The 48,520-nt window shown below is 67.5% G+C and carries 42 protein-coding genes; 33 read left to right on the top strand and 9 right to left on the bottom strand.

Annotated elements, in window-relative coordinates; translation table 11 throughout:
* The first annotated feature begins 173 nt into the window (after positions 1–173).
* The 3 genes from ACMZ6R_RS10810 (at position 174) to ACMZ6R_RS10800 (ending at position 2,400) form a co-directional block, all read left to right on the top strand.
* Complete coding sequence (locus tag ACMZ6R_RS10810; protein ID WP_416111244.1) at positions 174–893, top strand: molybdopterin-dependent oxidoreductase; 720 nt, start codon at positions 174–176, stop codon at positions 891–893.
* 24 nt (positions 894–917) lie between these two features.
* Positions 918–1,262: a DsrE family protein gene (locus ACMZ6R_RS10805; RefSeq protein WP_416111242.1), complete on the top strand. Its 345-nt coding sequence runs from the start codon at positions 918–920 to the stop codon at positions 1,260–1,262.
* Positions 1,263–1,713: 451 nt separating this feature from the next.
* The gene (locus ACMZ6R_RS10800; RefSeq protein ID WP_416111240.1) at positions 1,714–2,400 is read left to right on the top strand and encodes an MgtC/SapB family protein; all 687 of its coding nucleotides are present in this window, start codon (positions 1,714–1,716) and stop codon (positions 2,398–2,400) included.
* Positions 2,401–2,412: 12 nt separating this feature from the next.
* Here the strand turns inward: ACMZ6R_RS10800 and ACMZ6R_RS10795 are convergent, their stop codons facing one another.
* The gene (locus ACMZ6R_RS10795; RefSeq protein WP_416111238.1) at positions 2,413–3,234 is read right to left on the bottom strand and encodes a purine-nucleoside phosphorylase; all 822 of its coding nucleotides are present in this window, start codon (positions 3,232–3,234) and stop codon (positions 2,413–2,415) included.
* Between the two features lie 110 nt (positions 3,235–3,344).
* Here ACMZ6R_RS10795 and ACMZ6R_RS10790 point away from each other — a divergent pair, with 110 nt between their 5' ends.
* From ACMZ6R_RS10790 to ACMZ6R_RS10755, 8 genes are all read left to right on the top strand, one after another.
* Positions 3,345–4,103, top strand: a complete 759-nt coding sequence (locus ACMZ6R_RS10790; RefSeq protein WP_416111236.1) for a motility protein A — start codon at positions 3,345–3,347, stop codon at positions 4,101–4,103.
* Positions 4,090–4,830, top strand: coding sequence for an OmpA/MotB family protein (locus ACMZ6R_RS10785; protein ID WP_416111234.1), 741 nt, complete (start codon positions 4,090–4,092; stop codon positions 4,828–4,830). Before ACMZ6R_RS10790 ends, ACMZ6R_RS10785 begins: the two co-directional genes overlap by 14 nt.
* A 9-nt stretch (positions 4,831–4,839) precedes the next feature.
* A complete protein-coding gene (locus ACMZ6R_RS10780) occupies positions 4,840–5,253 on the top strand; it encodes a PilZ domain-containing protein (protein ID WP_416111232.1) in 414 nt (137 codons plus the stop codon).
* A complete protein-coding gene (locus tag ACMZ6R_RS10775) occupies positions 5,240–6,658 on the top strand; it encodes a biotin carboxylase N-terminal domain-containing protein (protein ID WP_416111230.1) in 1,419 nt (472 codons plus the stop codon). The genes ACMZ6R_RS10780 and ACMZ6R_RS10775 overlap by 14 nt, the downstream gene beginning before the upstream one ends.
* A 183-nt stretch (positions 6,659–6,841) precedes the next feature.
* Positions 6,842–9,088, top strand: coding sequence for an acetyl-CoA carboxylase carboxyl transferase subunit alpha/beta (locus ACMZ6R_RS10770; RefSeq protein WP_416111228.1), 2,247 nt, complete (start codon positions 6,842–6,844; stop codon positions 9,086–9,088).
* Between the two features lie 393 nt (positions 9,089–9,481).
* Complete coding sequence (locus tag ACMZ6R_RS10765) at positions 9,482–10,132, top strand: biotin attachment protein (RefSeq protein ID WP_416111226.1); 651 nt, start codon at positions 9,482–9,484, stop codon at positions 10,130–10,132.
* A 2-nt stretch (positions 10,133–10,134) separates the two neighbouring features.
* On the top strand, positions 10,135–10,482 hold the full coding sequence (locus ACMZ6R_RS10760) for a hypothetical protein (RefSeq protein WP_416111224.1): 348 nt from the start codon (positions 10,135–10,137) through the stop codon (positions 10,480–10,482).
* A gap of 46 nt (positions 10,483–10,528) precedes the next feature.
* A complete protein-coding gene (locus ACMZ6R_RS10755; RefSeq protein ID WP_416111222.1) occupies positions 10,529–11,095 on the top strand; it encodes a single-stranded DNA-binding protein in 567 nt (188 codons plus the stop codon).
* Between the two features lie 141 nt (positions 11,096–11,236).
* Here ACMZ6R_RS10755 and ACMZ6R_RS10750 read toward each other — a convergent pair whose 3' ends face one another.
* Both ACMZ6R_RS10750 and ACMZ6R_RS10745 read right to left on the bottom strand, forming a co-directional pair.
* Complete coding sequence (locus ACMZ6R_RS10750) at positions 11,237–12,064, bottom strand: hypothetical protein (RefSeq protein ID WP_416111220.1); 828 nt, start codon at positions 12,062–12,064, stop codon at positions 11,237–11,239.
* A gap of 96 nt (positions 12,065–12,160) precedes the next feature.
* Entirely contained in the window at positions 12,161–14,395 is a 2,235-nt protein-coding gene (locus ACMZ6R_RS10745) for a heavy metal translocating P-type ATPase (RefSeq protein WP_416111218.1), read from the bottom strand.
* Positions 14,396–14,484: 89 nt separating this feature from the next.
* On the opposite strand from ACMZ6R_RS10745, the gene cadR reads away from it, so the two are divergent.
* From cadR to ACMZ6R_RS10730, 3 genes are all read left to right on the top strand, one after another.
* Positions 14,485–14,892, top strand: a complete 408-nt coding sequence (cadR, locus tag ACMZ6R_RS10740; RefSeq protein ID WP_416111216.1) for a Cd(II)/Pb(II)-responsive transcriptional regulator — start codon at positions 14,485–14,487, stop codon at positions 14,890–14,892.
* A gap of 183 nt (positions 14,893–15,075) precedes the next feature.
* The gene (locus ACMZ6R_RS10735; RefSeq protein ID WP_416111214.1) at positions 15,076–17,220 is read left to right on the top strand and encodes a SpoIIE family protein phosphatase; all 2,145 of its coding nucleotides are present in this window, start codon (positions 15,076–15,078) and stop codon (positions 17,218–17,220) included.
* Positions 17,221–17,537: 317 nt separating this feature from the next.
* Positions 17,538–17,669 (top strand): hypothetical protein, encoded by a 132-nt coding sequence (locus tag ACMZ6R_RS10730; protein WP_416111212.1) that lies wholly within the window; start codon positions 17,538–17,540, stop codon positions 17,667–17,669.
* A gap of 101 nt (positions 17,670–17,770) precedes the next feature.
* On the opposite strand, the gene ACMZ6R_RS10725 is transcribed toward ACMZ6R_RS10730, so the two are convergent.
* Positions 17,771–18,544: an AraC family transcriptional regulator gene (locus tag ACMZ6R_RS10725; protein WP_416111210.1), complete on the bottom strand. Its 774-nt coding sequence runs from the start codon at positions 18,542–18,544 to the stop codon at positions 17,771–17,773.
* 141 nt (positions 18,545–18,685) lie between these two features.
* On the opposite strand from ACMZ6R_RS10725, the gene ACMZ6R_RS10720 reads away from it, so the two are divergent.
* A complete protein-coding gene (locus ACMZ6R_RS10720) occupies positions 18,686–19,741 on the top strand; it encodes a bile acid:sodium symporter family protein (RefSeq protein ID WP_416111208.1) in 1,056 nt (351 codons plus the stop codon).
* 38 nt (positions 19,742–19,779) lie between these two features.
* Here the strand turns inward: ACMZ6R_RS10720 and ACMZ6R_RS10715 are convergent, their stop codons facing one another.
* Complete coding sequence (locus ACMZ6R_RS10715; protein ID WP_416111206.1) at positions 19,780–20,298, bottom strand: LysM peptidoglycan-binding domain-containing protein; 519 nt, start codon at positions 20,296–20,298, stop codon at positions 19,780–19,782.
* A gap of 142 nt (positions 20,299–20,440) precedes the next feature.
* Between ACMZ6R_RS10715 and ACMZ6R_RS10710 the strand changes: the two genes are divergently transcribed.
* Positions 20,441–21,145 carry a tetratricopeptide repeat protein gene (locus tag ACMZ6R_RS10710; protein WP_416111204.1) on the top strand — a complete coding sequence of 235 codons (705 nt, stop codon included), beginning with the start codon at positions 20,441–20,443 and terminating at the stop codon, positions 21,143–21,145.
* 60 nt (positions 21,146–21,205) lie between these two features.
* Here the strand turns inward: ACMZ6R_RS10710 and ACMZ6R_RS10705 are convergent, their stop codons facing one another.
* Complete coding sequence (locus ACMZ6R_RS10705; RefSeq protein WP_416111202.1) at positions 21,206–22,828, bottom strand: sensor histidine kinase; 1,623 nt, start codon at positions 22,826–22,828, stop codon at positions 21,206–21,208.
* Between the two features lie 270 nt (positions 22,829–23,098).
* Between ACMZ6R_RS10705 and ACMZ6R_RS10700 the strand changes: the two genes are divergently transcribed.
* From ACMZ6R_RS10700 to ACMZ6R_RS10670, 7 genes are all read left to right on the top strand, one after another.
* On the top strand, positions 23,099–24,181 hold the full coding sequence (locus tag ACMZ6R_RS10700; protein ID WP_416111200.1) for an FUSC family protein: 1,083 nt from the start codon (positions 23,099–23,101) through the stop codon (positions 24,179–24,181).
* Positions 24,182–24,263: 82 nt separating this feature from the next.
* Complete coding sequence (locus ACMZ6R_RS10695; RefSeq protein WP_416111198.1) at positions 24,264–25,151, top strand: DUF58 domain-containing protein; 888 nt, start codon at positions 24,264–24,266, stop codon at positions 25,149–25,151.
* A 14-nt stretch (positions 25,152–25,165) separates the two neighbouring features.
* On the top strand, positions 25,166–25,633 hold the full coding sequence (locus tag ACMZ6R_RS10690; protein ID WP_416111196.1) for a hypothetical protein: 468 nt from the start codon (positions 25,166–25,168) through the stop codon (positions 25,631–25,633).
* Positions 25,627–26,616, top strand: coding sequence for a VWA domain-containing protein (locus tag ACMZ6R_RS10685; RefSeq protein WP_416111194.1), 990 nt, complete (start codon positions 25,627–25,629; stop codon positions 26,614–26,616). Before ACMZ6R_RS10690 ends, ACMZ6R_RS10685 begins: the two co-directional genes overlap by 7 nt.
* The gene (locus ACMZ6R_RS10680) at positions 26,613–28,376 is read left to right on the top strand and encodes a VWA domain-containing protein (RefSeq protein WP_416111192.1); all 1,764 of its coding nucleotides are present in this window, start codon (positions 26,613–26,615) and stop codon (positions 28,374–28,376) included. The genes ACMZ6R_RS10685 and ACMZ6R_RS10680 overlap by 4 nt, the downstream gene beginning before the upstream one ends.
* Positions 28,376–29,902 (top strand): BatD family protein, encoded by a 1,527-nt coding sequence (locus ACMZ6R_RS10675; RefSeq protein ID WP_416111190.1) that lies wholly within the window; start codon positions 28,376–28,378, stop codon positions 29,900–29,902. Before ACMZ6R_RS10680 ends, ACMZ6R_RS10675 begins: the two co-directional genes overlap by 1 nt.
* Positions 29,899–30,651: a hypothetical protein gene (locus ACMZ6R_RS10670; RefSeq protein WP_416111188.1), complete on the top strand. Its 753-nt coding sequence runs from the start codon at positions 29,899–29,901 to the stop codon at positions 30,649–30,651. Before ACMZ6R_RS10675 ends, ACMZ6R_RS10670 begins: the two co-directional genes overlap by 4 nt.
* A gap of 49 nt (positions 30,652–30,700) precedes the next feature.
* Here the strand turns inward: ACMZ6R_RS10670 and ACMZ6R_RS10665 are convergent, their stop codons facing one another.
* On the bottom strand, positions 30,701–31,207 hold the full coding sequence (locus tag ACMZ6R_RS10665; RefSeq protein ID WP_416111186.1) for a hypothetical protein: 507 nt from the start codon (positions 31,205–31,207) through the stop codon (positions 30,701–30,703).
* Here ACMZ6R_RS10665 and ACMZ6R_RS10660 point away from each other — a divergent pair.
* On the top strand, positions 31,190–32,554 hold the full coding sequence (locus ACMZ6R_RS10660; RefSeq protein ID WP_416111184.1) for a pilus assembly protein PilZ: 1,365 nt from the start codon (positions 31,190–31,192) through the stop codon (positions 32,552–32,554). The genes ACMZ6R_RS10665 and ACMZ6R_RS10660 overlap by 18 nt on opposite strands.
* A gap of 21 nt (positions 32,555–32,575) precedes the next feature.
* The gene (locus ACMZ6R_RS10655; RefSeq protein ID WP_416111182.1) at positions 32,576–33,565 is read left to right on the top strand and encodes an AAA family ATPase; all 990 of its coding nucleotides are present in this window, start codon (positions 32,576–32,578) and stop codon (positions 33,563–33,565) included.
* 209 nt (positions 33,566–33,774) lie between these two features.
* On the opposite strand, the gene ACMZ6R_RS10650 is transcribed toward ACMZ6R_RS10655, so the two are convergent.
* Together ACMZ6R_RS10650 and ACMZ6R_RS10645 are read right to left on the bottom strand one after the other, a co-directional pair.
* Entirely contained in the window at positions 33,775–35,850 is a 2,076-nt protein-coding gene (locus tag ACMZ6R_RS10650) for a tetratricopeptide repeat protein (RefSeq protein ID WP_416111180.1), read from the bottom strand.
* A gap of 47 nt (positions 35,851–35,897) precedes the next feature.
* Positions 35,898–36,395 (bottom strand): A24 family peptidase, encoded by a 498-nt coding sequence (locus tag ACMZ6R_RS10645; RefSeq protein ID WP_416111178.1) that lies wholly within the window; start codon positions 36,393–36,395, stop codon positions 35,898–35,900.
* A 168-nt stretch (positions 36,396–36,563) separates the two neighbouring features.
* Between ACMZ6R_RS10645 and ACMZ6R_RS10640 the strand changes: the two genes are divergently transcribed.
* The 8 genes from ACMZ6R_RS10640 to ACMZ6R_RS10605 all read left to right on the top strand — a co-directional run bounded on the left by ACMZ6R_RS10640 (position 36,564) and on the right by ACMZ6R_RS10605 (position 48,252).
* Positions 36,564–39,038, top strand: a complete 2,475-nt coding sequence (locus ACMZ6R_RS10640) for a response regulator (RefSeq protein WP_416111176.1) — start codon at positions 36,564–36,566, stop codon at positions 39,036–39,038.
* A gap of 204 nt (positions 39,039–39,242) precedes the next feature.
* Positions 39,243–41,858: a PEP/pyruvate-binding domain-containing protein gene (locus tag ACMZ6R_RS10635; protein ID WP_416111174.1), complete on the top strand. Its 2,616-nt coding sequence runs from the start codon at positions 39,243–39,245 to the stop codon at positions 41,856–41,858.
* Between the two features lie 34 nt (positions 41,859–41,892).
* Positions 41,893–42,678, top strand: a complete 786-nt coding sequence (gene hyi, locus ACMZ6R_RS10630) for a hydroxypyruvate isomerase (RefSeq protein ID WP_416111172.1) — start codon at positions 41,893–41,895, stop codon at positions 42,676–42,678.
* Between the two features lies 1 nt (position 42,679).
* On the top strand, positions 42,680–43,675 hold the full coding sequence (garR, locus tag ACMZ6R_RS10625; protein ID WP_416111246.1) for a 2-hydroxy-3-oxopropionate reductase: 996 nt from the start codon (positions 42,680–42,682) through the stop codon (positions 43,673–43,675).
* A 96-nt stretch (positions 43,676–43,771) separates the two neighbouring features.
* Positions 43,772–44,257, top strand: a complete 486-nt coding sequence (locus ACMZ6R_RS10620) for an SH3 domain-containing protein (protein WP_416111170.1) — start codon at positions 43,772–43,774, stop codon at positions 44,255–44,257.
* A complete protein-coding gene (locus ACMZ6R_RS10615; protein WP_416111168.1) occupies positions 44,254–45,171 on the top strand; it encodes a M48 family metallopeptidase in 918 nt (305 codons plus the stop codon). The genes ACMZ6R_RS10620 and ACMZ6R_RS10615 overlap by 4 nt, the downstream gene beginning before the upstream one ends.
* Positions 45,172–45,511: 340 nt before the next feature.
* Positions 45,512–46,048, top strand: a complete 537-nt coding sequence (locus tag ACMZ6R_RS10610) for a DUF2726 domain-containing protein (protein WP_416111166.1) — start codon at positions 45,512–45,514, stop codon at positions 46,046–46,048.
* 14 nt (positions 46,049–46,062) lie between these two features.
* Positions 46,063–48,252, top strand: a complete 2,190-nt coding sequence (locus ACMZ6R_RS10605) for a CHASE2 domain-containing protein (RefSeq protein ID WP_416111164.1) — start codon at positions 46,063–46,065, stop codon at positions 48,250–48,252.
* The last annotated feature ends 268 nt before the right edge of the window (positions 48,253–48,520 follow it).

Here is a 48,520-nt window from a genome sequence, read left to right as displayed (position 1 = left end):
TTTCTGAAGAAAGGGTTCCCCCCAGACCCCCCTCCCAAAGACTTTTAATGGTGATGGGTTGTTAAAATAACTATTCAATATTATTATAAAGTTTAGGAAGGGGAGAGCGCGAGAGGGGAGAACCCTTTTTAAAGGGTTTCCCCTCTCGCATCTTCTTGTTACTTAAATCTTCTATGATCAGCATCACGCGGCGGATGTTCCTGCGCCTTGCGGGGGCGGCGGTGGTGGTAGGGCGTTGGCCCGGCCGGGCGTGGGCCTTTGTGTTGGCGGCCTTTCCCGTGCGCACGGTCGAGATCGAGGATTTCGGCTTCGAGCCGGCCACGGGCATGGTCACCCATGCCGGCGGCGTTGCCGTACTCTATGTCCTGACCGTGGACGGGCTGGTGGAAACGCCCCGGCCGCTTTCCTACGCGGCCCTGCGCGCCCTGCCCCAGGAGTCCCAGACGTCGGATTTCCACTGCGTCGAGGGCTGGGACGTGGATGACCTGCACTGGACCGGCCTGCGCCTGAAGACCCTGGTCGATCTGGCCGAACCGAAACCCGAAGCCCGCTATGTGATCTTCCATTCCCTGGGGCGCACCCGCTCGCGCCCGGGCGGCCTCGACCATTATGTCGAATGCCTGCCCCTGGCCGATCTGCTCGATCCGCGCCTGGAATACCTGCTTGCCCTGTCCCTGGCTGGCGCCCCTCTGCCTTTGGAGCATGGCGCTCCTCTGCGGCTGGTGTGTCCGTACGATTTAGCCTACAAGGGCGCGAAATTTATTACGCGCCTGGAATTCGCCGCCGATCCCGTGGACGGCTGGTGGACGCGGGCCAACGGCATTTACGACAGGATCGCGCCGGTCGAGCCGGTGCGTCTGCGCCGGCCGGATCCGCGCCGGTCCGGGGCGTAAGTGCTGTTAAAAGGGGAAATCGGTATGGGACACGAGGCGGGGCTGGTGGTTGTCTGGACCTCCCGCGACCGGGAGGCGGCGCTCAAAATGGCGCTGCCCCATGCGAGGAAAGCACGGGAAAACGGTCTTTGGCAACGGGTGATCCTGATCGTCTGGGGGCCGTCGGCCAAAATGCTGGCCTGCGACCTTGATTTGCGGGAGGCCGTGGCCGCCTGCCGCCGGGCCGGGGTGGAAACCTTCGCCTGCCGGGAAAGCGTCGCGGATTACGGCCTGGCCGAGCAGTTCCGCCGCTACGGCCTGACCCTCATCGACGCGGACGACTTCCTGGCCGGCTACATGAAGGAAGGCTGGCAGGTGCTGACGGTGTAGGGAAGGGAAGAGACCGGGGGGAAACTTTTCTGAAGAAAAGTTTCCCCCCGGACCCCCTTTCCAAAGACTTATAATAGTTAATGGCTTGTTGTCGGTAACGCGCCAGCAAGACTAAAAAGTTTAGGAAGGGGAGAGCGCGAGAGGGGCTACCGCCCTTTTTAAAGGGTTTCCCCTCTCGCATCGTCTTGCCCGCATCTTCTATGGCCGGCTGCGGCCTGACGCGCGCGGCGGGCGTACGCCATGCGTAACCCGTGCTCCCTCTTGACGTTTCCCTCTCGATGGACGACCTCCAGGAAAGATCGCCCGGCATCGTCGCCTATCGCCGATCCTGGTGGTCAGGCGTCTTTGCGGGGTCTCCGGGGCGTGCCTTTTGGCGGGCGATCCCGGGGGCGGCTTTCGGCGGCCGGACGCAAAACCGCGCCGCCATCATGGCCAACACGGGAGAGCGCCCATGAGCGAGTATCCATACGAAGCGCAATTGATGCTGCGTCTTGTCATTGCGATCTGTTGTGGCTCGATCCTGGGGTACGAGCGGGAACGCCACGGCATAAGCGCCGGCCTGCGCACCAATCTGCTGGTGTGCCTCGGCTCCGCCCTCATGATGGTTATCTCAAAGTATTTCTATTACTTGAATGATGAGGACCCGGGGATCATCCCCCTTGGCCTCGATCCCTCTCGCATCGGCGCGCAGATCGTCTCCGGCGTGGGCTTTCTGGGGGCGGGCGTGATCATCAAGGACCGGGGCGCGATTCGTGGCCTGACCACGGCCGCGACCCTGTGGTTCAACGCCGGTGTCGGCATGGCGCTTGGAGCGGGCATGGTGCTCATCCCGGTTTCCTGCACCCTTCTCGGCGTGGTTTCCCTGACCATCCTCAAGCACCTCCAGAGCCTGATCCGGCGCGAGGTCGTCCGGGTGATCAGCGTCACCTGCCAGGAGACGCGGGAGACCCTCGACAATCTGCTGCATTTTTTTCGCGCCCGCGACCTCGAGGTGGAGAACCTGAGCCTGACCAAGGTCACGGATGGCCTCTCCACCTACTGCTTCACCCTGCGTTGCGACTGGTCCTGCCTGGAGGCCGTCGGCTGCATCCGGGATCTGGCCGGCATCGACTACGTACAGAAGGTCAAGATGCGCTAGGCCCCGCCCTGGTCAGCAGGCCGGGATCACGGCCGCGAGCAGCCGGGTCAGGGTCGCCTCGGCCTTTTGGGCGGTCGCGATGACCGCTTCCAGGGTGGTTTCGGCCATGCAGTCGGGCAGGTTGACGTTGGTCAGGCACGAGATGGCCAGCACTTCCATGCCGGCGTGTCGGGCGGCGATGACTTCGGTCACGGTGGACATGCCCACGGCGTCGGCCCCGAGGAGCTTGAGCATCCGGGTCTCGGACGGCGTCTCCAGGCTCGGGCCGAGCACCCCGGCATAGACCCCGCGTTCCAGCCGGATGCCGAGCGACAGCGCCGTCTTGTCGGCGATTTCCCCGAGGCGCGGCGAGTAGGCCTTGCTCATGTCCGGAAAGCGCGGTCCCGCCGCCTCGTCGTTGGGGCCGACCAGCGGGTTTTTCCCGGTCAGGTTGATGTGGTCGGTGAGGCGCATGAGCCCGCCGGCGTGAAAATGCGGGTCCAGGGCCCCGGCGGCGTTGGTGAGCAGGAGCGTTTTGACGCCGAGCCCGGCGAGCAGCCGCACTCCGGCGGCCACCTCGGCCGGGGCGTAGCCTTCGTAGAGGTGGAGCCGGCCCGAGAGCAGGGCCACCGGCCGGCCGCCGACCGTGCCGTAAGCCAGCTTTCCCGCATGGCTCGGGGCCGTGGAGAAGGGAAAGCCGGGGATATCGGCCGTGGCCATCTCCCGCCTGTCCGCAACCGCCGCGGCAATGCCGCCAAGGCCCGTGCCGGCCACCAGCCCGACCGTGCCCGCCGCGCAGGGGCCGAGGGCGGACAGGACCGCATCCGTACCCTTTGCATGTTTATCATAAACCATATACCTTACTCCCGTTCCCAGACCCACTAGCATGGGGATGGCCGGTCGGAAAGGGGGAGGCCTTTTCCGTCGGTGATGCTTTCCAACGCAAGCGCACAGCGGACGGGGCCATGGATCTCGGAACCTTTCTCGGCCTTGCCTCGGGCATCGCCCTGGTGCTTGGGGCCATCTTCATGGGCGGCACGTTGACGGAATTCGTCAATGGGCCGAGCATCATGATTGTCGTCGGCGGCACGTTGGCTTCCATCTGTGTGGCCTACCCCATGGGCGAAGTCCGGCAGGCCTTCGCGGCCATGATGCAGATTTTTTCCTCGCGTAAGGTCCGCGATGCGGAAGTCGTCAACATGATGGTGCGCATCGCCGAGATCAGCCGCCGCGAGGGGCTCATCGCCCTGGAAAACATCCACACCGAAAACGCCATTCTCAAAAAGGCCTGTCAGCTGATCGCCGACAACGCCGACCCGGCGCTGATCCGCGACACCGTGCGCATCGAGATCGGCTCCATGAAGCGCCGCCATGCCGTGGGCGAGGCCGTGTTCAAGTCGCTGGCCGGCTACGCGCCGTCCTTCGGCATGATCGGCACGCTTATCGGCCTGGTCCAGATGCTCACCCGGTTAAACGACCCCAAGACCCTGGGGCCGGCCATGGCCGTGGCGATTATCACCACGTTTTACGGCTCCATGATGTCCACGCTGTTTTTCCTGCCCGTGGCCGGCAAGCTGCGCTCCCGCACCTTGAACGAAACCCTCCAGCTGGAGATCATTTTCGAGGGCGCCAAGTGCATCCTGGAGAACAACAACCCCAGGCTCGTCTACGAAAAGCTGTCCTCGTTTATTGCCCCACGGGAGCGCCGTTATGAGCGACGATGAGCAAACCGGCCTTGATGACGACGACGAGGAGATCGAGACCTCCAGCCAATGGCTGACCACCCTCTCCGACCTGTCCATGCTCCTCATGACCTTTTTCATCATGCTTTTTTCCATGTCGAGCCTGGACGTGAAGAAGTTCACGGATTCGTTTTCCTCGGTGCGAAACGCGCTCGGCAACAAGAGCAAGGCCGTCGCCTCGGCTCCCATCGCCACGCCCGACATGTCCACCCTGGTCGAGCAGGCCCGCATCCGCCAGCGCATCATCGGCGAACAGCGCCGCGTCTACGACCAGTTCCGCTCCTACGTTTCGACCAAGGGCCTCGACGGCGTGGTGGCCGCCACCCTCGAAGCGGGCAAGATCACCATCGCCTTTCCCGCCGGCGTGCTTTTTCCCAAGGATGGCGTGGACCTGACCGAGCAGGGCAAGGAAAGGCTGCGCACGCTCTACGGCTTTCTCATCAAGACCGCAGGGGAGCGCGTCAATATCCGGGGATTCACCGACAACCAACCGCCCGGGGCGGGGAGCCGTTTCCGCGACAATTGGGAGGTTTCCTCATTGCGGGCCGTTGCCGTCCTGCGCTATATGGTTTCCTTGGGCATGCCCCCCAACCGATTGACAGCCACCGGATTAGCTGATTTAGAACCCCTCTATCCGAACGACACCCCGGAGCATCGGGCGCGCAACCAGCGCGTGGAGTTCGTTTTGGAACGCTGGATCGGCGAGTAGGAGCCCGGCATGGACTTTACGTTCAAGCTGGAAGGCGAGGTCGGCAAGCGCGCCGCTTACAGGGAGCGCGTGCGCGGCCTGTTCGCCCGGTTCGAGGGCGACGAGACCGCCTATGCGGTCCACGACGTCAGCGCCGCGGGTCTGGCCGTGGTCGATGCCGCGGGAGACTTGATACTTGGGCGCAAGGGGCTTTTGAGTCTGGCCATCGGCCCCAAGGCTCTTATTGCCGGACTGCCGGTCACGGTGGCCCGGACCGGGGCGAAGGGGTTGGCCGGATTGGCCTTCGGGGAGCTTTCGTTGCGCCAGGAAGCCTGGCTCGACAAGCTGGTGCTGGAGATTCAAAAGCGGCGCATCGACCTGCGCAAGGCGCGGGAACTGGCCGATAAACTTGAGGATAAAAAGACGGATCGTGCCGACGAATAAACATAAGGTCCTGGTTGCCAACCGGGGCGAGATCGCCATGCGCATCATCCAGGCTTGCGTTTCGCTCGGCCTGGATTTTGTTTGCGTCCATACCAAGGCCGACGAGGCTTCGGGCCATCTGGCCCTGGCCCGGTCCCTGGGCGGCCCCGAGGCCGCCTACCGCATAAGCTCCTACCACGACGCCAACGAGCTTCTGGCCGTTGCCGACCATGCCGGAGCCACCGCCATCCATCCGGGCTACGGCTTTTTCGCCGAGGATTTCCGCTTCGCCCGCCGCGTGTCCGAGCGCTCGCGCCCGCTGGTCTTTATCGGACCCTCCTGGCGCATCATCCGGTCGCTTGGCGACAAGATCAACACCAAGCGTCTGGCCAGAAGCCTGTCCATCCCGACGGTCCCCGGCTCGGACCGCCCGGTCTACGACGAGATGGAGGCCGAGGAGATCGCCGAGACCCTTTTCGCCTTCCAGGCCGAGCAGGGCATCGTCAACTCCGTGGTCCTGGTCAAGGCCTCGGCCGGCGGCGGCGGCATGGGCATCGAGGAAATCTACGACATCGATCAGTTCAAGACCGTCTACCGGCGCGTGCGCAACTATGCCAAGCGCCAGTTTCACGACGAGGGCGTGCTGATCGAGCAGCGCATTTTCGACTTCAACCATCTCGAGGTGCAGATCGTTGGCGACCGCACGGGCAAGGGCATCGTGCACTTCGGCACGCGCAACTGCACCATCCAGTCCACGGGCCGGCAAAAGCGCCTGGAGGTGGCCCCCGGGTTCCGCCCGGGAGAGATCAACTACGCCTTTGACGCGGCCAGGGTCCTCGACGACATCGTGGGCTACTCCCTGGCCATGGCCCGCGAGGTGGGCTACGACAACGTCGGCACCTGGGAGTGGATCGTCTCGCCCACCGGCCAGCCGTTCCTCATGGAGGTCAACACCCGCATCCAGGTGGAAAACGGCGTGTCCGCGGCCATCTCGCGCATCCGGGGCAACGGGGACGTCAACCTCATTGCCGAGCAGATACGCCTTGGCCTGGGCGAGCCTCTGGGCTATGACCAGTCCGACGTGACCTTTGACGGCGTCGGCGTCGAATACCGCATCATCGCCGAGGATCCGGCCAACCGCTTCACGCCCTGGGTCGGCCGCATCGACCAGTTTCTGGCCCCGAGCCTGCCCTGGGCGAAGCTTTACACCCACATCCCCATGGACGCCCCCTACGAGATCCCCACGGACTACGACCCCAACCTGGCCCTGGCCATCGTCTGGGGCAAGGATCTGGCCGAGGCCAAAAAGCGCGGGGTGGCCTATCTCGACGAGTTGACCCTGTCCGGCGAGGACGGCTCCGGAACGGAGCTTAGGTCCAACGTCCGGTTTCTGCGGGACAAGACCGCCACCATCCTGCAATTCTAGCAGCCCGTTCACAAAAACATGCATGTTTTTCGTGGACTTAAACTATAAACTCGGTTCGTTGCGTTACGACAAGACTTTCGGGAATTTGCCGGACGCGGCACGAGCCCCCCGGCCCGCGCGCCGGACCGCCAGCCGCCCATGCCGGAGGTCGGACGCACGCCGGGACGCCTGGGAATACGCCATATGGAAATCGAAAAGCGCGTCGTCGAACTGGCCGATCGCTTAAGCTACATAAAGGACATTTTCGGCGGGCGCGATAACGCCAATATCGCGCTCATGCAGTCCCGCCTCGACGAGCTGGCCGCCAGGGACAAGTCCGCCCCGGGCGAGAAAGCCCAGATGCTGCGCCAGATCGAAGACCTGTTCGCCTTTCTGGAGAAAAAGCTCGACGAAGAGCTTGTCCCCATGGACATGGTGCGCATCGTGCGCCATCCCGCCCGGGTGAGCCTCAAGGACATCCTGGAAAACGTCTACGACAACTACACCGAGATCGGCGGCCAGGACGAATACTCCATCGACCCGAGCATGCTCATCGCCCGGGCCTACATCACCCGGCGCAAGGGCGACAAGGTCATAAACCAGCCCGTCATGGTCATCGGCCAGGAAAAGGGCCACGGCCAGGAATTTCGCAACGGCGGTTCGGTCAAGCCCTGGGGCAACGCCAAGGCCCTGCAGTACATGAAGGTGGCCGAGACCGAGCGCATCCCCATCCACACCTACGTCTTCACCCCCGGGGCCTTTCCGGTGGAGGACTTTCCCGGCGCGGCCCAGCAGATCGCCCGCAACCTCTACGAGATGGCCGGACTGCGGGTGCCCGTGGTGTCGGTCATTTCCGAGGGCGGCTCGGGCGGGGCCGAGGCCATCGGCCTGTCCGACGTGCGCATGATGCTCTCGCGCGGCTACTATTCCGTCATTTCCCCGGAAGGCGCGGCCGCCATCGAGGCCGGCATCCGGCAGGGCCAGCGGGTAAGCCCGGACCTGATCGCCCAGTGCGCCACGAGGCTGAACATCACCGCCGCCGACAACCTGCGCATGGGCTACGTCGACAAGGTCATCGAGGAACCGCCCCTTGGCGCGCGGCCCCATCACTACGACTTCTTCAAGGACCTGCGCCAGGAGGTCATCCAGGCCACGGACCAGATCTTTCTCGGCATTGCCGGCTTCAAGCTCTACCGGGCCCTGGTCGCCTCCAAACGCAAGGCCGACGACGCCGAGGGCATGTTCGTGCGCTGGACCCTCGACGACGCCGCCGCCGACCGGTTGGTGTGGAAGCGCTACTGCAAGTACCGCCGCATGGCCGAGACGGCCTACCGCGACAGCCGCCCCTCCGGCGCGCGCATCGCCTCCCGGGCCCAGAGCGTCTTGTGGTCGGGCTATTCTTTTCTGCGCTACGATTTCGTCGGCAAGTATCTGAAGAATTTTAAAAAGACCGTCGGCGACCTGGAGGCCGAGGCCCGGCTCGTGGCCAGCCGGCTGACCGCGCCCCTGCGCAAGGGTCGCGACAAGAACGCCCCCGTCACCTGCGATCCGGAAAAAAGCCGCATGCTGGTGGAGCTGTCCCAGCCCGAGCAGGGCGCCTGCCTGGAGGACTTCGGCTGGCGCTACGTCAGCCCCAAGGCCGCCGAGGACAAGGCCGTCACCTGCCCCGAGGCCAAGACCTACGGCTGCCCGGACCTCTGGGCCCCGGACCTCTACGGCGACTTCGCCGGCGTGTGCGTCCACTGCGGCCACCACTTTCCCATGGAATACCAGTGGGTGCTCGGCAACGTCTTCGACCCGGAATCGGTGGTGGAGTTCGACGCCGACATCGAGGCCGGCAATCCCCTCGACTACCCGGGCTTCGAGGAAAAAATCGAGGCCGCCAAGAAAAAGACCGGCCGCAAGTCCGCCTGCGTGTCCATCGACGCCAAGATCGACGGCGTGAAGCTGGTGTGCGCCGTGCTTTATTCCGCCTTTCGTGGCGGCTCGGTCGGCGCCGCCGAGGGCGAGAAGTTCATCCGGGCCCTGGCCCGGGCCAGACGACGGCATTATCCGTTTCTGGCCTACGTTCACGGCACGGCCGGCATCCGCATCCAGGAGAGCCTAAACGGCCTGATCCAGATGCCCCGCGTCACCATGGCTGTGCGGCGCTACATCGAAAGCGGCGGCCTCTACGTGGTGCTCTACGACACCAATTCCTACGCCGGCCCAGTGGCGAGCTTCCTCGGCTGCTCACCCTACCAGTTCTCCGTGCGCTCGGCCAACATCGGCTTCGCCGGCCCGGGCGTCATCAAGGAAACCACCGGCATCGACATCCCGCCCGATTACCACCGGGCGCATAACGCCCTGGCCCGGGGCCATATCCAGGGCCTCTGGGACCGACGCGAGATTCGCAAGAATCTCAAGCAGGTGCTCCTCACCATCGGCGGCCGGAATTTGTATTATCGATAGGAAGAGGGGAGGAGGATGATGATGCCTCCGGCGGCCGGGGGGAAACTTTTTGAAAAAAGTTTCCCCCCGGACCCCCCTTCAAAAACTTTTAAAGGGGATATGGGGTCTGGTCCGATCATCTTTGAAGAGAAGACCAGGGGAAGACCGTTCCCGGGTATGAGGCGCGTGGCCTGGGCCGGCGGGGCTGTTCGGGGACGCGAAGGCGTATTCTTCGAATATGCGCCGCGCGCGGCCGTGAACAGCCCCGCCGGCCGACGCCAAAGCCTCTGGAACTGGAAAATGATTTCCCCGCTCCCTGCCTGGGAAAGGGGTATTGTTGCCAGGGCGCCGGGGCCAATGTAACACCGTTCGAAATTCCAAGGTCGCGCCGGAAAAGGCCGACAGGGGAAGCGTGTGATAGACGTCAAAGCCTTGCTGGAAAAGATAAAGGCCTCGCCCTACGAGGAGATCGTGGTCACCGCGCCGCATACGGGCGTGGTCCGTTTCGTCGACATCGACGCCGGGGCCCGGGTGGTGCCCGCCTCGGGAACCTATGGGGAAAAGCCGGGGACGCTTTTGGCCAGGCTCACCCGGGAGCATAACGACAAGCCCATTTACGCCGAGGCCAAAGGGGCTGTCGGCCAGATGCGCCGGGAACTCGAAGGCACCTTCGTCGAGGCCGGGACAGAGCTTGCCGTCATCCGCCACTACCTGTCCAAGGACGAGGTCATCGCCTCCATCCTCCAGCAGGTGCTCTATCTTTTCCGTGCGCCGGAGCGGGCCAAGTATTATTTCATTCCCAGCGTGGACAAGAAGGTCAAGGCTTCGGGGCCGCGTTCGGTAACGGTCAGGGACGGCATGGAGCTTTTCATCGTTTCGCGTATGAAACGGGAAAAGCCGCTGACCTATGAAGGGCCGGAAGGCATCATTTACGCGGTGTATTTTCAGCATGACCGGAACGTGGACCAGGGCGCGCCCCTTGTGGGCGTATGCCCCGAGTCCCAGACAAGCCTCATCCAGGACGTGGTCAACCGGGTTCGCACGGACTGGGAGGAAAGGGAGTAGCCATGGGAAAGTACCTGCAGATCCGCGTTACGGCGACGACCTATGACGAGGCGGCGGCCGAGGATCGCTACGGCAGGCTGTATGCCCTGGCTTGGCCCGTGGCCGCCACGCCGGCCGCGGAGCCTCGGGGCCTTTTGGAACTGACCCAGGCTCTGGACGACAAGGTGCGTCTGGGCGATCTGCCCGGTGGCGATCGTCAGGCGCTTTTGCCCGGTGTGGAAAAGGCCATGGCCCTCAAGCAGTCCCTGGAAGCGGCCCTTGGCGACCGCGATCCCAAGAGCGCGGACAGCCTGAGCTACGCCCTGGAAGACGCCCTGGGTGAGCTGGAAAAGCTCGCTCCCAAACCGTAATCATTTTTTGAAAGACGCGCTTCGGCGCGGGCGCAGGAGGCAGAATATGGCCGGCAGCATCAACAAGGTCATTTTAGTCGGCCGGCTCGGGCAGGACCCCAAGCTGACCTATTTGCCCTCGGGCAGTCCGGTGGCCAATTTTTCCGTGGCCACGGACGAATCCTACAAGGACCGCGAAGGCAACAAGGTCGAGCGCACGGAATGGCACCGGGTGGCCGTTTTTGGCCGTTCGGCGGAATTTTGCGGCAACTACCTTTCCAAGGGCCGGCTGGTCTATATCGAGGGGACGTTGCGTACCCGCAGCTGGGACGACCAGCAGGGCCAGAAGCGCTACACCACCGAGGTGGTGGTGACCGGGCCGGGGCACACCGTGCAGGGGCTTGATTCGCGCGGCGGCATGGCGGCGGATGCGCCCATGGGCGAGGAAGGGGTCGCGCCCCAGCAGGGCGGCCGGCGGTCCTATCAGGGCGGCGGCCAGCAAGGCGGTTACGGTGGCCCGGCCGGCGGCCAGCAGGGCGGCACGCCCCGCCAGCAGCAGCCGCGCCAGCAGGACGAAGACCTTGGCCCGGCCTTCCCCTCCGAAGCCTCGGGCATGGACGACGTGCCTTTTTAAGAGAGAAGAAAATGCGAGAGGGGAAACCCTTTAAAAAGGGTTCTCCCCTCTCGCGCTCTCCCTTTCCTAAATTTCCCCAAGGGTGCCGCGTCGGAGCGTGCTTCCTTATATCATGCGCCCCGGTTCCGGGGCGTTTTTGCGTCAGACCAGGATATCCAGGGACGCGGTCGTCGGCGGCGTCTGGGCGGGAGCTTGCGTGGTTTGGCTTGCGGTGGTGCCGCCTTGTGCTGCGGCGGCTGCGGCCTGTGCGATCTCCTCGGTGGCGGATGCGGAAGCGGTTGCGTTTTGCTGGTTGGCGCCTTCCCCGGCGGCGGTGGCCGCTTCGGCCGCGGTTGCGGCCTGCTGTCCGCCGTTCTCTCCGGTATCGCCTGTCGCGGTGGCATCCTGCCCGGTCGACGCGGTCTGATCGGTCGTCGACGTGGCCGCATCGGTCGAAGCGTTCGTGCCTGTGGTCTCGGACGTGTCGGCCTGGCTGGCGTCCTTGGGCTGGGTCGCCTCTTCGGCCCGCTTTTCGATGTCGTCCTTGAGGTCGTCCAGGTTGTCGGCTGATCGGTCCATGTATTCGTCGTTGGTCACCTGCTTGACGCCGTCTTTCACTTTATGCTGCATGAGGGTCGCGACGACGTATGTCGAGTCGTGGCTGGAAACATGCATTTTGGTGTTAAGGAGTGCGGCTTGCCCCTTGAGGCTGTCAAGCAAGGTCCCCATCTTGTCGCCGAAGCTCATATCCGTTTGAAGATTCGTGATCGTCGCCGCGACATATTTTGATGGGCCGGAGTCCGCGTGCACAAAATTATTGCCCAGCAGATCGGAAGCGCCCCCGGCCGTTGTTCCCATGGCGCGCTGGTAGGTGCGGCTGTCGTTGGTCGGGGATGCACTCGCATCGGCCTGTTGCGTTCCGGTCGTGGGCGTTTTTTGCGATACGGCAAACCCCGCCGTGAAGGACGATGTCGCGCTCCCGATCTCCATGTCCGGCCTCCCGCGTTCGGTATCATATTGCCTATCGGCGGGAGGCGCGAAAAACTCTAGGTCTGATCTCTTCTTCGATGGGACCGCATCCCCCTATTATTTGCGCAACAGCCGCAGTCCGTTGCCGATGACGATCAGACTCGTGCCCATGTCGGCAAAAACGGCCAACAGCATGGAGCCGTAGCCCGCGACCGTAAGCGCCAGCACCAGCCCTTTGAGCCCAAGGGCCAGGGCGATATTTTGCCGCAACACGCCGACCGTATCCCGCGACAGCCGGATAAAGGCGGCGAGCTTTCGCGGGTCGTCGTCCATGATGGCCACGTCCGCCGTCTCGATGGCCGCGTCGGTACCGGCCGCGCCCATGGCGAAGCCGATGTCCGCCGCCGCCAGCGCCGGGGCGTCGTTGATGCCGTCGCCGACCATGCCGACCAGTCCCTTGCCGCGAAGCTCCCGGCGAAGCGCCGCGATGGCCTCGGCCTTGTCCTTCGGCATCCGGTCGCCGTAGGCCTCGTCGATGCCCGTTTCCCGGGCGATGGCCTTGGCCGTGTGCGTGTTGTCCCCGGATAAAAGCACGGTGGAAACGCCGAGGGCGTGGAGTTCGGCCACGGCGTCGCGGCTGTGGGGCCGCACCGCGTCGGCGGCGGCGAAAAGGGCCAGCACCCCGTCCGCGTCGGCCAGGAGCACGGTGGTCTTGCCCGCGCCTTCGAGCGCGTCCAACCGGGCTTCCAGGGCCGGCGAACACAGCTCCAGCTTTTCGATCAACCGGTGGTTGCCGAGGTGAAAGACGCGGCCGTCCACGGTGCCGCGCACGCCAAGGCCGGGCAGGGCGGTGAAATCCGCGACATGGCGCGGCACGATCCCGTCCCCGGCCGCCGCCGTGGCCACGGCCCGGGACACGGGATGGTCCGAGCGCGCGGCCAGGCTTGCCGCCACGGCCCGGTTGGCGGCCGCCTCGCCGGCGCGGTTTTCGAAGTCCGTCTGGGCCGGCCGGCCGGTGGTCACGGTGCCGGTCTTGTCGAGGCCCAGGGCGCGCAGGGCGTGACCCCGCTCCAGGAACAGCCCGCCCTTGACCAGGATGCCGTGCTTGGCGGCGGCGGCCAGCCCGCTGACCACGGAAACCGGCGTGGAGATGACCAGGGCGCAGGGACAGGCGATGACCAGGATGACCAGTCCCTTGTAAATCCAGTCCACGAACCCGCCGCCCCAAAAAAGCGGCGGCAGCACGGCCACGGCCACGGCCACGGCAAAGACCGCCGGGGTGTAGACCCTGGCAAACCGATCCACGAAACGCTGGGTGCCGGACTTTTTGCCCGGCGCGGTAACAACCGCCCGGGTGATGCGGGAAAGGGTCGAATCGTCGGCCAGGGCCGTGGTCTCCATCACCAGTTCGCCTTCCTGATTGATGGTGCCGGCGAAAAGGGCCGCGCCCGGTTCTTTCTCCACGGGCAGGCTCTCGCCGGTGATGGGCGACTGGTCGACCGAGGACCGGCCGGCGACCACCTTGCCGTCGAGGGGCACGCGCTCCCCGGGCTGGAGGCGCACCGTCGCGCCGACCGGCACCTCCCGGGCGGGAACCACCGCGAACGCGCCGTCTTCCCGCCGCATGGTCGCCTGCTCCGGGGCCAGGGACAAAAGCGCCGTGACCGCCTGGCTGGCCCGGGCCAGGGAAGCGGATTCCATCTGTTCGGCAATGGCGAAAAGCACCATGACCATGGCCGCTTCCGGGAACTGGCCGAGCAGGACCGCACCGGTCGCGGCGATGCTCATGAGCGCGTTGATGTTGAGTTCCCGGTTTTTAAGCGCCGTGAATCCCTTGCGGTAGATGGGCAGGCCACAGGCCAGGATGGCGGCCAGGGCGCAGGCAAGGGGCAGCCAGGGCCCAAAAAGCCCCAGCCATTCGGTCACCTCCGCCGCCACGGCCACGGCCAGGGCCGCGACCTGGACAGGCGTCACCCACGGTCCGGTCGGCCCGGCGGCAAGGCGCGGCGGCCCCTCGGCCGTGACCGGCACGGCCTCCATGCCCAGCGCCGCGATGGCCGCCACGATGCCGAAGGTGTCCGGCAGGTCGTGGTGCACCGTCAGCTCCCGGGCCAGCAGGTTGAAGCGCATGCCGGCCACGCCGGGCATGGCTCCGAGCGCCTTGCGGATCATGGCTTCTTCCGTGGGGCAGTCCATGGCCTCGATGCGGAAGGTGTCCTTTTGGGCCGTTTTCGGGATATTGTCGTCGCCCGCAGGCGTGCCTGCGGACGTTTGGCAACCCTCGTGGCCGCAGCAGCAGGGCTTGGCAAACGGATCATGATCGGGGGCATGGGCATGTTCATGGTGTGACATCGAAAATCCTCCTTGCGTTGTCCGTCCCCATGACACACCTTGGAGTTGCTCCAGGGTCAAGCCTTTATCCGTATCGGAGGAAAAAAAGCATGCGCATCGGTGAACTGGCCAGACGCACGGGGTGCCGGCCGGATACGGTCCGGTATTACGAGAAGGAAGGGCTGTTGCCGGCGCCGGAACGCTCGGACGGCAACTACCGGCTTTACAACGCCGCCCACCTCGCCCGGCTGTCGTTTATCCGCAACTGCCGGGCGCTGGAAATGAATCTTGACGAAATCCGGGCCCTGCTCGCCCTCACGGACGGCGCCTGCCCGGACTGCGGCGAGGTCAACACGCTGCTCGAAACCCACATCGGCCACATCACCGAGCGCATCACCCGGCTCCAGGCCCTCCAGACGCAACTGCGCGCCCTGCGCCGGCGCTGCACCGGGGCCACGCCCATCGACCAATGCGGCATCATCCGCGAATTGACGGACCCGGCCGGCCCGTCGGTGTGAAACGAAAGGCGATGGCCGCGTTACGGGGGGCGATTGCGGGTCCAGCCGGACCGTGAAGCCCGTGACGGCCTGTTGCGCCGCACCTCCCTCCCTTGCCATTTTCCAAATCGGACCAATAATGCACTATGCTCCCTTGGCCTGTCCGTTATCCCGGCAGGCGCGGGGCGACGCGAGGAGGTGTCCATGTTGCGAATGGCGGTCGGGCACGGCAAGTGCCTGGATGCGGACTGCGCCGCCCGGAGCGCGGTGGAGCCCTGCCGGCAGGGGCTTGGCGGGGCGGCCCCGGTCGGGCTGCTTTTATTCACCGGGGTCGGCTACGACCACGGCGCGATCCTGCGCGTGATCGAGGAGGCCTTTCCGGGCGTGCCCCTTGTCGGCACGACCTCGGCCGGGGAGATGTCCTCCATCGGCGGCATAAGCGACGATTCGGTGCTGCTCGTGGCCTTCGGCGGCGAGGGCATCGGCTGCTCCGTGGGCCTTGTCCGCGACTTCGCCGGCCCGGGTGCCGATGCGGCGGCCCAGGCGCGCGACGCCCTGGAAGCGGCCCGGAGAGACCTCGCCGCGCCTGCCTCCCTGTGCCTGGCTTTTCCGGATGGCGGCCGGGGCGGCGTCCAGGCCTTCGGCCAGGCCCTGGATGCGGCCCTTGGCCCGGAGTGCATGGTTCTTGGCGGCATCTCCGCGCGGCAACTTGCCGACCGGCGGCCCGTGCGCCAGTTTTGCGGCCGCGAGGTGCTCATCCATGCCGCGCCGTTCATGCTTCTGACCGGCGATATTCCCTCGGCCATGCGCCTGTCGCGGGGCTGGCGGCCCGTGGGCGGCCTGTCGCGCGTGACCGGGGTTTCGGGGAGCATCGTCAGCCGTATCGGCGACGACACGGCCCTGGATTTCTACCGCCGCTACCTCGGCCCCCATGCCGAACCGGCCACGGAACTGCCCCTGGCCGTGGCCTGCGAGGTGAAAAAGGATTTTTACCTGCGCGCGCCGGGGTTCTACAGCGAGGACGACGGCAGCATCCAGTTTGTGGCCGGCGTGCCCGAAGGGGCCATGGTCCAGCTGGCCGAGGCCGACCGGCCCGGCATGCTCGCCGACATCCGCGCCAGGAGCCGGGAGCTGGCCGAAGAAGCCAGGGGCGCGTTCACGCCGGCCGGCGCACTGCTTCTTTCCTGCTCCACCCGCAAGGACATCCTCGGCACCAGGGCCGACGAGGAAGTGTCCCAGATGGTCGCCGCGCTGCCGCCGGGCACGCCCGTGGCCGGGTTCTACTGCTTCGGGGAACTCGGCCCCTCGGCCAGGGACCTGCCCCTGCACCTGCACAACGGGTCCCTCGTAAGCCTCGTGCTTGGCGGCGAGGTCGCGGCGTCTCGTCTTGCGCCCATGGATGCCAAGGATCCCTGCCCCACCGGCGAGGCCGAAGCCCTGCGTCGGGAGATCCGCGCCCTGACCCGGGCCCTGGAACGCGCGAACGGCTCCCGGGAACGCCTCGAAGCCCAAAAAGACCGCTCCCAGGCGCTCATGCGGGCCATCAACCAGGAAATCAACGAGGCGCGCCTGGAAATCCAGCGCAAAAACGAACTGCTGCGCCAGGCCCTGGCCCTGGCCGAGGAAGTGCAGCGCAACCTCCTGCCCCAGGCCGCGCCGGGACTGCCCGGTTTCGATATCGCCGGCACCAGCCTCTACAGCGATGAAACCGGCGGCGACTACTACGACTTCATCCACGAACCCAACGAACAAAATGGCAGCTTCGGCGTCATCATCGGCGACGTCACCGGCCACGGCATCGCCGCCGCCCTGCTCATGACCACAGCCCGGGCCTTTCTGCGCATGCGCTCCTTCCAGCCCGGCTCCCTGGCCGCCGTCATCGACGACGTCAACAAGCTCCTGTGCGCCGATCTGGCCGACTCCGGCCGGTTCATGACGCTCTTCTACCTCGCCATCGATATCGAGAAAAAACGCATCCACTGGGTGCGCGCCGGACACGACCCCATCATCCTCTACGACGCCGAAACCGGCCTCGTCCAGGATATCCCCGACAAGGGCGGCCCACCGCTGGGCATCGTCACCGAAGCCCGCTACGCCGAAAACAGCGCCGCGGGCATGAAGCCCGGCCAGGTGGCGTTGCTCGCCACCGACGGCCTCTGGGAAGCCCGCAACCCCGCCGGCGAAATGTTCGGCAAGGACCGCGTGCGCGAACTGCTCAAACAGCACCACGGAGCCCCGGCCGCCGAAATCGTCGACGCCGTCCTGGCCGGGTTGCGCGCATTCCTCGGCGAGGCCCAGCCCGAAGACGACGTCACCCTCGTCGCCATCAAGGTGCTGCCCGAGGTGTAGGCAGGGGAGGCGCTGCCTCCCCGGGGCCCCTCCGGCAGAGGCTCCGCCTCTGCACTCCGCCGGGCGCTGCCCGGACCCGCCGGGAGGCCACGGGCCCCCCGGACCCCCCATCAGGTGTGCTTTGGCGGGTGGGAGTGGGGTTGGCTGGCGGGTAGGCGGAGTGTGAGAAGATGGCGGCGGAATTTGTCGGGACGGTGCATGTCGCTTCGCGACAAGCTCGTCCCAAGCAAATTCCGCCGCCACCACGCCGGTCGCCCCGTTGGGGCGACATTTAGAGACAATTTGATTTTCTTAAAATACGGCGCTTCGCCGCTGGCGTGATTGTTGCCGCAATCGTGTCCGGCGTCGAGGTGCGAAGCGCCTCGTGCCGCCGGGCCGATTGCGGCAACAAGAAAGACACCACCGACCTCACCGACTCGCACTCCCACCGCATCATCCCAACCCGGTAAAGGGAGGTCCGGAGGGCATAAGCCCTCCGGCGGGTCCAGGGCGGAGCCCTGGCGGGGGCCAGGGGCCGCGCCCCTGCCTGCCTGCCCTGCCTTCCTGCTGCCTAAACGCCGCGCACGAACGCCCCGGGCGTGATGCCGAAGGCTTCGCGAAAGGCGGCGATGAAGGCGGAGGTGGAGTCGTAGCCGCATTCGATGGCGGTGGTGGTGACGGATTTGCCGGCTTCGAGCAGGGACAGCGAGGCGAGCAGTCGCGCCCGGCGTCGCCAGTTGCCGAAGGTCAGCCCGGTTTGGCCGACGAAGAGGCGGCCGAGGGTACGTTCGGTCATGCCGGCGGATTTGGCGAAGGCGCTGGCGGTGCGGCTGTCGTCGGGGCTGTCGGTGAGGGCTTGGCAGATGGCGGATAGGCGCTGGTCCCTGGGCCAGGGGAGGCTGAAGTCGGCGACGGGGAGGCTGGCGAGCTGGTCGAGGAGCACGGCCACCAGCCGGCCGTCGGGACCGTGTTCGTCGTAGAGCACGGGCAGGGCGCAGACGGCGAGGATGAGTTCGCGGGCCAGCGGTGTGACGGAGAGCACGAGGCATTGCAGCGGGCGGAAGATGTCCTGGTCCCAGCCGATATAGAGGCCGCGCATTTCGGCGCGGCGCGAGGTGGCGACTTCGTGGGCCATGCCGGGCGGCACCCAGACGGCGCGTTGGGGCGGGGCGACGTGGCTGCCGGTTTCGGTACGCACGAGGAGCACGCCTTCGCCGGCGAAGGAGAGCTGGCCGAAGGGGTGGGCGTGGGCCCGGGACACGGACCCGGCGGGCAGGGATTCGCTGCGCGGGTAGACGGGCCGGGGCAGGGTTTGGAGGGTGGGGGCGATACGTTCCGTGGTCATGTCCGTTTTCAGCTATATATTGTCTTTCTAGCGCGAGACGGCGCGTCTGTCCATGCTTAGGTTTTGGCCAGCCTGGGCCGCGAGGATGCGCGGCGATGGGAGCATGGGCGGAAGACGGCCGCATGGGCCGGGGAGACGGACATGGTTGGAAAGATTCTCGAGAAAATGGCCAAGGATTGGTTTTGGGCGGGCATGGTGCTGGCGGTGGCGCTGGCCACGGTTTTTCCGGAATTCGGATCGATCGGCGGGGCCATGCATGCGGAGCAGGTGTCCAATTGGGGCATCTTCATGATCTTTTTGCTGCATGGCCTGGCGCTTTCCACGGAGCATCTGCGCCGGGGCATGTCGCGCTGGGAGCTGCATCTGTTGGTGCAGGCCATGACCTTTATGGTATTTCCGATTCTGTATTTCCCGTTTCGGGCGCTTTTCGGCGGCTTGATGCCGCCGGGGCTGTTGCTCGGATTTCTCTATCTGTGCGCCCTGCCGTCGACGGTGTCCTCGTCGGTGGCCATGACGGCCATTGCCAGGGGTAACGTGCCGGCGGCGATTTTCAACGCCACCTTGTCGAGCCTGCTCGGCATCGTGCTGACGCCTTCCATCGTGGAGCTGATCGAGGGCGTGCAGGGGACCGGCGGGCTGTCGTTCGGCCATGCCGTGGTCAACATTTCGCTGATGCTGCTATTGCCCTTTGTCCTGGGCCAGGTGTTGCGTCCTTTTTTTGGCAAGCTGGCCTCGCGGCACAAGAAGTTCATCAACACCTTCGACAAGCTGGTGATTGTGGTCCTTGTGTACGGAACCTTTTGCGACTCGGTCAAATCCGGCTTGTGGACGCATACCGGCCTCGAGGTGCTGGTGGTGACCCTTGGCGGCGCGGCGCTTCTTCTGGCCCTGGCCCTGTTCCTGTCGAGCTGGGTCGGCAAGCGGATGGGGATGCCGGTGGAGGATCGGATCACGGCGGTTTTTTGCGGCTCGAAAAAGACCCTGGCTTCGGGCGTGCCCATGGCGCGGCTTATTTTCGGCGCCAATCCGGCCCTGGGCCTGATCGTGCTGCCGATCATGTTCTACCATCCGCTCCAGCTTTTCGTGTGTTCCCTGCTGGCTTCGCGCTATGCCCGTCGCGATGAGATCCCCGCGTCGCCGGTCGGGGCCGCTATGCCCGGCGTGCCGGCCGTGGAAGCGGTGCGCGTGCGTTCCTGATTTGCCCCCCAACCCTCGGTTGCCGCGTTCCTGGTCCCTTATTGGAAGTCCATGACCAGGGGCGCGGCTTGTTTTGCCGGCGCGCCGTCGCGCTCGATGGGCACCGGTGGCGGGCAAGCCGTTCCCTGGGGGATGGACAACACCCGGCCCACGGCCAGGTTTTTCGGGTCGAGTCCCGGGTTGGCCCGGGACAGGTCGCCCAGGGGGATGCCGAAGCGATCGGCGATGGCGGCGGGAAAATCGCCGGGCACGACCACGTAGCGCACACCGAGGGGTTCCTCGTCGGGCAGGGCGGTGGGATCCGGTTTGGCCTCCTGGTCGGGCGTTTGCGGGGCGTCCTCGGCGGGCCGGGGCACGAGGATCACGTCGCCGACCTTGATGCGGCAGGGATCGAGCCCCTTGTTGTGGGTCATGACGGTGGCAAGGGGCACGTGGTAGATTTTGGCGATGCGGGCGGGCGTGTCGCCCGGTCGGGCGACATGGGCGATGTCCGCTGCCCGAACGCCCGAGCAGGCCAGAAGGACGCAGCCGAGGGAAAGCAGCGCGCGCCGGGGCATGGCATTCCTCCCGGTTACTGTGAGATGTAACACCCGCCTGGCGGTTAAGGCCAGACCTAGCAGCCCGGTCGGGATTTGACAATCCGGCCGCGCTTTGGGATAGCCCTGGCGTGCCTTTCCACAGCGATCCGGAGGTGACGCCATGAAATTTCGCACCCTTGTCGCGCCCATGCTGTTTGTCTGTCTGGCCGGAGGGCTCTCCGGCTGCGGCGTCTTGAAGATGTCTTCCTCGTCGGAACCGGCCAAGGATCTGGTCGCTTCCGGCAACGCGGCCTATGATCACAAGGATTACGCCGCCGCCTGTCGCGACCTGTCCCAGGCCGGCGCCGCCGCCGGGCCGACGGGCCTCAGCCGTGCCGGCGACGCCTGCCTGCGTGACGGCCGGCGCAAGGCCGTGGCCGCCTATGAGGCGGCGGCCGCCGCCGCTCCGGGCGACGTGTCGGCCATGGAGGGCCTCGGTATGGCCGCCTTGGCCGATGGTGACCTTACCCGGGCCAGGGACATGCTGCAGGCGGCGGCCAAGGCCGGGGGCAAGGACCCGCGCGCCGCTCTGGCCCTTGGCGACGCCGAGCTGTTATCCGGCCAGTGCGACAAGGCCCTTGCCGCCTATAGGGAGGCGCTGGCCCGCGAGGCGTCCTTTGCCCCGGCCGCCGCGCGTCTCCAGTCGGTCCGGCTGGTCTGCGGCGCGCGCAAGGCTCCCGCCGCGGTCGCCGCGCCGGCCGCGTCCAGGTCCGCCGCACCGCCTTCCTCCGACCTTTCGCCCGCGTCCGGGCCGTCGGCCGGTTCCGCCAAGGAGCCGGGCAAGGCCAAGGCCGCGCCCAAGGTCATCGACTTAAACGATATCTGATCGGCGTTGGAGATGTCGGCGACGGTCCCGCCACGTGTTTTCGGTGGCGGGACCGTCGCGTCAGGATGACAGCAGTCCCGGGCGGAGGGGGGCGTCGTCGGCGGGGAGGCCGCCGCCCTGGTCCGACTGGCCCGTCGGCAGGTCCACCACGAAGACCGTGCCGTGGGGCTCCCGATCCTCGGCCCGGATGACGCCGCCGTAGCGTTCGACGATCTGCTTGCAGATGGCGAGCCCGAGCCCGGTGCCTTTCTTGGTCTGGGCGGTGGTGTCGCCCTGGCGGGTCTGGTAGAATTTATCGAAAATCCGTTCCCGTTCCTGGGCCGGAATGCCCGGTCCGGTATCGGCCACGCTGAATTGCATCCGGCCGTTCGACACCATCCTGGCCGAGAGCGTGACCTCGCCCTCGCCGGTATGGCGGGCGGCGTTGGTGAGCAGGTTGACCAGCACCTGCATGAGCCGGTCCGGGTCCAGGCGCAGCCGGGGCAGGGCTCCCGGAATATCCACCACCAGGGCCAGCCGCTCGTTCTGTTCGTACTCGCCGCCCACGGCGGCCACGGCCGAGCGGATCACGTCGGCCGGGTCGGTATCCTGGTCGTTCCAATTCAGCCGGCCGGATTCGATCTTGGACAGGTCGAGGAAATCGTTGACGAGCCGGGTCAGTCGCGCGCCCTCGGTCTCGATGATGGCCAGATTGTCGGCAATGCGGTTCCCTTTGCGCCGCAGCTTGTCGCTGACTTCGGAAAACGGCATGAAATCCTTGATAAAATCCCGCCGTGTCAGCTTGGCGAAGCCGAGGACCGAGGTCAGGGGCGTGCGCAGGTCGTGGGTGACGGTGGCCAGAAAGCCGGATTTGAGGGCGTCGAGTTCGCGCAGGCGGGTGTTGGCGTCGGCGAGTTCCTCGGCCTGCCGGGCCAGGGTGTCGGTGCGCTCGGTCACCCGGCGCTCCAGGTCGCGGTTGAGGGATTTGAGCCGGGAGAGCGCCATGTTGCGATCCGTGACGTCATTGCACAACGTCAGCATAAGCGGCGGGCACCCCGGCAGATTGAGCGGCGCGCTGGTTGCGGCGAAGAAACGGCCGTCGAGCGGGCTCTGGATTTCCATGCTCACGGCCTGCCCCTTGGCGACCTCCTGGCGCGGGCACCAGGGGCAGGGCTTCTCCCGGCCGTGCAGGGCGACATGGCAGGGCATGGCCACGGGATCGCAGCCCGCGCGCCGCGACAGGGGCGCGTTGGCAAAGACCACATGGCAGGCGTCGTCGCAGGCCAGGATGATGCCCGGAAAGGCGGCCAGAAAAGCGGTATGCCAGGCCTCGTGTCTGCCTGTTGCCAGGGTTTCCTTGTTGTGCTCGTCCAGGATATCGAGCACCGCGCCGATGCCCCGGGCGTCGAGCCCCGGCAGTTGGCTCAGGCCAAGGCCTTCGGGCGGGCAAGCCCCGGCCGGGGCCAGAAAGACCACGTGCCCGGGCAGGCCGGTAAGGCGGGCCAGCAGCCGGGCGGGGACGTCCGACGTTTCCGTCGCCGTAAGGGCGACCACGGCCACGTCGGGCAGGGTGTCCGGGGGAAGGGACAGGGCGGCGGCCCAGGACAGCGCGGCCGCGCGGCGATGCGCGGCGCAAATCCCGGCCGAAAGCTCCCGGGGATCGTGCTCCGGGCTCCCGGCGACAAACAGCCGGCCGCCGGTCATGGCCGGACTCCGGGGCATGGCGCGTGGAACAGGATGGGGCGCGGTCTGCCGCTTCCCGGCGTATGTCCGAAATGTCGTACTGCGATCACGGCAATCGACTCCCTCCGGCGGCCACGAAACATGCGCGACCGGATAGTCAGGACTGCATGAAATAAAGTAGCATATCTGTTTGCGGGGCACAACGTGTCCGCGGGCCCCCCCACCAGGGGGGCTTCCCAAAAGGGGCCGGGGAGGGTAGGGCGCTTTTCCTTTGCCTGATGGAGGAATTTCATGTCCGCATCGACCTTGTTCCCGCTCCTAAAGCGCCTGGTCAAGCGCCTCGGCGTGCGCCATGCCGGCCGTACCGCCGTGGCGGCCGTGGTGACCCAGCTTGTGGTCACGGTCCTCAACCTCCCCCAGGGCTATTGGGCGGTCATCACGGCGGTCATCGTCATGCAGGCCAACATCGGCGGCTCGATCCGGGCTGCCTGGGCCCGTCTGCTCGGCACCGGGGTGGGCGCGGTCATGGGCATCGTGGCCGTGCATGTCGGCGGATCGAGCTGGCCGGCCCTCGGCATGGCGGTCTTTGCCACCCTGATGGTATGCACGGCCGTGCCGTTTTTGCGCGAAAGTTCCCGGGTCGGCGGCATCACGGCGGTCATCGTCCTTCTGGCCGGGCATGGCGACGTGTCCGCCCTGACCCTTGGCCTGGACCGTTTTTTCGAGATAGCGGTCGGCATTATCACGGCCCTGGCCGTTTCCCTGTCGTTTTTTCCTTCCCGGGCCCGCAAGGCGGTGTCCTTCGGGCTGGCCAAGATTTTTCAGGACGAGGCCGCGTTTTTCAGCCTGGTGCTGGAGGGGCTGGTGCGGGACGTCTACAACGACCGGCAGGCGTTCGCGCTCAAGGACCGCATCGTGCGCACCCTCGCCCGTTGCCGGGATCTGCGCCGGGAGGCCAATCTGGAAGGCCGGGGCGGCGAGGCCGCGGCCGCCCAGCTGCTGCTTCTTTTCCGCGCCGAGCATCTGTTCGAGCATATCCTGGCCATGGACCACATCGCCTCCGAATGGCACGGCCAGGGGCTGCAAAGCCAGCTGACCGGGGAACTGGCCGGCTTGCGCCAGTCCGTGGGCGCGGTGCTTTCCGGCTTGGCCGCGCACTTGCGCGGGGACGGCGCGCTTCCCGATCTGGCCGAATTGGATACGTCCGTGGCCGGGGCGCGGGAAAAACTGTCGGCCATGCGCCGGGAGCGGGCTCCGGCGGCCTACGGCCTAAGCGAAGTCATGCATTTTTTCAGCTTCATGCACGGGATGCTGGCCTGCGCCGCCGAGACGGGCGAGATCGTGGGCCGGCTGCGCACCGTGGAGCGGGAATAGGGCCGCATTGCCCCCCCGGCGCGGTGCTGCTACCGTGCCTGCGGTCGCAACGCCCATTCGGATCGGAGGCTCGAAAGCATCCATGCAGGCTTGGCAATTGCTGGCCGCCGCCCGCAGTGTCCGTCTTCGCGGTCACGCTCCCGCAACCGAGACCGCAGCCGGCGGCTATCGTTCGGCCTTTCGCGGCGCGGGCCTGGAATTCGAGGAATTCCGGGAATACGCCCCGGGCGACGACGCCGCGTCCATCGACTGGAAGGTCACGGCCCGCCTGGGCCGCCCCTTTGTGAAGCGCTACCGGGAGGAACGCGCGCGCACGGTCATGCTGGCCGTGGACGCGAGCCCTTCCATGCGTGTGGCCGCGGGCGGCTCCTCCCCGTTTTTTACCGCCGCCCTGGCCGCCGTCACCCTGGCCGTCAGCGCCGCCGACAGCCGCGACCGGGTGGGGCTGGTCATCTTTTCCGACCGGGTGGAGGCGTTCGTGCCGCCGGGCAAGGGACGGGGACAGCCCCATGCCGTGGCCGCCGCCCTGGCCGAGGTAGCCCCGGTTGGCGGGCGCACCGATCCCCGGCCGGCCCTGGACCTGCTGGCCGCCGTCATGCGCCGCCGGTGCCTGCTGTTCGTTTTTTCCGACTGTCTCGGCGCGGCGTTTGCCCCTGTGCTGGGGCCGTTCGCCGCCCGCCACGAGGTGACGCTCGGGCTTTTGCGCGGGCGGGAGGCGGCCGCGTTGCCGCCCTACGGCTTGCTCCGTCTGACCGATGTGGAAACCGGCCGGCGCGCGGTCCTCGACTGCGGCAAGGCCCGGGTCCGGGATCGGTATGCACGCGCCGTGCGGCAGCGCGACGCCGCACAGCGCGCCGCCCTGGCCGCCGCCGGCGTCGGCCTGCTGGAGCTGGCCGTGGGGGATGCGCCAGGGCCAACCCTGGACGCCTATTTCCGCCGCCGGGCGCGCCCCGGAGCCCTCCGGGGATAAGAGGCCCGGCCGCCATGGACGACATCCGCGACATCAAGGGGCCGGTTGCGCTCCCGGGCGGGCTGTCCGGCCTGGGACTGGCCGCAACCCTTGCCCTTTTGGCCCTTTTGGGGCTGGCCGTGTGGCGCTGGCGGCGGGAAAGACGCCTGCCGGGCCGTCGCGTCCTGGCCGGGATTCGCGCCCGGCTTGCCGCGCTCGAGTCCGAGGCGGCCGGCCTGGACGACCGGGACTATTACTACCGGCTGGCCGAACTGGCCCGGGAGGCCCTGGCCGTGCGGTTTTCCTTTCCCGCCACGGCCATGACCACGGCCGAAATCGTCCCGCATCTGGCCGCCTTGCCCGAGGCCGAGCGCAATGCCCTGGCCGCGCTTTTGACGCGGGCCGACGGGGCGCGCTACGCCGGCCGGGAGGTCGCGGGCGTGGACCGGCGCGACGACGCCCTGGTCGTTGCCCGGCTGGCCGGGAGGCGCGGGACATGCTGACCCTGGCCCGGCCCGAGGCGCTGGCGCTCGCCGCCCTCCTTCCCCTGGCCTTTGTTCCACGTCTTGTGTCGCGTCGCGGCTCGCTTGGCATGGCCGATGTCGGTCCGGCCCTGGCCGCCGGCAGACCGCCGCTTACGGCCGCATTCCCCATGACCTGCCGCCTGTTGGCTTTGGGTTGCGTGATTCTGGCCCTGGCCGGACCGCGTCTCGTGACCGAAACGTCCGTCTACCGGGGGCGCGGGGTGGACATCATGCTGGCGGTGGATCTCTCGGAATCCATGGCCGCGCTGGACATGCCCCTTCCCGACCGCACGGTCAGCCGGCTCGAGGCCGTGGCCCAGGCGGCGGCCCGCTTTGCCGCCGACCGGCCCGGGGACCGCATCGGTCTGGTCGCCTTCGGCTCGCGGGCCTATGTCGTGCTGCCCCCCACCGACGACCGCGCCGCGCTCACCCAGGCCCTTGCCCGGATGGCGGTCGGCGCGGCCGGCCGGCGCACGGCCATGGGCGATGCCGTGGGGCTGGCCGTCAAGCAGCTTGCCGGCGCGCCGGGGCTGGCCAAACTGGTGGTGGTTTTCGGCGACGGCCTGTCCAATGCCGGGGAGGTGCGTCCGGCCGATGCCGCCAGAGCGGCCGCCGCGCGCGGCATTGCGGTCTTCACCGTCGGTGTCGGCGGCAACGGCCCGGCCCCTTTTCTGGTCAACCATCCCCTGCTCGGTCAGGAAATCGTGCGCGAAAACGCCGCCGTGGACACCGCCGCTTTGACTGAGCTGGCCACGCTCTCGGGCGGGGCGTTTTTCCGGGCCGAGGACGCACCCGCCCTGGCCCAGGCGGTCGCCGCCGTGTCCAAGCGGACGGCCAGCGACATGAAGCCCGTGCCCACGGCCGAAAAGACGCCTTTCGCCCCCCTGGCGGCGGCCTTGGCCATCTGCCTGCTCACCCTTTCCCGCGGCCTGTCCGCGACGCGCTTTTTGAGGCTGCCATGACCTTTGCCAGACCGGAATTCCTGGCGCTTTTGGCCGCCGTGCCGGTATGCGCGTCTTTCCTGTGGCTGGCCGGGGCCAGACGCCGCGCCCTGGCCGCCTTTTTCCCGGGCGTTTCCCGGTATGGCCGGCTTCGCGGCGTCAAGGCCGTCCTCTTTCTGGCCGGGCTGGCCCTGCTGGCCCTTGGCGCGGCCGGGCCGCAAGCGGGACATGTCGCCGCCGTTGTCGCGCCGCCGGCTCCGTTGCGGCTGATGGTCGCCGTGGACTGCTCGCGCAGCATGCTGGCTCGCGATGTGGCCCCGGATCGCTTGTCCGCGGCCAAGGGGCTCGTGCGCGCGGTGTTGGCCGGGCTGCCCCATGTGGCCGCCGGGGTGGTCGGGTTTTCCGGCCGGGCCTGGCTGGCCTGTCCGGTCACGGCCGACCGGCCGGCCCTGGCCCTTTTTCTCGACGCCCTGTCCCCGGCCGAGGCCCCGCTCGGCGGCACCTCCGTGGCCGCCGCCCTGGAAGCCTGCCGTCTGGCCCTGGCCGGAGCCGGGTCCGGGGCCATCCTGGTCGTCTCCGATGGCGAGGACACCGTGCCCGTGCGCGATGCGGCCGGCGCGCGGCCGGGCGATCCGCCCGTTTTCACCGTGGCCGTGGGCGGGGCCACGCCGGTTGCCGTGCCGCTGCCTCCCGAAGCGGGCGGCGGCGTGCTGCGCGACGGGGAGGGCCGGCCGGTGCTGGTCGGGGTGGACGCGGCCGGTCTGGCCGGGCTGGCCCGGGACGCGGGAGGACGCTCTTTCCGTCTGGCCCCGGATGCGCCTTCGCCGGCAGGGGGAATCGTCGCCGCCCTGGCCGCCCTGGCCGCTTCCAAGGGGCATGCGGCCGCGACCGTGGACGCCCCGGCGGACCGGTCGGCGCTGTGCTACGCGGCCGGGCTGGCGCTGTTGCTGCTCGACCTGTTCCTCGTACCGGTCGGCAAGGGCTTGGCCGTCGCCATTCTGGCCGTGGCCACCCTGGGCGCGACCGCTGCCCCGGCCCGGGCCGGTGATCCAGCCGGCAAGGACGTGTCGCGCGGCATCGCGGCCTTTGAGGCCGACGACGCGGCCATGGCCCTGGAAGCCTTTCTGGCCGCCCGGGTCTGGCGGCCGGACAGCCCGGAGATTCTCTACGACATCGGCACGGCCTATTACCGCCTGGGCCGCTTTGACGAGGCCGGCCGGATGTTCGCCCGCGCGGCGGCCGCCGCTTCCCCGGCGCTTCAGGCCAGGGCGCTTTACAACCAGGGCAACGCCGCCTGCCGTCAGGGCGACGCCGATGGCGCGGCCAGGCTCTACGCCGCGTCCCTGGCCGTGGACCCGTCCGACGCCGAGGCCAGGGCCAACCTGGAGCGGCTGCGCAGCGGGGACAATCCCTGCCGCAAGGCCGGCAAGGACGCCGGAGAATCCGGCTCCAAGCCCGGCCGGACGCCGGATGCGGCCGCCGGCGGCGAGGGCAGGGCCGATGCCCCGGGCAAGGCTCCGGCTCCCGTGGGGGCCGACGACGGCAGCGGCAAGCGGGACGGTCCGGACGGGCCGGCCGCGTCTGCCGATGCGCCGCCCCGGGCCGGAAGACAAGGGCCGGCGGACCTGCCCCTGTCCGGCGCGTCCGGCCAAAAAGCCGGGGAAAAGCAGGCCCGCTCGGCCGGCAAGATCGGGGACCCGATCCTCGACCGCGTGCCCGACCTGACCGGGCTGCCAACGCCTCCGCGCTACGGCCGCCCGAGCGTGGCCAAGGACTGGTGATGCGCCTTCTCGCGCTTTTCTGCACCGCGCTTGTTTTGGCCGGACGCCTGGCCTTTGCCGGGCCGCCCGGTCCGGCGGCCATGCCGGTAAGCGAGCCTGTGGCCGAACTCGAGCCCCGGGACATCTATCTGGGCCAGAGCCTGATGCTGCGCGTGTACATCCCGGGCGAGGCCACGGCGGTCATCACCGTGCCCCGGCTTGCCGACTGGACGGTGGTGCCGCGCGGCCGGGTGCATGGCCTGCGTGGACCGGGGACCGGCGATCCGGTCACGGCCTACCGGTTCGAGCTGATCCCGGTGCGGGCCGGCCGGCTGGCCGTGCCGGCGCTGACCGTGGAATCCGGCGGCCGGACCTCTCGCACCGCGCCCCTGGAGGCTCTCGTGCGCCCGCGCCCGACCCCGCCCAAGGCGCTGGCCGGCCACGACGTCTTTCTCGATGCGACGCTTTCCAAGACCGATCCGTACGCCGGAGAATTTTTCGTCTACACCCTGCGCCTCTACCGGGCCGTGACGGCCTCGGGCATAAGCCTTGCCGCGCCGCGTTTCCCGGATATGGACGTCACGCCCCTGCCCGGGCAGCGCGACGGCGAGATCGAATTCGCCGGCAGGCGCTATGCCGTGACCGAGGCGGAGTATCTGCTTCTGGCCGCAAGTCCCGGACAGGCGACCATCCCGCCGGCCACGGTCGTCTGCCGGGGCGTGCCGGGCAGGGGCGGGGCGGCCCTCGACGTGACCGTCAAGGGACCGGCCGTCCCCGTGACCGTGCGCCCCTTGCCGGAGTATACCGGCGACGCGCCTTTTACCGGGCTCCTCGGGCGCATGACCCTCGCTTCCCGGCTCGATGCCGGCGCGCCCGGCCGTGAGGCGGTCTATACGCTCACGCTTGCGGGCCGGGGCAATCTGGCCGATGCCCCGCCGCCCCCGGTCGTGCCCCCGGCCGGGGCCACGGCGCGGTTTCTGGAGGCGACAGGCGGTGGCGATGCCGGCCGGTCGGGCTACGTCGGCCAGCGGAGCTTTCGCTACGCCCTCAGCGCCGCCAAGCCGGGCGCGTACGTCTTCGATCCGGCCCGGCTGGCCGTGTTCGACCCGGCGAGCGGACGATACACGGTGATCGAGGCCCCGGTCCGGACCTACCGTGCCCCGGCCGCCGCCTCGGTCCCGGCCGATCCCTCCCTGGCCCCGCCGCTGCGCCATGTCGCCGGCGGCAGACCAGGGCGGGGCGCGCCGTCCTGGCCCTGGCGGCTGGTACTGGCCCTGCTGCCGCCCCTGGTCTATGCCGTGACGTTTCTGCCGCGCCGGCCGCGTCGGGTCCGGGCGACCTTTGCCGGTTCGCCGTTCGCCCTGGCCGAGGCGTTGCGGGACCGGCTGGCCCGGGAGACGGGGAAGGGTGGGGAAGGTGCGCCGAAAGCCCTGTCGGCTCTGCACCGGCTGGACGCGGTGCTCTACGACGGCCGGCCCGTCTCGGACCGGGAACTCGGGCGGGCCATGGGCGCGGCGGCCAAGGCCCTGGCGGAGCTTGAAGCATGAGGCGGATCCTTCCCCTCACCGTGGCCGTATGGCTCCTGGCCCTTGGCGCGGCCCTGGCCGCCGGTCCCGGGCGGGAGGCGCTGGACGCGGCCGTGCGGGACTATGCCGCCGGGCGCTACGCCGCCGCCGCCGCAGCCTTTGCCGCTGCCGCCAAGGCAGATCCCGGTCTGGTCGACACGGCGTTGTGCCTGGATGCGGCCACGGCCAGCCGGTTTGGCGGCGATCCCGGCCGGGCCGCCTGGTGGCTGTACCGGGCGCGCCGCCTGGACCCGGCCGATGGGGCGGTGGCCGCCGCCCTGGCTGCCGCCGGCCTGGACGTCACGGCCGCCGACGCGCCTCTGGCCCGGTTTGTTTCGGCCCGCCTCCTGTGGTCGCTCGTTTTGGCGGCCAATGCGCTTTTCTGGCTCTCGCTGGCCGGGTTGCGGCTTTTCCGGGCGCGTCGGCCGCGTCGGCCACGCCGGGCTGTCGCCTGTATCCCCTGGGTTGCCGCGCTCGTGGCCGTGCTGTGGCTGGCGGTCGGCTGTGTGGAACTGGCGCCGGTCCTTTCCCCGCGCGCGGTGGTGCTGCGCGCCGCCCAGGCCGAAAGCGCCCCGGAGCCGGAGGCCGAGACGCTTTTTCCCCTTGCCCCGGGCACGGTCGTCAGCCTCGGTCCGTCACGAAACGGCTTTGCGCGCGTGGTCACGGAAGGGGGCGGCCCGGGTCGGGCGGGCTGGGTCGATCGCAACACAGTTGCCGCATTGCCGCGTTAAGGTGCTCTTTTGCGCGCGTCCCGGGCGGTTGCGAAAAAAAGGCAATGTGCTATCGATCGACAATCTTTCTTCGAAGGCCATACGTATAGGACCTCGTTTCATGAAAGATGCCCTGACCCCTGTGGTTGACACCAGCCTGGACATGCATTTCGGCCGGCTTGCCAAATTGCCGCCGGAACCCGCCGCATATCCGACGCTTGTCGGCGCCGCCTCGCGCCTCGTACGCCATATTTCCAATAATCTTTTGAACAGATCCACGGATGGCGCCGTCGACGCCAGCGTGCAGCGCTACATATTCGATCGAAACGCGGCCTTGCCCGTGTGGTTGGTCAACAAGGGGCTGGTTGCCTGCCAGAATAACCGGGCGAAGCTGGAACCAGCCGTGATGCATATTTTGCAAAACGACTTCAATAGAAGGCGTTTTTTTGATTATTTGAGCAGCGAACTTCTGTACCATTGCTGGGCCTGGGCAAATGAAGAGGAGAGGAAACATTGGATTGTCCATTTTGTAGGTGATTCCCGGGAAAACAAGTATTGCATGAATCTCAACAATCATGACTATGTGCTGAAATTCGAAAGCAATATCATTGAGAATTCGCATAAGGACCTCGCGGTCCGCGACTGGTACTTCCGTTCCCTGGGAACGGCCACCCTGATGGAGTTCGCCAGCCGGCCGGTTTTCGAATTCACCTCCCGGCTGGTGGAAGCGAAATACAAGACCCCGTTCATTTTGAAGCTGTTTAAAAATATTTTCGACAAGGCCGTTCACGGACCGGCGCTGGGGCGCTTCGGCGTCCTGGTCATTGGCGATATCCCCAAGGCCTTCGGCCTGGAGGAGTACCGCACTGCGGCCATGGCGGTGCAACCCCAGGCGTTTCCCCCCGATATCGGTGTGCTGGAGCTTTTCCGGGAAATGCTGGAGCGCTTCGACGGCCACTGCCCCGACGGCTGTTGCGAGGCCCGGTTCCGCATGGGCGTGGAGCCTCCCCAGAGCCTGGTCAACCGGATCGCGGCCATGTACTGGCTGCGCAAGACCCTGGAGGCGGCCAAGGCCATCCAGCAGCGAAAAGCCGTGCCGTCCCGCGGGCTTCTGGTCGAGGAGCGCACGGTCCTGGAAAGCGCCTTCAAGCAGAAAAGCATCCTCTATTTCCGCCTCATGGACGCTCTCGACACGACGGCCATAAACCCCTGTTACATCAAGGCGATCAAGGAGGATTTCATGGTCCTCCAGTCGCCAAGCGGCAACAGGCTCAACGAGGCCGCCTGCGGTCAGGAGGTCCACGGCTATTTCGCCATCACCGACCGCAAGCAGAAAAGCACGTACTGCGATTTCGGAACCAACGTCCTTGGGGTGCGGGCGGTGGACGCCAACTACGCCCTGGTGGAGCTGGCTTTTCCGGCCGCGTTCGCGCTGACCCGTCGCACCCACAAGCGGCTGCCGCTCGACCCCAGCCATTTGGCCTCCTTCGAGCTGTCCTCCCCCAACCTCGGCGCGGACTGGAGCGAATTTTCCGCCCTGAAGCACTGGCCCGCCCCGTTTTGCATCATTCCCGACGGCGCATCCCAGTGCCATATCCGGGACCTTTCCGCCGGCGGGCTGATGCTCGAAATCAACGAAGAGGCCCCGGCGTATACCTATTTCGTCGAGGGCAACAAGGACTACCCGCTTTTGGCCTTCCTGCACCTGACCGGGCAGGTCAACCTGCCGGACCTCAAGCTCGGGCTGCGTCTGGAAACCAAGAGCATTCGGGATTTTTCGCAGCTGCACAAAAAATACGTGGGTTTCCAGTTCACCGAGGCCGGCGAGGTGCGCCGGGACAAGCTGGTACGGTTTACAACCGTGGGCAAGGACGGCATCTTCCTCATCAACGACTGGATTTTCCGCAATACCATCGGACACTGATCCGCTTTTCGGAGATTTCCCATGACCATGATCGATCCGGCGCGTCTGGCCGGCGTCGGCGAGGCCGCTTTGGCCTTGCGCACCCAGATGGCCAAGGTGCTCGTCGGCCGGGCCGGGTTTGTGGACAGGCTCGTTATCGCGCTTTTATGCCGGGGGCATGTGCTGATCGAGGGCGTGCCGGGGCTGGCCAAGACCCTGGCGGTCAAAACCCTGGCTTCGGCCGTGCACGGCGAGTTTCGCCGGGTGCAGTTCACGCCGGACCTGCTGCCCGCCGACATCTGCGGCATGGAGGTGTACCAGCCGGCCACGGGCGTGTTTTCCGTGCGCAAGGGGCCGGTCTTCGCCAACATCCTGCTGGCCGACGAGATCAACCGGGCGCCGTCCAAGGTGCAGTCGGCCCTGCTCGAGGCCATGGCCGAGCGGCGCGTGACCATCGGCGGGGAGACGTTTTCCCTGCCCGAGCCGTTTTTCGTCCTGGCCACCCAGAATCCCATCGAGCAGGAGGGTACCTATCCCTTGCCCGAGGCCCAGGTGGACCGGTTTCTTTTCCAGCTCGTGCTCGGCTACCCATCGGCCGAGGAGGAAAAGGAGATCGTGCGCCGGGGGGGCGGCGACGAGCAGGTTGCGGTCGAGCCGGTGTTATCCGGCGAGCAGGTGCTGGAACTTGGGGCGCTTGTGGCGGCGGTGCGGCTCGATGCGCGGCTTCTGGATTATATCGTGGCCCTGGTCGGGGCCACGCGCGACCCCGGCGCCGCGGAACTCCCGGGCCTTGCCGGCCTGATCGGCAAGATCGCCTACGGCGCGTCGCCGCGCGCCTCCATCGCCCTGGCGCGCACGGCCCGGGCCATGGCCCTCATAGACGGCCGGGACTACGCCACGCCCGGAGACATCAAGGCGCTGGCCCCGGACGTCCTGCGCCACCGCATCCTGCTCACCTACGAGGCCCAGGCCGAAGGCCTCACCCCCGACGCCGTCGTCCAGACGCTTTTGGAACATGTCCCGGTGCCATAGGGGGAGGGAAGAGTGTAAGAGTGTGCGAGAGGGGAACCCTTTTTGAAAAAGGGTTCCCCTCTCGCGCTCTCCCCTCCAAAAAACTTTCAATAGTTACATGTGATTGAACGTAATCATATCGTAACCTTTAAAAGTTTTTTGAAAGGGGGTCCGGGGGGAAACTTTTTTTCAAAAAAGTTTCCCCCCGGAGGTCATTCCAAAAATATCTTTTAAAATAACGCCTTGTCCTCGCTTTTGTCCACTTGCGGCGGTTCGGAGGCGACGTTTCGGGCGTTTTTCGGCGCGGCGGAAAATCCCGGTCCCCGGGCGCTTGGCGGCAGGAACTTGATGGAGGCAAGCAGCGCCTTTTCGGCGTTGGGATCGTAGACGGCCGGCGAAAAGTCGGCCACGCGCTGGCGTACGCGTTCGAGCTGCTCCGGGGTGAGCCGCCTTGTCAGCGCGGCCTTGGCCTTGGCGGCCCGGATGAGCAGCGCGTCGCCGCTCGGATCGCGGCTGGCCAGGGTCAGCCAGAAAAGCGCGCTTTCGAAATCGCGCGGCACCACCCGCCCATCGTAATAAAACGTCGCCAGCATGGCCTGGGCCTGGGGAAATCCCTGGCCGGCGGCCAGGCGATACCAGCGAAACGCCTCCCGGGGATCGGCTGTCGTGCCCCGGCCCGTCAGCTCCATGGTGGCCACGTTGCACCGCGCGTGGGGATCGCCCTGGTCCGCCGCCTCGCGCATGAGGGTCAGCGCCTTGGCGTCGTCGGCCGGACCGCCCTTGCCCGTCAGGTACATGAGCCCCAGGTTGAACTGGGCCCGCGAATCGCCGGCCTTGGCCGCCATGGCGTACCATTTGCGGGCGGCGCTGAAATCCGGCGGCCCGGCCAGGCCCTTGGAGAGCAGCGACCCCAGGGCGAATCCGGCCTCGGCATCGCCGGCTCCCGCCGCCTCGCGGTAGAAATCCATGGCCTTGGCCAGATTGGCGGCGCTGGGGAATTCCTCCTCGGACAGGGCGGCGAGCAGCGTCTTGGCCTCGGGCAGGCCGGCCGCCGCCGCCAGCCGGCACCAGCGAAACGCCTCGGCCGGATTGCCGGCCACGCCCTCCTGGGCCAGATGCAGCAGGGCCATGGCGTACATGGCCTCTGCATCGCCGGCCCAGGCCGCCTGGGACAACAGCCGCGTGCCCGTGGCCGCGTCCCCGGGCAGCCGGCCGCGCAGCATGCCGAGCCCGAGCAGTGTGGCCGCGCCGGCATCGCCGGCCTTGGCCGCCTTGTCGCAAAATTTCACGGCCCGTCCGGCGTCGCGCCGGTCCTCGCTTCCGGCGGCGAAAAGCCGGCAGAGTCTGCCGGCCGCCGCGTCGTCAGCCTCGCCGGCCTTGTCGGAGAGGGCAAGGGCCCGGTCCGGGTCGCGGAAAACGCCGAGCCCGGCATAATACATGTCGGCCAGACGCAGCATGGCCGGCACGTAGCCCGCGTCTGCCGCCTTGGAAAAAAGCCGTGCCGCTTCCAGGGGATAGGCGGTCACGCCCTGGCCGGACAGATAGGCCAGCCCCAGGGCGTAGGCTGCGGGAGCGTCTCCGGCGTCGGCTGCCCGCCGGCGCAGATCGGCCGCCTTGCCCAGGTCCCTGGGCACGCCCCGGCCGGCCGCGTACAGGTCGGCCAGACGGCCGATGGCCGCCGCCTCGCCAGCTTCGCCGGCCGCCTGGAAATACCGGGCCGCCGCCGCCGCGTCGCCGCGCGCGTCCCCGGCTTCGGAGAGCGCGGCAAGGGCCTGCCCCAGGTCCATGGCCGCCTGCCGGTCGCCCTTGGCCGCGGCCTGGCGCAGCAGGGCCAGCGCCTTGTCGGTATCGACGGGCGCGCCCCGGCCGGCAAGCAGCATCTCGCCGAGTCTGGCCATGCCGGCCGGATTTCCCCGATCGACCGCCCGGCGATACCAGGCCACCGCCGCCGCGTCCTCGCCCTTTTCGCGCAACAGGTCGCCGGCCTTGACCATGCCCGACACGAGGTTTTTCTTCGCCGCCGCCGTGAACAGCGCCAAGGCCCGGGGCAGGTCCCGGGGCGCGTCCCGGCCGGATTCGAGCAACAGCCCCAGCCGGTAGGAAGAGGGGGCCGAGCCCCGCGCCGCCGCTTCCTCGAGCAGCGGCAGCGCCTCCTTGCCCTTGCCCTGGTCGTACAGCCGCGCGCCGCGCTCGGGCGTGCCGCAGCACACAGCAATAAGCCCGAATGCGCCCAAAAGGATCAGGCCGCAAAAAATCGCGCCGGCAATGCGACGACGTTTGGCGATGTTTGGGGCGTGTGTGGGCATGGCTGCAAATTTATAAAAGAGAGCGCAAGAGGGTCAATCCCCGGACCTCAGAAACGGGGGATGACCAGGCTCAGGTAGGGCTGCCCGGCCAGGTTGAGGGCCATGGTGGCCAGGGCCCCGGCGGCGATGGCCGGCCCGTAGCACAGCCGGTAGCCCCGTCCCTTGCGCGTGCCGGCGAAGCGCATCCAGGCGAGCCAGACGAAAAACTGCGCGCCCCCGGCGAGGCTCGTGAAAAGGACGGCCGTCAGCAGCGCCTGGGTGCCGAGCCCCGCGCCGACCATGGCCATGAGCTTGACGTCGCCGGCCCCGAGCAGGCCGAAAAGGTGGGGGATCAAGAAAACGAGGAACCCCCCGGCCAGCCCCAGGGCCGATTCGCCAAGTCCGGCCGTGCCGGAAAAAACGCCGTGCAGGACCACGAGCGCGGCCATGACCGGAAAGGTGATGGCGTTGGGGATGCGCTTGGTGCGGATGTCGATGACGGCGCAGGCGGTACAGGCCGCGGCCGTAAGCGCGAAGGCGAGCAGGGTTTCCGTATCCGGGGGCATGGCGACTCCTGTGGCTCTGCCCCTTGGTAGCGGCAACGCGGCCCCTTGTCCATGGCTGGCCGACGCGCCATGGCCTTGACGCCGGGGATGGAAAAAGTCAGTTCTTCCAGGGAGAGAGGTGAACCTTCACGGGCGGTTCGGCCCCGGCCGGAGCGCATCGGAGTCCGCATGGCAAGCGATGCCGCCAACGACGCTTCATTGCCCGCCGCCCTTGGGCTTGTCACCGCCGAGCGCGACCGATTACGAGACGCGTTGCGGGAGGCCGAGGCTGCCAATGAGCGGCTGCGCGGCGAAGCCCAGGCGGGCATGCAGGTCAAGGCCGACTTCATGGCCCGCATGACCCACGAGCTGCGCACGCCCCTTTCGGCCATCATCGGCCTGGCCAATCTGGCCGTGCCCCTGGTGACCGATCCGCGAGTCCGCGACTATCTGTCCAAGATCACCGCTTCGGCCACCGGTCTGCTCGGCGTGGTGGACGACATCACCGATTTCGCCCGGCTGGAAAAAGGGCTGGCCGAGCTGGTCCCGGTCTCCTTCGATCTGGGACAGGCGCTTGGCCGGGTGACCGGGCGCTTCGATGCGGCGGCCAGGGGGCGGGGACTGTCCCTGGAGCTGGACCTGGACCTGCGCGTCCCCACGCGGCTTGTCGGCGACAATGCCCGCCTGGAGGGCGTACTGGGCCAGCTGGTCGGCAACGCCGTCAAATTCACCGAACACGGTTCGGTCCGCGTGGCCGTGGAGCTGGTGGAGCGTCGGGGCGGCCGGGTCGGGCTGGCCTTTGCCGTTACCGATACGGGCATCGGCATGGAAAGCGACGCCATCCCGGCCATGCTCGACTCCTTCACCCAGGCCGACGGCTCCCTGTCGCGGCCCTACGGCGGCACGGGCCTGGGGCTGGCCCTGGTGCGGCGCGGCGTGGAACTGCTCGGCGGCCGGCTGGAAGTTGCCAGCCGACCGGGGCAGGGTTCCCGCTTTTTTTTCACCTGCCCCTTCGAGGAGGACAGGGCCGGGCGGCAGTCCGCCCCGGCCGTCCCCCCGGCCCTGACCGCGCCGCAAGACGCCGCCGCTCCCGAAGGCCCACCCCGCACGACCGGTCCCCTGGCCGGCGCCTTGATCCTGCTTGTGGATGACAATTCCATCAACCAGCAGGTGGCCCGGGAGATCCTCGAACGCTTCGGCGCGGTGGTGGATGTGGCCGGCGGCGGCCGCGAGGCCGTGGAGATGGTCGGGCTGGCCCTCTATGATGCCGTGCTCATGGATGTGCAGATGCCGGTCATGGACGGTCTGGCCGCAACGCGGGCCATACGGCTTTTGCCCGGCGGCGGCGACCTGCCCATCGTGGCCCTGACCGCCCATGCGCTTTCCGGCGACCGGCTGCGCTGCCTGGAAGCCGGTATGAACGACTATCTGACCAAGCCCATCGACCCGGCGAGGCTGCTTGCTTCCCTGGGCCAGTGGATCGCGCCGGCGGTCGAGGCGGGCCGGGACATGGCGGCCTTTACGGATGCGGGGGCACCTGGCTCCCAGGCGTCCCCGGCCGATGCGGCGGAGGTTTGCGGCCTGGATGCGGCCAAGGCCCTGGAGCGGCTCGGCGGCAACGGGGCGCTGCTGGCGAGCATCGCGGCGGAGTTCGTGCGCGATTACGCCACCAGCGGCCGGACTCTGGCCCGGCGGCTGGCGGCAGGGGACCTGGACGGCGCGCGGCGGCTGGCCCACACGGTCAAGGGCGTGGCCGGCAACATCGCGGCCGAGGCTTTGGCCGATGCCGCGCGGGAACTGGAGGTCACCCTGGGCAGGGGGGAACTTCCCCCCGACAAGGTGCTCGAGGCCTATGCCGCCGCCCTGGCCGACACCGTCGAGGCCGCGGCCCGGCTTACGCCGCCGCCGCAGTCCCCGCCCGAGTGCGCCCTGACCGGCTGTTGGAAGGTGCTGCTCGTGGACGACGCCAAGCTCAACCGGGCCATTTTCTCCCAGATCTTACGCAGCGCCGGCCATGACGTCGTGACAGCCGTCAACGGCAAGGACGCCTGCCGGGTGCTTTTCGGACAAAAGGCTTGCGGCCGCGCCTTCGACTGCATCCTTATGGACATCGAGATGCCGGAAATGGACGGCCCGGCGGCCACGCGCATCATCCGCAAGCTGCTGGCCGACGGGGTGAGCCCGCCATGTCCGCCGGATATCCCCATCATGGCGCTGACCGCCCACGACACGGCCCCGGAACTGGCGCGCTGCCTGGAGGCCGGCATGGACGGCTGTCTGCACAAGGTGTTCGAGCGGGAGGAACTGCTGGCGGCGCTCGGCGGCGTCATGGAAGGCCGCCCGCCTGTCCCGGCGGCGATGCCGTCCGAGGCGCAACGGGACGTCGCGGTGGAGCCGGCGGCAAGGCCGGCGGACTACGCGCCGCTGCTGCGCCGTTTGGCGGCGCATCTGGCCGAAGGCAGCATTCAGGCCGACGAGGACGTGGCGGCCCTTGGCCGGGCCGTTCCCGGACACGTTGGCGCGAAGGGCCTGGCGGAATTGCGCCGGGCCGTTACGCGCTACGATTTCGCCGGGGCCCTGGAGGTTCTGCGGCGTCTGTCCCGGGAAGCCGGTCTGGACGAAGACGTCCTCGCTTCGCCGGCCGGGCCGGTTTGTCTCCGGTAAGGGCTGGCCGGTACGGTCATTTGCGGCGTATCTTGCTCCCGATGAAAAGGCCGATGGCCACGGAGAAGATGAGGACAAGCATCACGATAGCCAGATTGGCGCCCATAAGTCCCTCCCTTGTCCGGCCGGACGGGCCGGTCGGGGCATCATAACGGGGAAGACGTCCGGGCGCAAAAGGGAATGCCCTGACAAAGGAGCGGGACCATGGGCACCGTCGTTTCCGGTCTGCGCAGTCTGGTCACAAGCCTTTTTTCCCGTCGGCCGGTCATCTCCCGCGAGGAGACGGCCGCGGTCTTTCGGGAAAAATACAACCATTTCCAGTCGCTGCTCGAGTCGAACACCGAGCTGCTCAAGATCTTTTCGGAAATCGAGGTGATGCTCGAGGGCCGCGAGGTGTTCGGCATGGCCTTTATCCGTTCGCGCACGAGCCGCGCCGTGTTCCACGCCATCCGCATGATCAAGAGTTTCGAGCGCCTTTCCGGCAAGCCCCAGCCGACGCTGTTGGCCCTGGTCGAACGGCTCTCGTCCGAGATCAAGACGGTCATCGCCGGCCGGGTCAATCCCTATCGCGGCCGGCTTGTGATCCCCATGGCGGAAGTGACCGGCGACATGGTGGACCAGGTGGGCGGCAAATGCGCCAACCTGGGCGAGATCGCGGGCAAGGCCGGACTGCCGTCGCCGCCCGGGTTCGCCGTGACCACCGCCGCCTTCCGGGCCTTTTTCGAGGAGGCGGGACTGTTCGAGACCGTGGCCAGCATCCGCCTTGGCATCGCGCCCGACGACCCGGCCTCCATGGCCGCCGCCGCCGAGGACATCCAGGCCGCCATCCTGCGCGCGAAACTCCCCGAGGCCGTGTCGCGCGAGATGGACGCGGCCGTGCCCGCCGCGACGGCGGGAGACGCCGGCGTACGCTTCGCCGTGCGCTCGAGCGCCATCGGCGAGGACGGCGAGCTGTCCTTTGCCGGCCAGTATCTCACTATGCTCAATGTCGCCCCGGACCGTATCGCCAGCGCCTACAAGTTCGTGCTGGCCAGCCTTTTCACCCCCCGCGCCATGTCCTACCGGCTGCTCAAGGGCATTCCCGACGACGACGTGGCCATGGCCGTGGCCTGCCTGGTCCTGGTGCCCTCGGTCGCGGCCGGCGTGCTCTACACGCGCCTGCCCGAGGACCCCTACCGCAACGCGGTGCTTATAAACGCCGTCTGGGGCCTCGGGCCCTATGCCGTGGACGGCGTCATCACCCCGGACAGCTTCCTTCTCGACCGCGACACCCTGGCCGTGGCCGAGCGCGTGGTCACGGACAAGCCGCGCATGCTCGTGCCGTCGCCGACGGGCGGGCTTACCGACGTGCCCGTGCCCGGGGACAAGCGCCGAGAGCCGAGCCTTTCCGACGCCGACGCCCGGACCCTGGCCGGTTGGGGACTGGCCCTGGAGCGCCATTTCGGCCGGCCCCAGGACATGGAATGGGCCGTCGACGGGCAGGGGCGGCTTTTGGTGCTGCAATCGCGCCAGCTGACCGCCCTGTCAGCCGCGGCCCCGCGTCCCACGCCGCCCGTGTCCGGCGCCGAGATCCTCGTGCAAGGCGGGCAGGCGGCCTGCTCGGGCGTGGGCTGCGGCCCGGTCCATCTGATCCTGGCCGACGACGACCTGGACACCTTTCCCCAGGGGGCGGTGCTGGTCGCGCCCCACAGCGATCCCCGGTTCATGGTGGCCATGCGCCGGGCGGCGGCCATCGTCACCGACCACGGCAGCGTCACCGGGCACATGGCCTCGCTGTCCCGGGAATTCGGCGTGCCCACGCTCCTGGGGCTTGCGGGCGCGACAAGCCTCCTTGCGCCAGGGGAGGTCGTCACCGTGGATGCGGCCTCGGGCCGGATCTACCGTGGCCGGGTGGAGGCGCTTTTGGCCACGGTCCCGGCCGACCCGACGTTTATGGCCGGCACCCAGGTCCACGCCATCCTGACCGATGTGGCCGAGCGCGTCGTGCCGCTGACCCTGCTCGACCCCAAGGCCCCTTCCTTCAAGCCCGAGGGCTGCCGGACCGTGCACGACGTCACCAGGCTGCTCCACGAATGGTCCTACGGCGTGATGTTCGCGGTCAGCGACCTGGCCTCGGACGGGCAGGGGGGGAGCGTCACCCTCGACGCCAACACCGGCCTCGACCTGCACATCATCGACCTTGGCGGCGGCATCCGCGAGGAGGCGGCCGGAAAATTGCGGGTTGTGCCCGGGGACATCGCCTCGCGTCCCTTTGCCGCGCTTTTGACGGGCCTCGTGCTGACCGGCGAAGCCCGCATCGCCCGGCCGGTGAACTTCGGCGGCTTTCTCTCCGTCATGTCCGAACAGATGTTTTCCCAACCCGGAGCCGGCACCGAGCGCTTCGGCGACAAGTCCTACGCCATCATCTCGGACAAGTATCTCAACTTCAGCTCCCGCGTGGGCTACCACTACGGCGTGCTCGACTGCTACTGCGGGGCCACGGTCAACAAGAACTACATCACCTTTTCCTTTGCCGGGGGCGCGGCCGACGACGTCAAGCGCGCCCGCCGGGCCAGGGCCATCGGCCGCATCCTGGAGGCGTTGGGCTTCGTGGTCGACGCCGCCGCCGACCGTGTGGCCGGCCGGTTCCAGAAGTTCCCGGCCGAGGTGATCGCGGAGAAGCTCGGGCACATGGGCCGGCTTTTGCAGTTCACCCGCCAGACGGATATGCTTATGGTCAGCGAGGCAAGCATCGACGCCATGGTGGCCTGTTTTCTTTCGGGCGCGCCCTGCTTCGATCCCGCCTGGTCCCCCCCCGGCCCTGCGGCCGAAACCGTCTGAGTGCGCGTTGCGTTATGCGACCAAGGAGAATGCCATGCCGCGTTTTGCCGCCAACCTGACCATGCTTTTCACCGAAGCGCCGTTTCCCGGGCGTTTCGCCGCCGCCAGGGACGCCGGATTTCATTTTGTCGAGTACCTCTTTCCCTACGCCTATGCGGCCGGGGAACTGGCTTCGCGTCTGGCCGAAAACGGCCTCTCCCAGGTGCTTTTCAATCTGCCCTGCGGCGACTGGGCCGCTGGCGAGCGCGGCATCGCGGCGCTGCCCGGCCGGGAGTCCGAGTTTCGCGACGGCGTGGGGCTGGCCCTCGAATACGCCAAGACCCTGGATGTGGCCCGGCTCAACTGTCTGGCCGGAAAACTGCCGGACGGCGTTTCGCCCGAGGACGCCTTCGAGACGCTCCTCGAAAACGTGGCCTTCGCCGCCGCCGCCCTGGCCGCCGAGGGGCGCAGCCTCGTCATCGAGGCCATCAACCATTTCGACATCCCCGGTTTTCTGCTGAGTACCACCGAGCAGGTCATGGACCTGATCGACGCCGTTTCGCGCGACAACGTGGCCATGCAGTACGACGTCTACCATGCCCAGCGCGAGGAGGGGGAGCTGGCCGCCACCATCGCCGCCAACCTGCCCCGCATCGGGCATGTGCAGATCGCGGACAATCCCGGCCGGCATCAGCCCGGCACCGGGGAAATCCGGTTTCCCTTCCTCTTTTCCGAACTGGACCGTCTGGGCTATGAGGGCTTTGTCGGCCTGGAATACGTGCCCGATCCCGACACCCGCGCCTCCCTGGCCTGGGTAGCGGAGATGGGCCTGTCGCTATAGCATATCCCCGTTAAAGGGGGCTCGGGGGAAATTCCCCCCGGCAGGATGGTCCAGGAGGGGCGGCGCCCCTCCTGGCCGCCGGAGGCATCCATACCCCAAAGGACACCCTATGAAAAAAATCGGATTCATCGGCCTTGGCATCATGGGCAAGCCCATGTGTCGCAATCTGCTCAAGGCCGGCTACGAGCTGACGGTGTTCAGCCGCACCGCGAAAAACGTCGAGGCCGTGACCGCCCATGGCGCGACCTATGCCCCGTCGCCGGCGGAGGTGGCCCGGGCAAGCGAGCTGGTCATCACCATGGTGCCGGATTCGCCCGAGGTGCGCGCGGTGGTGCTTGGCGAAGGCGGCGTCATCGAAGGGGCGCGGGAGGGTCTCTATGTCGTGGACATGAGTTCCATCGCGCCGCTGGCCAGCCGGGAGATCGGGGCCGCCCTGGCCGAAAAGGGCGTGCGGTTTCTGGACGCGCCGGTCAGCGGCGGCGAACCCAAGGCCGTGGACGGGACGCTTACGGTCATGGCCGGCGGCGACGCGGCCGATTTCGAGACGGTAAGGCCGGTGCTGCTCGCCATGGCCGCCTCGGTGACCCGCGTGGGCGAGGTCGGGGCCGGCAACGTGGCCAAGCTGGCCAACCAGGTCGTGGTGGCGCTCAACATTGCGGCCATGTCCGAGGCGTTTGTCCTCGCGGCCAAGGCCGGGGTGGAGCCGGACCTCGTCTATCAGGCCATTCGCGGAGGCCTTGCCGGCAGCACGGTGCTCGACGCCAAGGCCCCGCTGGTCATGGATCGCAAGTTCGAGCCGGGCTTTCGCCTCAAGCTCCACGTCAAGGACCTGGCCAACGTGTTGCGCACGGCAAACGAATTGCATGTGCCCCTGCCGTTTACCGCCTCGGTCATGGAGGTCATGCAGGCCATGCTGGCCGATGGCTGCGGTGAGGACGACCATGGCGGCATGATTCGCTATTTCGAGAAACTGGCCCATGTGACGGTGGAACGGTAAAACAATATTTTGTCGATATATCGGCAGTCTGTCCAGCAACGCCGCCTTTCTGGGGCACAAGTCCGGCGCGCCGCGCGCCATATGAAGGAGTCCTTTGTGCGATACCGGAAACTGACGCTGGCCCTGGCCCTGGCCGTGTGCCTGAGCGGGGCCATCGCTTTGGCGGCCAAGGTCATGAGTGTGTCCGTGCGCGACGGGCAGGTGCGCCAGTCGCCTTCATTCCTTGGCAAAATCGTGGGCAAGGCCGGTTATGGCCAAAGCGTGGACGTGAGCACCGAGCAGGGCGACTGGGCCAAGGTCACCTTGCCCGGCGGCGTTTCGGGCTGGATGCACCGCACGGCGCTGACCACGGAAAAACTGGCCATGTCCTCGGGCGGGGCGGGCGGCACGGGCAGCGTTTCCGGCAAGGAAATGGCCCTGGCCGGCAAGGGCTTTTCCGCCCAGGTCGAGGCGGATTATCGCCGCAGCCACGGCGGCGATTTCGCCGCTGTCAACGCCATGGAGCGCATCAGCTACAACCCGGGACAACTCCTGGCCTTTTTGAGCCAGGGCGGCGTGCATCCCCAGGGAGGCGCGAAATGAAGTCGCGTATCCTTCTTTCCCTGGCCGGGCTGCTCGTGTTCGGCTTCGCGCTCTACGGCTGCAACAATCCCGAGGGGCTTTCCCGCGTGCTCGGCTCCTTTGGCGCGGGCGTCGGCGGCGCGCCGGTCGGCGACTACGCCGCCTCGGCCGTCAAAAGCGTCCAGGCCGTGGCCCACGCCGCCGAGGACTTCACGCCCGAGCAGGAATACTACATCGGCCGGGCTGTCGGCGCGTCGCTTCTGAGCAAATACCATCCCTACCATGACGCCAAGGCCAATGCCTACGTCAACGAGGTGGGACAGGCCCTGGCCATGTTCTCCGACATGCCCCAGACCTACGGCGGCTACCACTTCCTCATCATCGACTCCACCGAGATCAACGCCTTTGCCGCGCCGGGCGGGCTCGTCTTCATCACGCGCGGCATGCTGCGTTGCTGTTCCGGCGAAAACGCCCTGGCCGCCGTGTTGGCCCACGAGATCGCCCACGTGGAGCATAAGGACGCCCTGCGCGCCATCAAGCGCGCCCGTACCACCGAGGCCCTGGCCATCATTGGCGGCGAGGCACTCAAGCAGGCCGGCGGCTCGGACGTGGCCCGCCTGACCAACATCTTCGCGGACTCCATCGGCGACATCATGACCACCATGGTCAATAACGGCTACTCCCGCACCCTGGAGTACGAAGCCGACAAAGCCGCCATCACCATCCTCGTCCGCACCGGCTACAACCCCTCCGGGCTGCCGGACATGCTGGAAGCAATGCAAAAGCGCCTCACCCCCGGCGGCACGGACTTCGCCAAGACGCACCCCGCGCCGTCCGATCGCATCCACGAGCTGGCCAATCTGGCCCGGGTGGCCGAGATCAACGAGCCCCCGGCGCGCGTGGCCCGCTTCAAGGCGGCATTGGGGAATATCTAGGGCCCGGGCGCTGCCCCGTACCCTGCCAGGGGCGCTGCCCTGGATCTGCCAGGGGCGCTGCCCCTGGACCCCGCCCGGAGAGGCGCTGCCTCTCCGGGACCTCTCCGCCGGAGGGCTTATGCCCTCCGGACCTCCCGTTACCGGGTTGGGATGGTGGGTGGAGGGGAGGGGAGACGGTGCGGGTTGGGTTGATCTTGTCGCCGCAATCGGCCCGGCGGCACGGGAAGCCGCGCTTCCCGACGCCGGACGCGATTGCGGCAACAACCGTGCCAGCGGCGAAGCGCCGCATGGAAGAAGACTACGGGTGAGTCGCGCGCTGAGCGTGGCGGAGCGTTGATTCGTGGAGTTCAAAACAGTCGGCATTGTCTTTGGCTTGATTTTTACGGCCTACATCGTTGCCAGGATACTCTGGTGGCGCAAGGGAAGGGCGAAGAAAGACTATTATTCCTTGGATTTCGATTTCAGCATTTTCAAAAGGAAAAAAGTCTTCACGCAAAACGAAAGCAAGTTTTTCGAACAACTTGAAAGGGTCGTGGACAGACGCTACCATATCCTGTCCATGGTGCGGCTGGCCGATGTGCTGCGCATCGACAACGATGAAAAGAATTTGAAATATACCGACAGAGGCGCGTATTACGCGGCCTTCAACCGCGTGTCCAAGATGCATCTGGATTTTGTGATCATCACCCGTCCCGGCCACTATGTCGCCTGCATCATCGAACTCGACGACAGTTCCCACGATGGGCAGCCGCTCAGGGACCGGTTCAAGGACGAAGTGATCCGGACCCTCGACCTGCCCATGGTGCGCATCAAAGCCAGGCCGGACGGCAACTATACCCCGGAGTATATCCGGGAACACCTGCAAGGGCTCCTTTGAAAAGCAACAGTGTCGTGCAACAGACGGTTTCCCCTTCCCCCGCGAAAGAGGCCGGTCCCGGTGGTTTTGCCGCCTTTCGCAAGCGCATCCTGTATGGCGTCATGGCCGGGGTGGTCGGGCTCACGGCGGCCTGGCTGCTGTCGCTGACCGGCATCGTGATCTCGTTCGAGGCGCGCACCTTCGACTGGCGGGCCCGGTTGCTCACGCCCCGGGACGGCGGTTCGGACGCGGTGCGGCTGATTCTTCTCGACCAGGCCAGCCTCGACTGGGCAGCCAAGGAAAACGGCCTGTCCTGGCCCTGGCCGCGCGAGGTCTACAGCGCGATCCTGGATTTCTGCCGGCGCGGCGGAGCCAAGGCCGTGGCCTTCGACGTGCTCTACACCGAACCCTCGACCTACGGCGTGGCCGACGACACGGCCTTCGCGGCGGCCGGCAAGCGGCTGGGCAACTTCGTGCTGCCGGTCTTTCTGGGGCGCGAATCAGGCAAGACGAGCGTCTGGCCGGCCGACGTGCCGCCCGATCCCCTGGTCATAAAAGGCCTCAAATCCTGGCTGGCCAAGGTGCCGCCAAGTGAGGCCCCGGTCTATCCCAAGGCCGCCTTTCCCGTGCCCGAAGTGGCGGCCGGGGCGAAGATCCTCGGCAACGTCAGCCAGGACCCGGAATTCGACGGCATCTACCGCCGGGTGAACCTCTTCGGCCTCTTCGACGGCAAGGCCGTGCCCTCGCTGCCGCTTGCCGCCCGCATGCTGGCCGAGCCCAACCTCGACGCCGCCATCGCCGGCCATTCCCTGCGCCTGGGGCCGGTCACCGTGCCCCTCGACGACGCCGGCCGGGCCATCCCCCGCTGGCGGCGCTCGTCGGATTTTTCGGCCGTGTCCGCGGCGGCGGTCATCCGCAGCGAGCTGACTCTGCTCGAAGGCGGCAAGCCCGACCTCGATCCGAACATGTTCAGAGGCCGCTACGTGCTCTTCGGCTTCTCCGCCCCGGGCCTGCTCGATCTGCGTCCCTCGCCCGTGGCCGGCGTCACCTCGGGCGTGGAAATCCATGCCCAAACCCTGCAAAGCCTGCTGACTGGCGATTTTCTGCGCGTCATTCCCCATTGGGCCGGCTGGTGGCTGGCCGGGGCCCTGGCCGTGGCCGCCGGGCTGGCCGTGACCCTGACCACCGGGGCCGTGGCCGGCGCGGGCGTCATCATCCTTTTCCTGCCCCTGCCGATCCTTATCGCCCTGGCCGCCTACGCCCTGGGAAGCTGGCTGCCCATGGCCCTGCCGCAACTGGCCGTGGCCGGTTCCCTCGTTACCGCCGTGCTCATCGGCTACGCCACCGAAGGCCGCCAGAAGCGCTTCATCAAATCCGCCTTCCGCCAATACCTGAGCCCCGACGTCATCGAGGCGCTCATCGCCCACCCCGAGCGCATGAGCCTCGGCGGCGAACTGCGCGAACTGACCATCTTCTTCTCCGACCTTCAGGGGTTTACCGGCATCTCCGAAGGCATGACGCCCCAGGAACTGACCGCGCTCTTGAACAAATACCTCACCGCCATGACCGACATCATCCTGGAGGAAGGCGGCACCGTGGACAAATACGAGGGCGACGCCATCATCGCCTTCTGGAACGCGCCCCTCGACCAGCCGGACCACGCCGCCCGGGCCGTGCGCGCGGCCCTGCGCTGCCAGGACAAGCTGACCGAACTGCGTCCCGCCTTCCGCGAACGCTCCGGCCACGATCTGCACATGCGCGTCGGCCTCAATACCGGCCCGGCCGTCGTCGGCAACATGGGGTCGGATTCCCGCTTCGACTACACCATGCTCGGTGACGCCGTGAACCTCGCCTCACGCCTCGAAGGCATCAACAAACAGTTCGGCACCTACACCATGATCTCCAAAGCCACCCGCGACGCCGCCGGCGAATCCTTCGCCAGCCGTCGCCTCGGCCGCGTGGCCGTGGTCGGCCGCGCCGAACCCGTGGACGTCTACGAACCGCTCTGGCCCGCCGCCGCAGCAGCCCTCACCGCCACTCACGACGCCTACGCCAACGCCCTGGCCGCCTTTATCTCTGGCGATTTTCAGACTGCCCTGGCCGGCTTTACCGCCTTGGCCGGCACCGACCCCGCCGCTGCCTCGTACGTCAAGCGCTGCGAGGCGTTGCTTGCCGAGCCGCCGGCAGGGGAGTGGAACGGCGTGTTGGTGATGACGTCGAAGTAGCGAGGGGAGGGAGGTGCCTCCGGCGGCCAGGGGCTCTGCCCCTGGGCCCCGCCCGGAGAGGCTCTGCCTCTCCGGGACCTCTCCGCCGGGGGACTGGATGCCCCCCGGACCTCCCTTTACGCTTTGGTCGGGCGGGACTTCGTGAGGCGGTGGCGGACGTCGGGTATTTGTTGCCGCAATCGGCCCGGCGGCACGAGAAGCTGTGCTTCTCGACGCCGGACGCGATTGCGGCAACAACCGCGCCAGCGGCGAAGCGCCGCATTTGAAG

The sequence above is a fragment of the Solidesulfovibrio sp. C21 genome (assembly GCF_047785625.1).
Classification (GTDB): Bacteria; Desulfobacterota; Desulfovibrionia; order Desulfovibrionales; family Desulfovibrionaceae; genus Solidesulfovibrio.
The sequence above is the reverse complement of the archived record's forward strand: the minus strand, read 5'-3'. Positions and strand labels throughout refer to the sequence as shown.

Coding starts and splice junctions, on each gene's coding strand:
- ACMZ6R_RS10670 (WP_416111188.1), top strand. CDS start 29,899: ATGAGGCGGATCCTTCCCCTCACCGTGGCCGTATGGCTCCTGGCCCTT.
- ACMZ6R_RS10715 (WP_416111206.1), bottom strand. CDS start 20,298: ATGCCCCGGCGCGCGCTGCTTTCCCTCGGCTGCGTCCTTCTGGCCTGC.
- ACMZ6R_RS10700 (WP_416111200.1), top strand. CDS start 23,099: ATGTCCGCATCGACCTTGTTCCCGCTCCTAAAGCGCCTGGTCAAGCGC.
- ACMZ6R_RS10640 (WP_416111176.1), top strand. CDS start 36,564: ATGGCAAGCGATGCCGCCAACGACGCTTCATTGCCCGCCGCCCTTGGG.
- hyi (WP_416111172.1), top strand. CDS start 41,893: ATGCCGCGTTTTGCCGCCAACCTGACCATGCTTTTCACCGAAGCGCCG.
- ACMZ6R_RS10810 (WP_416111244.1), top strand. CDS start 174: ATGATCAGCATCACGCGGCGGATGTTCCTGCGCCTTGCGGGGGCGGCG.
- ACMZ6R_RS10635 (WP_416111174.1), top strand. CDS start 39,243: ATGGGCACCGTCGTTTCCGGTCTGCGCAGTCTGGTCACAAGCCTTTTT.
- ACMZ6R_RS10690 (WP_416111196.1), top strand. CDS start 25,166: ATGGACGACATCCGCGACATCAAGGGGCCGGTTGCGCTCCCGGGCGGG.
- ACMZ6R_RS10795 (WP_416111238.1), bottom strand. CDS start 3,234: ATGGTTTATGATAAACATGCAAAGGGTACGGATGCGGTCCTGTCCGCC.
- ACMZ6R_RS10675 (WP_416111190.1), top strand. CDS start 28,376: ATGCGCCTTCTCGCGCTTTTCTGCACCGCGCTTGTTTTGGCCGGACGC.
- ACMZ6R_RS10750 (WP_416111220.1), bottom strand. CDS start 12,064: ATGGAGATCGGGAGCGCGACATCGTCCTTCACGGCGGGGTTTGCCGTA.
- ACMZ6R_RS10805 (WP_416111242.1), top strand. CDS start 918: ATGGGACACGAGGCGGGGCTGGTGGTTGTCTGGACCTCCCGCGACCGG.
- ACMZ6R_RS10705 (WP_416111202.1), bottom strand. CDS start 22,828: ATGACCGGCGGCCGGCTGTTTGTCGCCGGGAGCCCGGAGCACGATCCC.
- ACMZ6R_RS10735 (WP_416111214.1), top strand. CDS start 15,076: ATGTTGCGAATGGCGGTCGGGCACGGCAAGTGCCTGGATGCGGACTGC.
- ACMZ6R_RS10710 (WP_416111204.1), top strand. CDS start 20,441: ATGAAATTTCGCACCCTTGTCGCGCCCATGCTGTTTGTCTGTCTGGCC.
- ACMZ6R_RS10745 (WP_416111218.1), bottom strand. CDS start 14,395: ATGTCACACCATGAACATGCCCATGCCCCCGATCATGATCCGTTTGCC.
- ACMZ6R_RS10655 (WP_416111182.1), top strand. CDS start 32,576: ATGACCATGATCGATCCGGCGCGTCTGGCCGGCGTCGGCGAGGCCGCT.
- ACMZ6R_RS10720 (WP_416111208.1), top strand. CDS start 18,686: ATGGTTGGAAAGATTCTCGAGAAAATGGCCAAGGATTGGTTTTGGGCG.
- ACMZ6R_RS10780 (WP_416111232.1), top strand. CDS start 4,840: ATGGACTTTACGTTCAAGCTGGAAGGCGAGGTCGGCAAGCGCGCCGCT.
- ACMZ6R_RS10695 (WP_416111198.1), top strand. CDS start 24,264: ATGCAGGCTTGGCAATTGCTGGCCGCCGCCCGCAGTGTCCGTCTTCGC.
- ACMZ6R_RS10685 (WP_416111194.1), top strand. CDS start 25,627: ATGCTGACCCTGGCCCGGCCCGAGGCGCTGGCGCTCGCCGCCCTCCTT.
- ACMZ6R_RS10770 (WP_416111228.1), top strand. CDS start 6,842: ATGGAAATCGAAAAGCGCGTCGTCGAACTGGCCGATCGCTTAAGCTAC.
- ACMZ6R_RS10615 (WP_416111168.1), top strand. CDS start 44,254: ATGAAGTCGCGTATCCTTCTTTCCCTGGCCGGGCTGCTCGTGTTCGGC.
- ACMZ6R_RS10755 (WP_416111222.1), top strand. CDS start 10,529: ATGGCCGGCAGCATCAACAAGGTCATTTTAGTCGGCCGGCTCGGGCAG.
- ACMZ6R_RS10660 (WP_416111184.1), top strand. CDS start 31,190: ATGAATCTCAACAATCATGACTATGTGCTGAAATTCGAAAGCAATATC.
- ACMZ6R_RS10785 (WP_416111234.1), top strand. CDS start 4,090: ATGAGCGACGATGAGCAAACCGGCCTTGATGACGACGACGAGGAGATC.
- cadR (WP_416111216.1), top strand. CDS start 14,485: ATGCGCATCGGTGAACTGGCCAGACGCACGGGGTGCCGGCCGGATACG.
- ACMZ6R_RS10725 (WP_416111210.1), bottom strand. CDS start 18,544: ATGACCACGGAACGTATCGCCCCCACCCTCCAAACCCTGCCCCGGCCC.
- ACMZ6R_RS10645 (WP_416111178.1), bottom strand. CDS start 36,395: ATGCCCCCGGATACGGAAACCCTGCTCGCCTTCGCGCTTACGGCCGCG.
- ACMZ6R_RS10800 (WP_416111240.1), top strand. CDS start 1,714: ATGAGCGAGTATCCATACGAAGCGCAATTGATGCTGCGTCTTGTCATT.
- ACMZ6R_RS10760 (WP_416111224.1), top strand. CDS start 10,135: ATGGGAAAGTACCTGCAGATCCGCGTTACGGCGACGACCTATGACGAG.
- ACMZ6R_RS10790 (WP_416111236.1), top strand. CDS start 3,345: ATGGATCTCGGAACCTTTCTCGGCCTTGCCTCGGGCATCGCCCTGGTG.
- ACMZ6R_RS10665 (WP_416111186.1), bottom strand. CDS start 31,207: ATGATTGTTGAGATTCATGCAATACTTGTTTTCCCGGGAATCACCTAC.
- ACMZ6R_RS10680 (WP_416111192.1), top strand. CDS start 26,613: ATGACCTTTGCCAGACCGGAATTCCTGGCGCTTTTGGCCGCCGTGCCG.
- ACMZ6R_RS10650 (WP_416111180.1), bottom strand. CDS start 35,850: ATGCCCACACACGCCCCAAACATCGCCAAACGTCGTCGCATTGCCGGC.